At 40.1% G+C, this 57,671-nt stretch carries 44 protein-coding genes (1 of these 44 running past the window's edge); 26 read left to right on the forward strand and 18 right to left on the reverse strand.

Annotation, left to right across the window (positions count from 1 at the left end; all coding sequences use genetic code 11):
* Positions 1 to 196: 196 nt before the first annotated feature.
* Positions 197 to 1,180 carry a 2-hydroxyacid dehydrogenase gene (locus HUS62_RS10845; protein WP_175079588.1) on the reverse strand — a complete coding sequence of 328 codons (984 nt, stop codon included), beginning with the start codon at positions 1,178 to 1,180 and terminating at the stop codon, positions 197 to 199.
* Positions 1,146 to 1,661, reverse strand: coding sequence for a glutathione peroxidase (locus HUS62_RS10850; RefSeq protein WP_054551485.1), 516 nt, complete (start codon positions 1,659 to 1,661; stop codon positions 1,146 to 1,148). The genes HUS62_RS10845 and HUS62_RS10850 overlap by 35 nt, the downstream gene beginning before the upstream one ends.
* Before the next feature lie 114 nt (positions 1,662 to 1,775).
* On the opposite strand from HUS62_RS10850, the gene HUS62_RS10855 reads away from it, so the two are divergent.
* Entirely contained in the window at positions 1,776 to 2,657 is an 882-nt protein-coding gene (locus tag HUS62_RS10855) for an NAD(P)-dependent oxidoreductase (protein WP_105174004.1), read from the forward strand.
* A gap of 37 nt (positions 2,658 to 2,694) precedes the next feature.
* On the opposite strand, the gene sbcB is transcribed toward HUS62_RS10855, so the two are convergent.
* On the reverse strand, positions 2,695 to 4,146 hold the full coding sequence (gene sbcB, locus HUS62_RS10860; RefSeq protein ID WP_175079528.1) for an exodeoxyribonuclease I: 1,452 nt from the start codon (positions 4,144 to 4,146) through the stop codon (positions 2,695 to 2,697).
* Positions 4,147 to 5,514: 1,368 nt separating this feature from the next.
* Here sbcB and HUS62_RS10865 point away from each other — a divergent pair.
* From HUS62_RS10865 to HUS62_RS10875, 3 genes are all read left to right on the forward strand, one after another.
* Positions 5,515 to 5,697, forward strand: a complete 183-nt coding sequence (locus HUS62_RS10865) for a hypothetical protein (protein WP_055196764.1) — start codon at positions 5,515 to 5,517, stop codon at positions 5,695 to 5,697.
* 83 nt (positions 5,698 to 5,780) lie between these two features.
* Positions 5,781 to 6,365 (forward strand): hypothetical protein, encoded by a 585-nt coding sequence (locus HUS62_RS10870; RefSeq protein ID WP_175079529.1) that lies wholly within the window; start codon positions 5,781 to 5,783, stop codon positions 6,363 to 6,365.
* A gap of 113 nt (positions 6,366 to 6,478) precedes the next feature.
* Complete coding sequence (locus HUS62_RS10875) at positions 6,479 to 6,859, forward strand: hypothetical protein (RefSeq protein ID WP_175079530.1); 381 nt, start codon at positions 6,479 to 6,481, stop codon at positions 6,857 to 6,859.
* A gap of 12 nt (positions 6,860 to 6,871) precedes the next feature.
* Here HUS62_RS10875 and HUS62_RS10880 read toward each other — a convergent pair whose 3' ends face one another.
* Positions 6,872 to 7,291, reverse strand: a complete 420-nt coding sequence (locus tag HUS62_RS10880) for a hypothetical protein (protein ID WP_175079531.1) — start codon at positions 7,289 to 7,291, stop codon at positions 6,872 to 6,874.
* 83 nt (positions 7,292 to 7,374) lie between these two features.
* Positions 7,375 to 8,316 (reverse strand): sodium-dependent bicarbonate transport family permease, encoded by a 942-nt coding sequence (locus HUS62_RS10885; RefSeq protein ID WP_175079532.1) that lies wholly within the window; start codon positions 8,314 to 8,316, stop codon positions 7,375 to 7,377.
* 109 nt (positions 8,317 to 8,425) lie between these two features.
* Between HUS62_RS10885 and HUS62_RS10890 the strand changes: the two genes are divergently transcribed.
* Positions 8,426 to 9,376, forward strand: a complete 951-nt coding sequence (locus HUS62_RS10890) for a LysR family transcriptional regulator (protein WP_175079533.1) — start codon at positions 8,426 to 8,428, stop codon at positions 9,374 to 9,376.
* 17 nt (positions 9,377 to 9,393) lie between these two features.
* Here the strand turns inward: HUS62_RS10890 and HUS62_RS10895 are convergent, their stop codons facing one another.
* The gene (locus HUS62_RS10895; RefSeq protein ID WP_175079534.1) at positions 9,394 to 9,855 is read right to left on the reverse strand and encodes a GGDEF domain-containing protein; all 462 of its coding nucleotides are present in this window, start codon (positions 9,853 to 9,855) and stop codon (positions 9,394 to 9,396) included.
* A gap of 241 nt (positions 9,856 to 10,096) precedes the next feature.
* Positions 10,097 to 10,990 (reverse strand): TIGR01777 family oxidoreductase, encoded by an 894-nt coding sequence (locus HUS62_RS10900; protein ID WP_175079535.1) that lies wholly within the window; start codon positions 10,988 to 10,990, stop codon positions 10,097 to 10,099.
* Positions 10,991 to 11,234: 244 nt separating this feature from the next.
* Here HUS62_RS10900 and HUS62_RS10905 point away from each other — a divergent pair, with 244 nt between their 5' ends.
* The 3 genes from HUS62_RS10905 (at position 11,235) to HUS62_RS10915 (ending at position 16,941) form a co-directional block, all read left to right on the forward strand.
* A complete protein-coding gene (locus HUS62_RS10905) occupies positions 11,235 to 13,253 on the forward strand; it encodes a hybrid sensor histidine kinase/response regulator (protein WP_175079536.1) in 2,019 nt (672 codons plus the stop codon).
* 121 nt (positions 13,254 to 13,374) lie between these two features.
* A complete protein-coding gene (locus HUS62_RS10910) occupies positions 13,375 to 14,643 on the forward strand; it encodes a PotD/PotF family extracellular solute-binding protein (RefSeq protein ID WP_175079537.1) in 1,269 nt (422 codons plus the stop codon).
* A 9-nt stretch (positions 14,644 to 14,652) separates the two neighbouring features.
* The gene (locus tag HUS62_RS10915; RefSeq protein WP_175079538.1) at positions 14,653 to 16,941 is read left to right on the forward strand and encodes an ATP-binding protein; all 2,289 of its coding nucleotides are present in this window, start codon (positions 14,653 to 14,655) and stop codon (positions 16,939 to 16,941) included.
* A 100-nt stretch (positions 16,942 to 17,041) separates the two neighbouring features.
* Here HUS62_RS10915 and HUS62_RS10920 read toward each other — a convergent pair whose 3' ends face one another.
* On the reverse strand, positions 17,042 to 19,264 hold the full coding sequence (locus HUS62_RS10920) for an NADP-dependent isocitrate dehydrogenase (RefSeq protein ID WP_062564528.1): 2,223 nt from the start codon (positions 19,262 to 19,264) through the stop codon (positions 17,042 to 17,044).
* 432 nt (positions 19,265 to 19,696) lie between these two features.
* Positions 19,697 to 19,912, reverse strand: coding sequence for a cold shock domain-containing protein CspD (gene cspD / locus HUS62_RS10925; RefSeq protein WP_036968098.1), 216 nt, complete (start codon positions 19,910 to 19,912; stop codon positions 19,697 to 19,699).
* Positions 19,913 to 20,121: 209 nt separating this feature from the next.
* On the opposite strand from cspD, the gene clpS reads away from it, so the two are divergent.
* Both clpS and clpA read left to right on the forward strand, forming a co-directional pair.
* Entirely contained in the window at positions 20,122 to 20,430 is a 309-nt protein-coding gene (gene clpS / locus HUS62_RS10930; protein ID WP_161804337.1) for an ATP-dependent Clp protease adapter ClpS, read from the forward strand.
* A 71-nt stretch (positions 20,431 to 20,501) separates the two neighbouring features.
* Positions 20,502 to 22,766 carry an ATP-dependent Clp protease ATP-binding subunit ClpA gene (gene clpA / locus HUS62_RS10935; RefSeq protein WP_175079539.1) on the forward strand — a complete coding sequence of 755 codons (2,265 nt, stop codon included), beginning with the start codon at positions 20,502 to 20,504 and terminating at the stop codon, positions 22,764 to 22,766.
* A gap of 174 nt (positions 22,767 to 22,940) precedes the next feature.
* Here the strand turns inward: clpA and infA are convergent, their stop codons facing one another.
* From infA to trxB, 4 genes are all read right to left on the reverse strand, one after another.
* Entirely contained in the window at positions 22,941 to 23,159 is a 219-nt protein-coding gene (infA, locus tag HUS62_RS10940; RefSeq protein ID WP_002962494.1) for a translation initiation factor IF-1, read from the reverse strand.
* A gap of 90 nt (positions 23,160 to 23,249) precedes the next feature.
* Entirely contained in the window at positions 23,250 to 23,954 is a 705-nt protein-coding gene (locus HUS62_RS10945; protein ID WP_054551468.1) for an arginyltransferase, read from the reverse strand.
* Positions 23,947 to 24,663, reverse strand: a complete 717-nt coding sequence (gene aat, locus HUS62_RS10950) for a leucyl/phenylalanyl-tRNA--protein transferase (protein ID WP_175079540.1) — start codon at positions 24,661 to 24,663, stop codon at positions 23,947 to 23,949. The genes HUS62_RS10945 and aat overlap by 8 nt, the downstream gene beginning before the upstream one ends.
* 105 nt (positions 24,664 to 24,768) lie before the next feature.
* On the reverse strand, positions 24,769 to 25,719 hold the full coding sequence (trxB, locus tag HUS62_RS10955) for a thioredoxin-disulfide reductase (RefSeq protein WP_054551466.1): 951 nt from the start codon (positions 25,717 to 25,719) through the stop codon (positions 24,769 to 24,771).
* A gap of 288 nt (positions 25,720 to 26,007) precedes the next feature.
* Here trxB and pssA point away from each other — a divergent pair, with 288 nt between their 5' ends.
* Positions 26,008 to 27,333 (forward strand): CDP-diacylglycerol--serine O-phosphatidyltransferase, encoded by a 1,326-nt coding sequence (gene pssA, locus HUS62_RS10960; RefSeq protein WP_175079541.1) that lies wholly within the window; start codon positions 26,008 to 26,010, stop codon positions 27,331 to 27,333.
* Positions 27,334 to 27,392: 59 nt separating this feature from the next.
* On the opposite strand, the gene HUS62_RS10965 is transcribed toward pssA, so the two are convergent.
* On the reverse strand, positions 27,393 to 28,136 hold the full coding sequence (locus HUS62_RS10965; RefSeq protein ID WP_175079589.1) for a YciK family oxidoreductase: 744 nt from the start codon (positions 28,134 to 28,136) through the stop codon (positions 27,393 to 27,395).
* Positions 28,137 to 28,364: 228 nt separating this feature from the next.
* Here HUS62_RS10965 and HUS62_RS10970 point away from each other — a divergent pair, with 228 nt between their 5' ends.
* Positions 28,365 to 30,797 carry a VolA/Pla-1 family phospholipase gene (locus tag HUS62_RS10970; protein ID WP_175079542.1) on the forward strand — a complete coding sequence of 811 codons (2,433 nt, stop codon included), beginning with the start codon at positions 28,365 to 28,367 and terminating at the stop codon, positions 30,795 to 30,797.
* Positions 30,798 to 30,912: 115 nt separating this feature from the next.
* Positions 30,913 to 31,929, forward strand: a complete 1,017-nt coding sequence (gene sohB, locus HUS62_RS10975; RefSeq protein ID WP_175079543.1) for a protease SohB — start codon at positions 30,913 to 30,915, stop codon at positions 31,927 to 31,929.
* A gap of 73 nt (positions 31,930 to 32,002) precedes the next feature.
* Here sohB and HUS62_RS10980 read toward each other — a convergent pair whose 3' ends face one another.
* On the reverse strand, positions 32,003 to 33,334 hold the full coding sequence (locus HUS62_RS10980) for a dicarboxylate/amino acid:cation symporter (RefSeq protein WP_175079544.1): 1,332 nt from the start codon (positions 33,332 to 33,334) through the stop codon (positions 32,003 to 32,005).
* Positions 33,335 to 33,526: 192 nt separating this feature from the next.
* On the opposite strand from HUS62_RS10980, the gene HUS62_RS10985 reads away from it, so the two are divergent.
* The 4 genes from HUS62_RS10985 to HUS62_RS11000 all read left to right on the forward strand — a co-directional run bounded on the left by HUS62_RS10985 (position 33,527) and on the right by HUS62_RS11000 (position 40,719).
* The gene (locus HUS62_RS10985; RefSeq protein ID WP_175079545.1) at positions 33,527 to 36,955 is read left to right on the forward strand and encodes a hypothetical protein; all 3,429 of its coding nucleotides are present in this window, start codon (positions 33,527 to 33,529) and stop codon (positions 36,953 to 36,955) included.
* Positions 36,956 to 37,263: 308 nt separating this feature from the next.
* A complete protein-coding gene (gene topA / locus HUS62_RS10990; protein WP_062564522.1) occupies positions 37,264 to 39,924 on the forward strand; it encodes a type I DNA topoisomerase in 2,661 nt (886 codons plus the stop codon).
* A gap of 144 nt (positions 39,925 to 40,068) precedes the next feature.
* Positions 40,069 to 40,524, forward strand: coding sequence for a carboxymuconolactone decarboxylase family protein (locus HUS62_RS10995; RefSeq protein ID WP_175079546.1), 456 nt, complete (start codon positions 40,069 to 40,071; stop codon positions 40,522 to 40,524).
* Between the two features lie 9 nt (positions 40,525 to 40,533).
* Positions 40,534 to 40,719, forward strand: coding sequence for a YrhK family protein (locus HUS62_RS11000; protein WP_054561655.1), 186 nt, complete (start codon positions 40,534 to 40,536; stop codon positions 40,717 to 40,719).
* Positions 40,720 to 40,786: 67 nt separating this feature from the next.
* Here the strand turns inward: HUS62_RS11000 and HUS62_RS11005 are convergent, their stop codons facing one another.
* Positions 40,787 to 41,029 carry a hypothetical protein gene (locus HUS62_RS11005; protein ID WP_054561654.1) on the reverse strand — a complete coding sequence of 81 codons (243 nt, stop codon included), beginning with the start codon at positions 41,027 to 41,029 and terminating at the stop codon, positions 40,787 to 40,789.
* A gap of 239 nt (positions 41,030 to 41,268) precedes the next feature.
* Between HUS62_RS11005 and HUS62_RS11010 the strand changes: the two genes are divergently transcribed.
* Positions 41,269 to 41,817: a TIGR00645 family protein gene (locus HUS62_RS11010; protein WP_058585177.1), complete on the forward strand. Its 549-nt coding sequence runs from the start codon at positions 41,269 to 41,271 to the stop codon at positions 41,815 to 41,817.
* A gap of 61 nt (positions 41,818 to 41,878) precedes the next feature.
* Here the strand turns inward: HUS62_RS11010 and HUS62_RS11015 are convergent, their stop codons facing one another.
* Positions 41,879 to 43,504 carry an alpha-glucosidase family protein gene (locus HUS62_RS11015; protein WP_175079547.1) on the reverse strand — a complete coding sequence of 542 codons (1,626 nt, stop codon included), beginning with the start codon at positions 43,502 to 43,504 and terminating at the stop codon, positions 41,879 to 41,881.
* Between the two features lie 683 nt (positions 43,505 to 44,187).
* On the opposite strand from HUS62_RS11015, the gene HUS62_RS11020 reads away from it, so the two are divergent.
* The 8 genes from HUS62_RS11020 to HUS62_RS11055 all read left to right on the forward strand — a co-directional run bounded on the left by HUS62_RS11020 (position 44,188) and on the right by HUS62_RS11055 (position 57,537).
* On the forward strand, positions 44,188 to 46,977 hold the full coding sequence (locus HUS62_RS11020) for a TonB-dependent receptor (RefSeq protein WP_175079548.1): 2,790 nt from the start codon (positions 44,188 to 44,190) through the stop codon (positions 46,975 to 46,977).
* 105 nt (positions 46,978 to 47,082) lie between these two features.
* Entirely contained in the window at positions 47,083 to 48,579 is a 1,497-nt protein-coding gene (locus HUS62_RS11025; protein WP_175079549.1) for a tryptophan halogenase family protein, read from the forward strand.
* Positions 48,580 to 48,581: 2 nt separating this feature from the next.
* Positions 48,582 to 50,432, forward strand: a complete 1,851-nt coding sequence (locus tag HUS62_RS11030; RefSeq protein ID WP_175079550.1) for a glycoside hydrolase family 13 protein — start codon at positions 48,582 to 48,584, stop codon at positions 50,430 to 50,432.
* Positions 50,433 to 50,526: 94 nt separating this feature from the next.
* A complete protein-coding gene (locus HUS62_RS11035; RefSeq protein ID WP_404936069.1) occupies positions 50,527 to 52,401 on the forward strand; it encodes an alpha-amylase family glycosyl hydrolase in 1,875 nt (624 codons plus the stop codon).
* Positions 52,394 to 53,878 carry an MFS transporter gene (locus HUS62_RS11040; protein WP_175079552.1) on the forward strand — a complete coding sequence of 495 codons (1,485 nt, stop codon included), beginning with the start codon at positions 52,394 to 52,396 and terminating at the stop codon, positions 53,876 to 53,878. The genes HUS62_RS11035 and HUS62_RS11040 overlap by 8 nt, the downstream gene beginning before the upstream one ends.
* A 12-nt stretch (positions 53,879 to 53,890) precedes the next feature.
* On the forward strand, positions 53,891 to 56,290 hold the full coding sequence (locus HUS62_RS11045) for a glucan 1,4-alpha-glucosidase (protein WP_175079553.1): 2,400 nt from the start codon (positions 53,891 to 53,893) through the stop codon (positions 56,288 to 56,290).
* A gap of 60 nt (positions 56,291 to 56,350) precedes the next feature.
* Positions 56,351 to 57,004, forward strand: a complete 654-nt coding sequence (locus HUS62_RS11050; RefSeq protein ID WP_175079554.1) for a sialate O-acetylesterase — start codon at positions 56,351 to 56,353, stop codon at positions 57,002 to 57,004.
* A gap of 122 nt (positions 57,005 to 57,126) precedes the next feature.
* Positions 57,127 to 57,537: a hypothetical protein gene (locus HUS62_RS11055; RefSeq protein WP_175079590.1), complete on the forward strand. Its 411-nt coding sequence runs from the start codon at positions 57,127 to 57,129 to the stop codon at positions 57,535 to 57,537.
* Between the two features lie 8 nt (positions 57,538 to 57,545).
* Here HUS62_RS11055 and HUS62_RS11060 read toward each other — a convergent pair whose 3' ends face one another.
* Positions 57,546 to 57,671 carry the end of a hypothetical protein gene (locus HUS62_RS11060; protein WP_175079555.1) on the reverse strand. 594 nt of this gene lie beyond the right edge of the window, so only the last 126 of its 720 coding nucleotides appear in the window; the start codon falls outside the window, past its right edge — the gene reads right to left on this strand; the stop codon is at positions 57,546 to 57,548.

The raw sequence follows: 57,671 nt of genomic DNA on the forward strand, positions 1-57,671 counted from the left end.
TTTATAACATCAGTTACTGGAAAAAGCAGGAGTATTGAATTATTGATTGAAAAAGATCAGTTACCTGAATTTAAGTAAGGGCAACTGATCAAAATATATGTGAAAGAGTACTAGTTGCTAGTTGCTAGGGAAAAGGGAAAAGTAAAAGGCGTAGGGTTTAAACCTCACGCCTTTTTTAATTTAAGGTGCGCTTGCTTTAAATAACTTCGTTAGTTAATGGTAAGTCTTGGCTTATTTCATTAGCACTTTGTAATGTGGTGCAGGCTATTTCGCTAAGTGCTTCTTGGGTGAAGAAGCCTTGGTGGCCTGTCACTAACACATTTGGAAAGCTAATAAGGCGTGAAAAAATATCGTCTTGCATGATTTCTTCACGGTGATCTTTAAAGAATAACTCTGACTCTTGCTCATACACATCAAGCCCTAGGTGTCCAAGCTTTTTAGACTTAAGCGCTTGAATACATGCTTGAGTATCAAGAAGTGCACCACGAGAGGTGTTAATCAGCATGACACCGTCTTTCATCTTCTTAAATGCGCTAGCATCAATTAAATGATGGGTATGCTCGTTGAGCGGGCAGTGCAAAGAGATGACATCACTTTGGGAAAGCAATGTGTCTAAATCGCATAGTGTGTAAGGGCCTTCACCAGCCATTGGGTCGCACACGAGTACCTTAGCACCAAAGCCATTTAATATATTTACTAGCGCTAAACCGATTTTGCCACAGCCGATAATCCCAATAGTTTTTTTAAACAGATTAAAACCAAGTAAACCGTTTAAATCAAAGTTGCCTTCACGTACTCGGTTAAAGGCTTTATGGGTTTTTCGGTTGAGCGTTAGCATAAGGGCAATACAATGCTCTGCTACTGCTTCTGGGCTGTAAGCGGGCACGCGGCAAACCTTGATGTTATGCTCTTTGGCAGCATCAAGGTCTACATTATTGAAGCCTGCACAGCGCAATAAGATTGCTTTAATGCCAACAGCCGCCATATCTGCAATGACGTGTTTGTCGACCGTATCGTTTACAAACACGCACACTGCATCGAAACCTTGGCAGAGGGGCGTGGTATTGCTGTTTAAGGATTGCTCAAAATAACTGAGCGAAACAGACTCAGCGTATTCAGTTAGATTCCTTTCAAAAATCGGTTGCTCATACTTTTGCGCACTGAATAAGGCCAGTTTCATCATTTAAATTACTCTCTATCACCATTTTGAGGGTTTCGGGTTTGGTGCGCGGGGCATATCGCGCAACGAGTTGACCCTCTGAGTTTATAAGAAATTTGGTGAAATTCCATTTAATTGCACGGTTTTGTGCAATGCCACGGGTATGACACTTTAAATAATTAAATAAAGGATGGGCGTCTGGGCCGTTGACTAACACCTTGTTAAAAATAGGAAAGCTGACATCAAAGTGTTGCTGATAAAAGGCTTTAAGCTCATTGCCATCAAGTGGCTCATTGTGGCCAAATTGATTGCAAGCAAAACCGAGTACGGTAAAACCTTGCTGTTTATATTCTTGATACAGCTTTTCAAGGCTTGCCATTTGCACTGAAAAATTACATTTGCTGGCAATATTGACGATAAGCGCTGTTTTTCCTTGTAACGATTCAAGGCTAAAGTTTTCACCAGATGCAAGCTGGGCATTGAAACGATATATACTATCCATGTTTTACCTGTGTGTTTTTAAACGGTTTAAATGAACTTTTTTTCATTCGCTTTTTAGTTATTCGGTTGAGATAATGAAATTGTTACTAATTTATCACTCAAATAGGTCAGTTTTATGTCAATGAAAGTCGCCTTCATCGGATTAGGTGTAATGGGTTACCCAATGGCGGGTCACCTTGCCAACGCAGGTCATAGTGTGACAGTTTACAACCGAACAACTGCTAAAGCGCAAAAGTGGGTATCAGAGTATCAAGGTGAATACGCTGAAACGCCAAGTGAAGCCGCAAAAGGGGCTGATATCGTTTTCATGTGTGTAGGCAATGATGATGATTTACGTTCAGTTGTTTATGGTGAAAATGGTGTGCTAGCAAGCATGCATGAGGGCAGCTATTTAGTTGACCACACTACAACATCGGCTGAAGTGGCACGTGAAGTTGGTGCTCAAGCAAAATTACAAGGCATCGCATTTTTAGATGCGCCGGTTTCTGGCGGCCAAGCGGGTGCAGAAAATGGTGTATTAACTGTGATGGTTGGTGGCGACGAAGCCGACTTTAATGTTGTTCAACCTGTCATGGCTGCTTTTAGCCGTTTTAGCCAATTATTAGGAGAAGTAGGTTCTGGTCAACTGTGTAAAATGGTAAATCAAATTTGTATTGCGGGTGTGGTACAAGGCTTGGCTGAGGGTTTACACTTTGCAAAACAAGCTGGCCTTGATGGTGAAAAAGTAATTGAAACCATCTCTAAAGGCGCTGCAGGCTCATGGCAGATGGAAAACCGCTACAAAACAATGTGGGCTGGCGAATACGAATTTGGTTTTGCTGTTGATTGGATGCGCAAAGATTTAGGCATCGCTTTGGATGAGGCAAAGGCAAACGGCGCAACTTTGCCGATGACGGCAACAGTTGATCAATATTACGCCGATGTACAAGCTTTAGGCGGCGGCCGCTACGACACCTCAAGCTTATTAGCGCGTATAGAAGCGTTACATAAAAAGTAATATTCATAAAAAACGCGACAATAATTGTCGCGTTTTTTTACATGCTTTGTGCGTAATTATACAACGCTTTTAAAATATGAAGATTTTTCTCGTTATCATCATTTTCATGAGCTAGATTTTCGAGAGTGATCATGAAATCTTGGCCACTGATCGACGGGCTATCTTCACCATGCATTAGCTTGTTTTGGCAATACTGACGCCAAGTGGCTAATTCATCCTGGCTAAGGGTGTGTGGCCAGTTTCGAGCGCGGTATCTAAATAACAAGGTAGCAAACTTTTTATCATCGAAATCAAGCTGCATTGAGGCTAATTGCTCAGGGCTTGCATCACGTATCATAGCAAATTTTGCTTTATCAGCATGGCTGGTAAAACCATCATAAAGTTGATAATCAGGGTTAGTGGTTTCGCCGTAATCACGTTGTTCGTTAAACACTTCGGTTACTTTGTCGCGAAGCTCAGTGTTGGCTTTTAAAATAGCGAGATTTTGTAGGCACTTTTCGCGGTCAATACCTAAACGGGCTGCGTTCTCTGGTAACAAGGTTTTTGCTGGTGCAAGAATAGGGCACTTGTTTAAATGCACGAGTTTTAAGCCTACTGGTGCTTCGTCTTCGCCAAGGTCGCTGTGTTTTGTGTAAAGACGCGTGCGTAGCTCTTCAACTGATAAATCTAATAGAACTTGCGGATCTTCAGTTAAATTAAAGCAAATAATGGCGTTTTTATTGACTGGGTGAAAGCTCATTGGTGCAATCCAGCTGGTGCAGCCTTGGCTTGCCGGAATTCGTGATGAAGTGTGCACCAGTGGTGTCATGTTAAATACATCAACTAAATCAGCCAGTGCTTTTTTAGAGCGTAAGCTAAAGAAGAACTGATACAACTTAGGTTGTTTTTCTTTTATTAATTTTGCCAACGCTATGGTTGCCGTTACATCACTTAATGCATCGTGAGCGGCAGCGTGCTCAATGCCATTGGCAACGGTTAAATGCTCGAGCTTAAAGCTCGGTGTACCGTCTTCTTTGAGCGGCCACTCAATGCCTTCAGGGCGTAGTGCATAACAGGCACGCACTAAATCAATAATATCCCAGCGGCTATTATTGTTTTTGTATTCACGCTCGTATGGGTCATAAAAGTTACGATATAAGCTGTAACGTGTGACTTCATCATCAAAACGGATGCTGTTATAGCCCGCAACACAGGTATTAGGTTGACTAAATTCAGCATGGATCTTTGCCATAAACTCAGCTTCGACTAAGCCTTTTTGCATCGCAACTTGCGGGGTAATACCCGTTATTAAACACGCTTCAGGGTGGGGCAAGTAATCGGCAGCTGGCTTGCAATACTCAATTAACGGCTCACCAATAATATTTAAATCGAGATCGGTACGAATACCTGCAAATTGACTTGGGCGGTCCTTTTGCGGGCTTGCGCCAAATGTTTCGTAGTCGTGCCAATATATCGTAGGGGGTGTGTCGTAGTATTCTCTATTTGCCATGCAATATCCTAAGCCTTTAAATTCAATGTGTTTGGGCTTGTTTTTAGTTCTTCTAGTTACTTCGTGTTTCTTGCAATGATCAAAGGTGTGTATAGTATCGTGTATAATTTTTTTGTAAGTATGTATAAAAATTTAAATGCCATTAAGTGATACTAAACTCCGAAATTTATTGGCAAGAATCAAGAGCTCAGCACATTATCTCACAGAGATAGCTTTAGTGTAAGGATATCAGCAAAAGGAGCATATTATTGTTAATAGGTAAAGTGTCGAGAGTGAAGATAAGCTGTACTAATGGTTTTTATAATAAAGTATTTTGGCGAGACTAAATTGATGGCTATCTGAAAACTAAAAATAATTCTTAAATTTTAGAACGCGATGGGCTCACTTCTTGCCAACTAGCAAAACATAAACATAAAGCGTAACAAAACCTGTTTATGTGATGCTGGTATGCTCGATCACGTTCAATAAATATTGTAATAAAAGAGCTTGATAGCCTCATGGGTTAAAAAATTAAAAACAAAAACATATCTTATTAAATGAAAATATATCAATTTATAGCTGAGGAGAACTCTTGGAATCGTCAAAAATATTTGGTAAATTCCTAAATTGAGTCCAAGGGATGGACTTTGTTTTTAAGGGAATAATATGAATGAATTTGATATCTTTATTAAAAAGATAATACTTCAGTGTATCAAAAATAAAGGCACCTGTACCTACTTAGACCAGCGGGGCCAGTATCTAGTATTCAAAATTGATTTTGAAAATCAACACCATGTTGTGTCACGTCAACAATTCAAAATACTCTACACAATTACTTATTCAATTGAGTCTGCAATTCAGTATCAAACAGAGATACTAAGATACTTAGATTCTCAAGATCAACGGCATTCTTTTATAAGCAGTATAGTCAATGCACTGAAATCTGAAATTGAAACTTTTGTGTATAGTCTAAAGCCTGACGGCCAATTTTTTATTTGTTGACCCAAAGCGCTAGCTCCTAACTAGCGCTTTTTTTATGCGCTTATTCAATGCGGCACAAATAATTATCCCATCTATGTTGTATCGTAACGGTTCTAAAATAAGTAGAGCTTAATCAATATTGTTTTACTTTATTTTGATGCAGCACTTTCTATTAGCTATCAACTGAGTTGTTTTAAGTTTTTGACTCTTTTTTAGAATTTAACTTTTGGGCTCTTATGACAACTGCGTTCTTTAGAGAAGGTTTTGCAACTAACTAGTATAAAAAATGGCCTAACGGTTTAGTTTTATGCTTATATAGGGGCTAGTCGTTAGTTTTTACCCAATTTGTATTTTAGTGGCTCGGTATTTGCTAACGAAAACTATCTTTAACAATGAAGGAACAAAAAAATGACTTTATCAGCTTTATTACTATCTACTTTAGCATTCGACGCAGCACCAGTTTCAAGCTTTGATACAACAAAACTTCAAGGTACTGGTGGAATTATTATTCTAAACCCGAAAAAGAAAAATCAAGAATTACAGGGAACTGGTGGGATAATCATTCTTAACCCGAAGAAAAAAGAAAATTAATATAAAGTAAAGAAAACCAGCTAAGAGCTGGTTTTTTTTTTGCTATAAGATTATGATTATGAACATCTTTAGTAGGATGATTCATGCAATATTTAGTCGAATTATACAATGAGTTGCTTGTAGCAACAGCTGTTCATAAAGTGTTTTCAGTGCAAGTAATCATTGCAATAAGTTATGCAGTTGCTTTAGTCCTATCATTTTACAGAGCCCTACGAAATAGAGAGCTCTTCAGTGATTTCTTATCAATAGCCGTGGTTGTTTTTAAATATCAACTTACATCTCTACTAATGGAAAAAGTACTGATATATGTGCAAGAAACCGGTGAAAGTGGAATTGCTCAAAATGTATATCTGAGTGTTGCTGGGATAAACCTCTTAAGTTTATATATCCTATACAAATTGCATCAGCGATTCAGCTATAAGTATGGCGAGCTGTTTTTAAGTGTATCTAAGCTTACGATCGTAGTGACAATCGCACATTTAATTGTGTGGGTTAAATTTGTTGTCTTAAACATTCAAGAAGAACACGCCTATATACACTACATGTATAGCTTTATTGTGCTCTACATTAGTATTGTGCTTGCTGTTGTAATGTTGTTTCCTGGTCTTTTGAAAACCAAATTAAAACTATTACTTAGTCCAAGCTGGCCGTTCGGAACAAAAACTTAACATTAATTATTAGATGAATTTCAGTCTCATACTAGCATTTATAATGCTTTTTCCTGATGTATTACGGACCAAGTTTGGGTGTATAGTAACATTTAGTTTACCGAGGGATCGTAATGCTTGAACTAATTTACATAGCCATTGCCGTTTTAGCCATCTTGCTGATTGCAAGTACATGGTTGATTGCGCGCAAAAATATCTTTGAAGATCAAATCAGGTCTAAGTCTGTTGAGGTGGTTTGGTGCACGTTACAAGCCGAGTATGAAACAGATATCAGCAAAGCAATTAAACTATTCAATAAAGCTGAACAACTAAAGAGCGAAATTGCAACCTTAATGGGCAATTCACCGCACGCTGCAAACTTTAAATTAGCAGAACCGACTGGGCTTGATAGCGATAAAATAAAGGAGTTATCGCTTGGGGAGCTGCAGCGATACTACGATAAACAAAACAACATATCCGACATTTACGAGAAAATGTACAAAGGTAAGAATTAGTAAAAAGCCAGGTTATTTAACCTGGCTTTGTATTTTGAGCTCTTTTGCTATTTGTTTTAGCTGAATATCTGCAAGTTGACTAAGTGCTTCTTGCGTTTGATTTTCGCCCTTAATTAACCCCGCCATTGATAGCTTTTTTATACTCTTGATAATACCGTTACTCACTGCTTCTAAGAGTGGCCCATCAAGTGTAGCTGTGGTTTGGTTATTACCATTAAGTAGTGAATCAAAGCTAACCTCAGAAGCTTTAGCCACTTTATCAATTAACTGATAAGGAACAGTTGCAAGCTTAATATTTTGCTCACAAAAGCCACGTTGTAATGATAAATGTTGCTCTAATTCTAAATTATTTTGCACATGGCAAAGCGTACATAAGCGCATAAAAATATCACTTACATGCTGTTGCTCAGTGCTAAGCGTTTGATTGAACATAGCATGTCCTTGCACTGCTTTTTTATTTATATTAAACGACTTTTTAAAAAATCTCATGCATAAAGTGATAGTTAGCGAAATTTTTAACTCATAAACAATGCTATTTGATGATACAAGCCAATTCCTAGTAATACATTGAAAGGAAAGGTAATACCTAAAGAACATAACATGGCTAAGCCTATATCAGCATCAGGAATAGCTGCTTTAATAGCCGCTGGAGCAGCAATATAAGAGGCACTAGCAACTAGGCTTGCTAATATTACCACCGAGCCCAGTTCGAGTTGCAGGGCAGTACCCACACAGACGCCGATAGCACCCAATAGATTGGGTGTTATAAGTGCAAATAATGCTAAACGCCAATGATGCCATGGAATAGGACGCAGTGTTTGTGCGGCCATTAAACCCATTTCGAGCAAGAATAACGCTAATACAACTTTAAAGCTGTTTGTTAACAGGCTAGTTACTTGGCTGCCTTGTTGTGTGCCGTACATCATGCCAATAATTACACCACCTACAAGCAGAATCACGCTTTTGTTAGTCAGTGTTTCATGCCATAGCGCTTTGAGTGATAGGTTTTGCCCAGACCCATTTCCAAGACGGCGGAATAGTAATAAACCAACGATGATTGCAGGTAACTCAAGCATTACTAAGTAAAGCGTGACTTCAGCACCCACATTAAGTGAGTTCGATTCGGCATATGCTAAAGCAACGGCGAATGTACCTGCACTTACAGAACCATAGTGGGCGGCAATACTTGCGCTATTAGCAACAGAGAGGTTTAGCAGTTTGTTTAAAACTGGGTAAAGCATTAAAGGTATTAAGCCGCCAAGCATTAACACAGCGCCCATTTCGGGTAAGAGTTGCCAATGTAAATTGCCATGTAGCACCATGCCGCCTTTTAAGCCAATGGTGAGCATCAACAATAGGCTAAGGGTTTCATAGGTTGCTTGCGGAATTTTTAGGTCAGAGCGAAGTAATCCGGCTGTGAGTCCTAAAACAAAAAACATTACAACAATATCAGGCACTTTGTTCTCCTCTTGGTTAAAAGCGCCGCTATTCTAGATAAAAATTCACATAGTAAATAATTAAATAAGTGATAGTATCTTATAGATAATCATCTATAGGTTGGGTTTTATGGACTTAAGACATATTTCTTTTCGCTTACTAGAAGTGTTTATGTGTGTGGTAAAAACGCGATCTATCAGTGAAACAGCAAGGCAGCTACACTTAACGCAACCAACGGTTTCGCAACAAATTAAACGCTTACAAGAAACAGTTAATGAGCCATTAGTGATGGTTAATCAGCAGCGTATACATGTTACAGAAGCGGGTTTTGCATTGTTTCAAACATGTCAGCAGGTGTTTGGTCATTTTGATGATTATCAAGATTACTTAGCTGAACTCAGAGGCGGTGAGCGCGGGCGCTGTAAAATAGCCATGGTTAACACCGCACAATATATTTTGCCTAAGTTACTTGGTCCGTATAGTAATTTACATCCGCACGTTGAATTGCCACTAGAGATTGGTAATCGTGCTGAGGTGCTTGCCCGATTTGAAAGAGGCGAAGACGATATTTATGTATTTAGTCACCCCCCTTCGTTAGAACACGCAAAAGCGGGGCGGTTTTTACAAAATCCTCTTGTATTTATTGCGGCAAATAACCATAAGCTTGCGAGTAAAAGTCATGTAACTTTACATGACTTAGTGAGTGAACGTTTTTTACTTCGCGAGCCAGGTTCAGCTACGCGAATGCTGTTTGAGAGTGAACTGCAAAGCAGAGGTTTTGTCCTTAGCAACACAGTGCAAATGGCGAGTAACGAGGCTATTCGTGTTGCTGTTGGCTCAGGAATGGGGCTTGGTGTTGTTTCGCGCCATGTATTGCCACCTCACGATACGAGTTTTTGCATGCTAAATGTTGAAGATGTGAATTTGGCAAGCCATTGGTATTTTGTGGTGCGCACCGATCGCCATTTATCACATGCGGCGCGCAACTTTTTAAAATTTGCACAACTAAACTTAGAGCAATGTTTAGATGCAAGGTGGGTAACGAATGAGCTAAGCCAGCTAAATGAGAGTTTAAATTAAACTAACAAGTTGTTGCGTTAAAATGCCATGGTCACAACCTGATTACGGCCATTTAACTTCGCTTTGTATAAGCCTTTGTCGGCCTCAGCAAGTAACTCGTTAACATTATTTGTGCCTGATTTATGGGTGATAATACCGATACTGATAGACAGGTTTATTTCATGGTCATTAACTCTCTTGAAGAAATCGATATCTATCATCAAAGCGCAAAGTTTTGTTAGGTTGTTGTTTGCTTGTTCTAAATAATTGTTACTAACGCTAATAAACGCTCGACGATTCAATAAACCGGTTAGCGAATCACGATTAGCAAGGTCACTCAGTACCAGCTCATGCTCTAAGAACATCATTAATGGCCAGATCATGGCGGTTAGTGTGGTAATAACAATATGGCTTATGAGAATAACAGCTAATATTTGTTTCAAGTCTGTTTGCAACAAACCTAGGTAATCACTAAGTAGTAGTGAAAACTGGGTTACCATAATCAAAGCGTGAATGACGAAACACAACTTGAGTAATACTAAATGCATGATGCGTTTAACATGCAACTTGTTGTCTTTGAAAATACAAAGACAATAAGAACGACCCAATAATCACATTCAATAAAATTGAGATGCTGATTATGGTGGGTAAATGCATCATGACTTTCCCTGAAGAATTACTCGACTAAAATCTATTTAATTATTATGTATTAGTTGGGTATTGAGAGCCCGTATATTGTAACTATAGTTTCAGGCTTTCTAATGCCGGCTTCAATGTTGGATAGTGGAAGCGGTAATTGTGACTAAGTAGTTTATTCGGAAGCACAAATTGACCATGAAGCAGAAGATCAGACATTTCTCCCATCATCAATTTTAAAACCCAGCTAGGCATACGTAGCATGGCAGGTCGCGAAATCACACTCGCGAGTGTTTGACTAAATTCATTATTATCAACAGGGTTTGGCGCAGTGGCATTGACAGGCCCGTGTATCTCTTGATGTGAAAGCACAAAAAGGATGAGTTGGATCATGTCGTCAATGTGGATCCACGACATTCCTTGATGACCTTGGCCTAATGGTCCACCCAAGCCAAATTTAAAGGCAGGCAGCATCTTACCTAAAGCACCACCTTGCTTAGCTAATACGATACCTGTACGGAGTAAGCAAACTCGAGTTTGGCTAGATTGTGCTTTTGTTGCTGCATGCTCCCAATCACGGCAAAGAACATGGCTAAATTCAGGATAAATATCATTAAAGCTTTCATCAATTGGCTGGTTTTCTTGGCGGCCATAAAAGCCAATCGCACTGCCAGAAATAAAGGTATGAGGCGGCGATTCACAGCGGCTAATTGCTTTAGTTATCTGTAAGGTAAGATTAATCCGGCTATTCAACAAAGTGCGCTTTTGCGACTCGCTCCAGCGCTTGTTGACGATTGGCTCTCCAGCTAGATTAATGACAGCGTCAACCTCTTCAAAGTTAACTTCATCGAGTGATTTAACAGTGTGTACTTGATGAGTCAGTATGACCGCGGCTTGAATAGGGTTGCGTGTTAGCACAGTAACCTTGTGGTGATTCAATAAAAAAGGGCACAAATGTCTACCAATGAGGCCTGTTCCACCTGTTAATAAAATATGCATAGTGCTGCCTTAATTAATATCTGTGTGTGTTTTTTATACATAGTGATGGTGATTTTTGCAAATATATACGCGTAAAGCAGTAATTTAGATTGGTTTTCTTGTTAGCCAAAAAATGCATGTTTTAATGCTATATCATGGTGTTTTTAATGAAATTTGGCTCTTTAGCCTGTTTTAAGTGTACGCTCAGTAATTTATTGATATGCTAATTTGAACTAGATGCAGTTTTAAGTGACAAGGAGTGACTGTGAACTTTCTGCGCCAATTCCACGATATAGTATCCAATCAAGAAATTGATTTTTCAGACAAAGTAATCAAGTTACTAGAATTTGGTTTAGAGGTATTTGCTCTCGAATTTGCGATTGTGAGTCAAGTTGATGACAAGCTTTATACGGTCATTCATGTTGTCGCGCCTGATGATGCAATCCTGGTTGGTACGCAGTTCGATGTAGAAGGAACTTACTGTGCTCACACCCTTAAAGCTAATAAGGCGCTTTCATTTCATCATGCCTCTAATAGCCGCATTGCACAGCACCCTTGTTATGAAAATTTTCAACTTGAGTCATACATTGGCGCGCCTATTTTTGTTGGCAAAAAGGTGTTCGGTACGGTTAATTTCTCAGCGCCTAACGTGTCAAAACCTTTTAGTGAAGAGTCTCACGATTATGTAGAGTTATTTGCTCAGTGGTTAGGCAATGAATTTGCACGTAATGCCTCATCTGAGAGATTAGTCAAAAAGAACTATATGCTCGCGCAAGTCGAAGAAGTTGCTCGTATAGGCTCTTGGGAGTTCGACCTACTAGAAAATAAGTTGTACTGGAGTAAACAAACTAAAGCAATCCATGAAGTGTCCGTTGATTACTCTCCAAACATTGAAGCAGGTATCGAGTTTTATAAAGAAGGTGAAAGTCGAGATGCGATACAACAAGTTGTTCAAGAGGCTATTGAGCAAGGAAAAAATTGGAATATTGAAGTTGAGCTAGTTACAGCAAAGGGCAATAATATTTGGGTATCAACGTATGGCGAAGCAGAATTTGAAAACGGGCAATATGTTCGTTTAATAGGTACTTTTCAAGATGTAACGAAAGAGGTGTTACTTCGTGAAGAGCTTAAAAAGCAAAAAGTGGATGCTGAGCGTACACTTGAAGACAGAAGTATCTTGCTGGCTAAGATTAGCCATGAACTACGCACGCCGCTTAATGGCATTACAGGCATGCTAACGACTTTACTTTATGAAAAGTCAGGGCAAAAGCGAGAAGAAAAACTCAAAGTGGCACTACGAAGTGCTGATATATTACTAAATATTATTAACGAGGTGCTTGATTTTACCAAGATTAATCATGGTGAGCTGAAGTTGGAACCCTGTCACTTTTTATTAAAAACAGTTTTTGTTGATCTAGCGTCTTTGTACTTGCCTTTATACCAAGAAAAAGACCTTCGTTTTGACGTCGATATTGATATAAGTGAAGAGTGTTGGACTTACTGTGATAACACCCGACTCACTCAAATTGCGTCTAACTTACTGAGTAATGCCTTAAAGTTTACCGAGCAAGGCACTATTAAGTTATACGTATCTGCTAGGGTTCAAAATGACGATGTCATCTTAAATTTAAGAGTTTCTGATACGGGCATAGGCATGACAGAAACCTTTATGAAGTCACTGTTTTCACCATTTACCCAAGAGCTAAATAAGGACCGTAAAAAGGGGGGCACGGGTCTTGGCCTTGCAATAGTGAAGGAGCTTATTGATTATATGGGGGGCACAATAAAGGTCAGTAGCGAATTCCAAAAAGGCAGTTGTTTTGATATTCAACTACCTCTGAAGCTAGGGCAACCACAATCACATGATACGCTGCATACCTCTGATATCGACTTTTCAGCCTTGCCTTTATCGATACTAGTTGTTGATGATAATCAAATTAACCGCTTTGTGTTAAAAGCACACCTAGAAAAGTTAGGCTTAACGGCCGATTATGCCTGCGATGGTATTGATGCGATAAATAAGTGCAAGCAAAACAAATACAATCTGATTTTTATGGATTGCGTAATGCCAGAAATGGATGGTATTGAAGCAACCCGTATTTTAAGAGATGAGAAAATTTGCCCAACGGATAAAACTTATATCATTGCTCTAACAGCCAATACCTCTGCAGATGATAAAGCTGCTTGTAAACAAGCTGGAATGGATTTATTTGTTTCAAAGCCTGTAAAAAATACGGCTATTGAGCAAGCAATTGTGGCAGCTAATGAGCATTTTTTAATGTAAGAAATTGTAGTTTGTGAATACTCGGCTTAGAAACATTATCGCTGGGTAAATTAGTAGTTATTTTAGGCAATTTTCAAATTTAACCTATACTTTTAATGGGTTTAATAGGCTGGATTGCTAAATGGACTACTCAGATAACCGCCGAGACTTTTTAAAAACATTAGGTCTTGGTGCTGTGGCTTCAACACTTGCCTTCAAGGCTCCTTATGTGTTTGCTAAAAACACGCCCACAATTAGGGTTATGGGGACCCACGTAACTCTTCAAGGAGAACTCAGGCAAAAAGCCATGCTTGAGCTGGGTATTAATATTGAATTTACCCCAATGGGCAGTGCTGCGGTGCTGCAAAAGGCAGCATCAGACCCAAGTAGCTTTGACTTATATGAGCAATGGTCAGATTCAATTAATATTCTCTGGCAAGCAGGGGCTATTCAACCTATCGAAACAGAGCGCCTTACCTATTGGGATGAAATCAATCCACTCTCTAAAACAGGTAAAATTGTGCCTGAAGCGAAGTTAGGCGCTGGTGACTCACCCAACAAACTTCTTTACGTGCAAGCAGATGGAACGCTTGCGACTACACCAAGCGATGCAATTAGTTTCTTGCCCTACGTGCATAATGTCGACTCGTTTGGTTACAACACTCAGTTCATAGAGAAGGGGATTCCTTACCAAACCGAGTCTTGGTCTTGGCTACTCGATGAAAAGAATAAAGGCAAAGTCGCCCTTGTTAATGCACCAACAATTGGTATTTTTGATGCAGCTCTGGCTGCCGAGGCGCATGGGCTGATGACATTTAAAGATATGGGTAATATGAGTATTAGCGAAATTGACCAGCTATTTGCAATATTACTGCAAAAGAAAAGGCAAGGTCATTTCGCCGGTTTTTGGACTTCGGTACCGCAGTCTGTTGATTTTATGAAAATGAAGCGCGTTACTATTCAAAGTATGTTTTCGCCCGGTGTTAGTGCCTGCAAAGGGCAAGGTATCCCGGTTGTTTATGCTTCACCGAAAGAAGGTTATCGTGCTTGGCATGGAGTAATGTGTTTATCAGCTAATGCACAGGGACATGTTAAAGATGCTGCTTATGAATACATGAATTGGTGGCTTTCTGGCTATCCAGGCGCATTTATCGCAAGACAAGGTTATTACATTTCTAATCCTGAGCGGAGTCAGCCTCTTATGTCAAAAGCAGAATGGCAATATTGGTATGAAGGGCAAGAAGCATCCATGGATTTACGCGGAACAGACGGCAAAATATCTGTTCAAGCGGGTCAAGCTCGTGATGGAGGAAGCTATATCAAGCGTTTTTCGAATATAGCGGTCTGGAATACGGTAATGCCGAATTATGATTACAGTTTAGATAAATGGTATGAGTTGTTGAACTCATAAGGAGCTACATTGCTAACCATTTTTTCTAGGTCTTTAGCAGCCAAAGTGTTATTGGCATTGATACTCGTTTTACTTGTAATGGGGGCGAGTTATTTTGTCTTGAACAAGCGATTACAAAGAATTGAAACATCTTTTAACGATATAAGCCGCATTAGTAATTATGCCGTGGGTATACTTCGTATAAATAAAGATATTGTTGAAATGCAGCGTGATATTTCAGTTTATGGATTCTCAGGTAGTAAACCCGTATTTAGCAAAATCATAGAGAACTTTGAAAGTATAAAAGCACGGTTAGAAAGCGTTGATTTAACAAGCGATGAGCTTCAAAGCCAAGTTTACCTCAATTCGATGGCGAAGCTTATAAGTAGATATGGCGACAATTTAGAAGTACTTGCAAAGCGCTATGAAATCAAAACACAGCTCGCTGACGTTGAGTTACCGCAAATCTATTTAGAAGCTATTAATGAATTAACCAACCTCAAATTAACTGCGACTAGCAATGACGAGAAGCTGGCTATCACTGAACATCTCAATGTATGGCATGAATTACATCGTGATGCGTCTTTGTTTCTTGCCAAAAAAGATTACTCTAAAAGAGCAGCGGTTAATAAGGCGCTGGCTATTTTATCAAACCAGTCACAAACCAACACTGATCTAAGTAATAACCGTGAACATGCTAAAACATATAAACAGGCTTTTTCGAGAGGCGTGCAGGCTAACCGAAACTATTTAAGCTTGGTTAATGTTGTTATGGCTGGCGATGCTATAGAGTTCAGCACCCTTGCAGATAAACTCAGAGAGCAATCCCTAGCAAAATTACAAAAGATTAAAAGTGAAGCGCAAGAAACAGTAATAAAATCAGACCAAACTCTGCGTTTTCTTGCTGTTGGCGTGGTTATCTACATTATAGCGCTTGCCATCTTTTTCCACCTGCATATATCGCGCGCAATCACACGTTTAACTACAAGTTTTCAATACTTCTTAGCTGGTGATTTATCAGCTCCTATTTATGATTTAAAGCGTAACGATGAAATTGGTGTGCTTGCAACTGCGGCAGATAGATTTCGGGTGTTAAGCCAAGATCTTACCCAAGCCAAGAAAACGGCAGAACACACCACCCAAGTTAAATCAGAGTTCCTAGCAAATATGAGCCATGAAATTAGAACCCCTATGAATGGCATTTTAGGAATGGCGCGGCAGTTGAGCCGTACCAGTTTGTCTCATGAACAAATGAAGATGCTTAATATTCTTCAATCTTCAGGGGCTGGTTTATTGGTAATCATCAACGACATTTTAGATATAAGTAAGATTGAAGCCTCTAAAATTGAGTTAGAGTCTGTACCAATACATCTAAATTCGCTACTAGATGAGCTCCAACATTTATTTAAAGAGCAAGCCCAAAGTAAGCATATTAAGTTGAATATCTCTGTTGCTGAAGAGTATCAACATTGTGTTTTCTTTGCTGATGAAGCCCGCCTAAAACAAGTGTTGATAAACCTTATAGGGAATGCAATTAAATTCACCGAGAAAGGTAGTGTTACGCTAAACGTAAGAATTAATGAGCTAGACGGCGATGATCTGAGCATCAATTTTAGTGTGATTGATACAGGAATAGGTATCGCAAAAGAAAATCTCGGTAGGTTATTTGAAGCGTTTTCTCAAGCGGATAGCTCAATTACACGGCGCTTTGGTGGTACAGGGCTCGGCCTTGCTATCTCAAGTAAGTTACTAAATTTGATGGATGCCCCTTTACAAGTTGAGAGTGAAGTTGGGCAGGGGTCTCACTTTTATTTTGAGCTAAAAACAACACAGGTTATTGAGCAATCTAAGTTTGAAGCCGAAACTAGGCAAGAAAGCGAAGAGGAACAAGTAGACTTTTCAACACTACATGTGCTTGTAGTAGAAGATAATGACATTAATCAGGTTGTTATCGAAGCTATGTTAAATGAGTTTGGTATAAGCTCAATAAAAATAGCAGGGGATGGCGAGCAGGCTGTTGCGCTATGTAAGGAACATAGTGGAGAAAATAATCTGCAAAATAGTTTTGATATTATATTTATGGATATGCAGATGCCTGTACTTGATGGCCCGCAAGCAACAATACGTATAAGAGAAATGCCAGAGTATAGAGCTATCCCTATTATTGCCTTAACAGCCAATGTACTTGAAGCTGATAAGCAACGATGTTTTGCCGCAGGAATGAATGATTTTGTTGCCAAGCCGATTGACTACGAATGTGTTAAAACGGTTTTACTAAAGTGGTCTAAAAGTGAAGTGAGCGCTACGAGTGATTGTTAAAAATTGATTTTAAGTCGCTAAAATAAAAAGAGTTACCTCTTTGGTGGTAAATACACATTGAGGTAACTCTCTTATAGCTAATTAATTAGGTTTAAATGAATTAAACCAGTTTAGCTAGGATGTCATTAAATGTTGAGCTTGGACGCATTGCTTTGAATGCTAACTCATCATTTGGTTGGAAGTAACCGCCAACACTCATTGCTGGACCTTGTGCATCGTTTAATTCAGTAACGATTTGGTCTTTTTGAGACTCAAGATCAGCAGCGATTTGTGTGAACTGTGCTTTTAATTCCGCATCATCATTTTGTGCAGCAAGTTCTTGTGCCCAGAATAAAGAAAGGAAGAAGTGCGAACCACGGTTATCAATCTCTTTCACTTTACGTGAAGGTGATTTGTTTTCAGCTAGGAAAGTACCTGTTGCTTTATCAAGTGTATCAGCAAGTACTTGTGCTTTCTTATTACCTGTATTAACCGCTAGGTGCTCTAAAGAAGCCGCTAGTGCTAAGAACTCACCTAATGAATCCCAACGTAAGTGGTTTTCTTTTTCGAACTGTTGAACGTGCTTAGGCGCTGAACCACCTGCACCTGTTTCGAATAAGCCACCACCATTCATAAGTGGTACGATTGAAAGCATTTTAGCACTTGTACCAAGCTCAAGAATTGGGAATAAGTCAGTTAAGTAGTCACGTAAAACGTTACCAGTTACTGAAATAGTGTCTTTACCTTCTTTGATGCGCTCTAATGAGAACTTAGTCGCTTCAATTGGTGCTAAGATGTGGATCTCAAGACCGTCAGTATCATGTTGTGGTAAATACGCGTTTACTTTTTTGATTAGCTCAGCATCGTGTGCACGGTTTTCGTCTAACCAGAAAACTGCAGGCGTGTTAGTTGCTCGAGCGCGGTTAACAGCAAGTTTAACCCAATCTTGAATTGGTGCGTCTTTCACCTGACACATACGCCAGATATCACCTTGCTCAACAGCATGCTCAAGTAAAGTTGTACCAGCTGTGTCAACTACACGGATTGTACCAGCAGCAGCTACTTCAAACGTTTTGTCGTGTGAACCGTACTCTTCAGCTTTTTGAGCCATAAGACCAACGTTAGGTACGCTACCCATAGTTGTTGGATCGAATGCACCATTTTCTTTACAGAAATCGATTGTTGCTTGGTAAACACCTGAGTAACAACGATCTGGAATTACAAAGCTAGTGTCTTGTAATTTACCTTCGCTATTCCACATTTGACCGCTAGAACGGATTGCAGCAGGCATTGAAGCATCGATGATCACATCACTTGGTACGTGAAGGTTTGTGATACCACGGTCAGAATCAACCATTGCAATAGCAGGGTTGTTGTCGTATACCGCTTGGATATCAGCTTCGATTTCAGCTTTCTTAGCTGCATCTAGGCTTTCGATTTTTGAGAATACATCACCAAAGCCGTTGTTTACGTCAACATCTAGTTCTTTGAAAAGATCAGCGTGTTTCGTGAATACGTCTTTGAAGAACACTTTTACAGCGTGACCGAAGATGATTGGGTCAGACACTTTCATCATAGTTGCTTTCATGTGTAATGAGAACAACACGCCTTTGTCTTTTGCTGCTTGAATTTCTTTTGCAAGGAAAGCTTGAAGCTTAGCAGCACTCATGCGAGAAGCGTCAATTACTTCACCCGCTAGTAATGGTGTGCTTGCTTTAAGAACTGTAATGTCACCATTTTCAGCAACATGCTCGATACGTACGTCAGTTGCTTCTGCAACAGTGACTGATTGCTCAGAACCGAAGAAGTCACCTTCTTCCATGCTAGCAACGTAAGACTGTGAATCTTTGCTCCATGCACCCATTGAGTGTGGATTGTTACGTGCGTACTCTTTTACTGAACCTGGAGCACGACGGTCTGAGTTACCTTCACGAAGTACCGGGTTTACAGCAGAACCTTTGATTTTGTCGTAAGTTGCTTTAACTTTCTTTTCTTCATCAGTTTTTGGTTCTGAAGGGTAGTCAGGTAGTGCGTAACCTTTTTCTTGTAACTCTTTGATTACTGCACGTAGCTGAGGGATAGAAGCACTGATATTAGGTAACTTGATAATGTTAGCTTCAGGTGTTTTAGCCATTTCACCTAATTCTGCAAGTGCATCATCAATACGTTGATCTTCAGTTAAGTACTCAGGGAAGTTTGCAATTACACGGCCCGCTAATGAAATATCGCGAGTTTCAACTTCAACACCCGCAGCGTTTGTATACGCTTGGATGATTGGTAACAATGAATACGTCGCAAGAGCTGGCGCTTCATCTGTTTTAGTATAGATAATTTTTGATGTCATCATCATTCCTAGATAGTTGGCGTAATGTTTGGTAATGACTGCTAGCAGTAACCCTTAATTAGCCATATTCAACAATGCAATAGATAGCCTTGAATTACCAAGCTTAAGTGCCTTGATAAAACAACAGCAAGCAGTCTGTTAGCTGTTGCAACTCAATACATAGTATTAAAATAACCACAGCTGACAGACTGTAAAATTCTTATAGCTCAAATAAGCAAATTATGAAATTAGCCAAAAGCCTTACGTCAAAATGACGAAAAAGCTAAATTTAAGCAACAAGAGTGTAACAAGCTTGGCTCTAAAGGGCTAATAACAATTAAACAATTGGGGTAAAGAAATGGAATTTCAAGGGAAGTGAGAGATATATTTAAATGAGAAGAGTAAGCGAGGATCTTAACAAGGTCGCTCGCTTGATACTCGAATAGGTTTTACCTAAGAGATTTCATCGTTAGGCGCAATATTCGTTGCGTGTAACCCTTTTGGACCTTGTTGCAATTCGAATGTTACATCTTGACCAGCTTTAAGTGTTTTATAACCGTCCATTACAATCGTTGAGTAATGAGCGAATATATCAGTCTCGCTGCCGTCTTCTACGATGAAGCCAAAACCTTTGGCATTGTTGAACCATTTGACTTTTCCACAAGCCATACTTCTACATCCTTCTATAAGTTGACTAATTTAGTTATTCTAAACCGTGTAATTTGCTAGACTGACTAATGATTAATCAATCTATACTTGACTGTAGTTTATTTAGCCAGTCAGTCAAGTGTTTTAGACTATTTTTTAACAATTTATTTATTTTTTTATTCAAGTTTGCTTGAGTTCTAAAGACAAGACTATATTTAATTATGAGTGGCATGAAAGATTCTGGTGTTATTGAAACAGTTCGCGACAGTGAAAAGCAAAAATTGCAACCACCGCGAAAATATAAAGTCATTTTAAATAATGATGATTACACGCCTATGGACTTTGTGATAGAAGTACTAATGACGTTTTTTAATATGGATAGCGATAGAGCAACAGATGTGATGCTTCAAGTTCATCATAACGGTAAAGCAATTTGCGGTGTTTACAGCGCCGATGTAGCTCATACCAAAGCTGAACAAGTTAATCGTTACGCACGAGACAACGAGCATCCACTGCTATGTAGTTGTGAGCAGGAATAAATACCAAGGTAGGGTGAACCAATTAGCCCGTCACAACGGTATATAAATATTATCTCAGTAAGGGGTTGCCAATGCTAAACAAAGACTTAGAACTAACCTTGAATGCGGCGTTTCGCGAAGCGAGAACACGCCGTCATGAATTTATGACCGTCGAGCATCTTTTACTTGCACTGCTCGATAACCCTTCTGCTGGAGAAGCGCTAAACGCCTGCGGCGTTGATATGGGCGCATTAAAAGTCGAATTATCAGATTTTATTGACGAAACAACGCAGGTTATTCCTGATCTTGAAGAAGACAGAGAAACGCAACCGACGTTAGGTTTTCAGCGTGTATTGCAGCGCGCTGTATTTCACGTGCAATCATCTGGCAAAAACGAAGTAACTGGCGTTAATGTGCTAGTGGCAATTTTTTCTGAGCAAGAAAGCCAAGCTGTTTATTTACTTAAAAAATCAGATGTTAACCGTTTAGATATTGTTAACTTCATTTCGCATGGCATTTCTAAAACAGATGACGACATTGGCGGTGAAGACCACGATGACATTCATGAAGAAGTGCAAGAAGTGCAAGGTGAAGAGCCAACTAAGCTTGAAAACTTTACGACTAATCTAAATCAGCAAGCGATTGATGGCAATATTGACCCATTAGTGGGTCGCGACAACGAAGTTGAGCGCACTGTACAAGTGTTATGTCGCCGTAAGAAGAACAACCCGCTCTTGGTTGGTGAAGCTGGTGTAGGTAAAACAGCCATTGCTGAAGGCCTAGCTTATCGTATTGTAAATAAAGAAGTACCTGAAGTGATTGCCGATGCTGTTGTTTACTCACTCGATATGGGCGCATTATTAGCGGGTACCAAATACCGTGGTGATTTTGAAAAACGTTTTAAATCGCTGCTTAAAGAGTTACAAGCTAAACCAGGTTCAATTTTATTTATTGATGAAATTCATACCATCATTGGTGCCGGTGCAGCATCGGGTGGTGTAATGGATGCATCGAACCTAATTAAACCGCTACTTTCGAGTGGTAAGCTGCGCTGCATGGGCTCAACTACTTATAACGAGTTCAAGAATATCTTTGAAAAAGACCGTGCGTTAGTGCGTCGTTTCCAAAAAATTGATGTGCTTGAACCAAGTGTTGCCGATACCACGAAAATTCTTAACGGTTTAAAAGAGCGTTACGAAGAGCACCATGGTATTCGTTATACACAAAAGGCATTGAAAGCAGCTGCAGAACTTAGTGCTAAATATATTAATGAACGTCACTTACCAGACAAGGCTATTGATGTTATTGATGAAGCAGGTGCTAATCAGCGTTTACAGCCCGTTTCCAAACGTAAGAAAACAATTGGCGTGGCTGATATCGAGCTTATTGTATCTAAGATGGCGCGTATACCTCAGCAAAGCGTTTCATCTAGCGATAAAGAGACGCTTAAAAACCTTGACCGTAACTTGAAAATGCTGGTGTTTGGTCAAGACCAATCAATCGATGCGTTGACTTCAGCAATTCGTTTATCGCGCTCTGGCCTTGCTAACGAAGACAAACCAGTGGGTTCGTTCTTATTTGCAGGCCCAACAGGGGTTGGTAAAACAGAAGTCACTAAGCAGCTTGCTAAGTGTATGGGTGTTGAGTTTATTCGCTTTGATATGTCTGAATACGTTGAACGTCATGCGGTCAGTCGTCTAATTGGTGCACCTCCTGGCTATGTTGGTTTTGAGCAAGGTGGTTTGTTAACTGAAGCGGTAATTAAAAACCCGCATGCAGTTGTACTACTGGACGAAATTGAAAAAGCACATTCAGATATTTACAACATTCTACTGCAAGTAATGGATCACGGTACGCTTACTGATAACAATGGTCGTAAAGCTGATTTCAGAAATGTAGTATTGGTGATGACGACGAATGCGGGTGTTCAAGAGACTGTACGTAAGTCGATTGGCTTTACCGAACAAGACCATTCTCATGATGCGATGAGTGAAATCAACAAAGTGTTTTCACCTGAGTTTAGAAACCGCTTAGATAATATCATTTGGTTTAATCACCTTGAGAAAGAGATTATCTTGCAAGTGGTTGATAAGTTCATTGTTGAGTTACAAGCACAACTTGATAAGAAGTCGGTTAACCTTGAACTTACATCCAAAGCAAGAGAGTGGTTGGCAGATAAAGGCTATGATAAAGCGATGGGTGCACGCCCGATGGCGCGTGTTATTCAAGATGAGCTTAAAAAGCCACTGGCAAATGCAATCTTGTTTGGTGAGCTAGCCGATGGTGGTTCAGTTAAGGTATTGGTTAAAGACAAGAAAATCCACTTTGACTTTGAAACTAGCCTAGAAACAGCTTAAGTTGTTTTTAGCTAAAAACAAAAAGCCCAGCAATTGCTGGGCTTTTTGTTTATTAAATGGAATTAAAACTAAGTTAGTTTTAACACCATTTAACAAACGCTTTTAGCTCTTTGTAATAAACACACCTGCTCATTCAAAGCAGCAAAAAGCTAAATCTCTCGTTAACGCACTAACTTAGCGAGCACGGAATACGATGCGACCTTTCGATAAATCGTAAGGAGTCATTTCTACGGTTACTTTGTCGCCAGTTAAGATGCGGATGTAGTTTTTGCGCATTTTACCAGAGATATGAGCCACAACAACGTGACCATTTTCTAGCTCAACTCGGAACATTGTATTTGGTAAAGTATCAAGGACCGTACCTTGCATTTCGATTACGTCTTCTTTCGCCATGTTTAGCGTAACACCTCTTTAATAGTTAAACGCTGCAGATTTTGCCGAAAATACAGCAATAAGTAAAGCTACAGGGCTCAATTTTGTAAATTAAATCGCCAACCACTCGTCGCCAATGTGCTTTTGTGCAGGCAAAAATTGTGTTTTATATTTCATTTTAGTGCATTCGTCGATTTGGTAACCTAAATAGACAAATTGTTTTGCTTGTTGTTTTGCAAATTTAATTTGCTCCATGATCATGATGCTACCAATACTGTATTGCTCATAATCGGGATCAAAAAAGGTATAAATCGCTGATAGGGCATTGGTCATGCAATCGGTTACCGCAACAGCAACTAATTTATCGCCATCTCTTAACTCTATGAACGTAACGGGTAGCCACTGGCAAAACAAAAAGCTTTCGTACTGACTTTGATCAGGCGGAAACATTGAACCATCTTGATGCCTTTGCGTGATGTATTTGCAATATAACGGGTAATATTCTGCGCGTTCGTATTCACTATAACTGACTGTGAAAACCTTATTTGCTTTATTTAATTTGCGCTTTTGGGATTTTGAAGGGGTAAATTGTTGGGCCAAAACGCGCACTGAATTACAAGCATTACAAATAGGGCAATGTGGACGATAGATTTGGTCACCACTGCGTCTAAAACCCAGTGCTAATAACTGTTCAAATTTATCAGGGCAATAACAACTTGGGTCAAGTATAACAAGTAGTTGCTCCTGACGGTCGGGTAAATAACTGCAATCAAATTGCTGGCTTAAACCAAGCCTAGCGGGTAAGTGCTCAGTCATAAATATTAATCAACTCTTGTGGTTGCCACATATCTTTTTTAGGCACATAACTGTGCGCTAATTTAAGTCTAGTTAAAAATTCTCTACGTGGGATAACTTTTGCACCTAAAGTGATTAAATAAGGGTTTTCTAGTTGGCAATCGATAAAATGGGCTTGGTGTTTTTTAAGCCAATTAACTAATGCCCACATCGCCAGCTTTGAGCCATTACTGACTTGATGAAACATTGATTCACCACAAAATATGCCATTTTGCATAATGCCATAGAGACCAGCTACGAGTTCATCTTGGTGCCATATTTCAAGGCTGTGTGCTAAACCCTGATGGTGCGCTTCAATGTAGGCATGCATCATTTGCTCAGTGATCCAAGTACCTTCTGCATCGATACGTTGCTCACGACAAGCATTGATAACGTGGGAAAATGCGTGATTAATAGTGACACGCACAGGAAAACGCTTTAAATGCTTTTTTAAACTGCGACTAACATGAAATTCATTAAGCTCAATAACACCACGCATGCTAGGTGACCACCACATAATAGGCTCATAGTCACTAAACCAAGGGAAAATACCGGTGTTATAGGCATTTTTAATGCGCTCAACTGATAAATCCCCGCCAATTGCTAACAGGCCATCGGGCTCATCAAGGGAGAGTTCTGGGTCTGGAAAATCAACAGTCTCGGGCGAGAGTTGGTATAGTTGCTTGATCATATCAGCGTATCGTTGTTATTTGCTCTGATTTTAACAAAAATTTAGCTATAAAAAAGGGGCTGTTTTACAACAGCCCCTAGTATTTAGTGCTTTAGATCAACTATTTTATAGGTTATCTAAGAAGCGTTCTGCATCAAGTGCAGCCATACAACCAGTACCTGCTGATGTGATTGCTTGGCGATAAATGTGATCAGATACATCACCTGCAGCAAATACACCTGGTACGCTTGTTTGTGTTGCGTTACCGTTTAAACCAGACTGAACGACTAAATAGCCGTCTTTCATCTCTAGCTGACCTTCAAACATGTCAGTGTTTGGCTTATGGCCAATTGCAATGAATACACCCGCAAGATCTAAGTTTTCTGTTTCTTCAGAATCAGTTGCTTTAATGCGGATGCCAGTTACGCCCATTTCATCACCAAGTACTTCATCCAAAGTGCGATTGTAATGTAAAACAACGTTACCGTTTTCAGCTTTTTCTTTTAAACGATCAGCTAAGATTTTTTCACTACGGAAGCTGTCACGACGGTGGATAACGTGAACTTCATCAGCGATATTTGATAAGTAAAGTGCTTCTTCAACAGCAGTGTTACCACCGCCCACAACCGCTACTTTTTGACCACGGTAGAAGAAACCATCACAGGTTGCACAAGCAGAAACACCACGACCTTGGAAGTTAGTCTCTGATTCTAAACCTAAGTATTTAGCCGACGCGCCTGTTGCGATAATTAATGCATCACACGTATATGTGCCTGAGTCACCAGTTAAAGTGAAAGGGCGCTTTGAAACATCAACTTTATTAATATGATCAAAAACAATTTCAGTCTCGAAACGTTCAGCGTGTTCTTTCATACGGTCCATTAATGCAGGACCTGTTAAACCGTGTGCATCGCCAGGCCAGTTTTCAACTTCAGTGGTTGTTGTTAATTGACCACCTTGCTGAATACCAGTGATAAGAACAGGGTTAAGGTTGGCACGTGCTGCGTAAACCGCTGCTGTGTAGCCTGCTGGGCCAGAACCTAAGATTAATAGTTTACAGTGTTTTGCGTCACTCATGGTTTTTCCTAAAAACGTTTCAATACGATGTCTATGCGCCCGATTCTAAGAAAAACAAGACGGATGTAAACAAAAGCCCTGATTATTTTTTTAGTCAAATCGCTAAGCTGTCAAATAATCCTTACTTATTATAATTTAAATAACTCTTTTTGCTCATAAAACAGGCTAATTACAAATAGTTCTGTGATCAAAGTACGGTAATTCATGACCAAGCAATATTTTTTTGGTATGTTTTAGCTAATTTTGATATTAGCTCTTGGTATGAGCTAACTAAACGAACAGGCAATTATGGTATTTTGGCAGGAAAAGCCCGCTTTTGGGCTGACTACAGAAGACGTACAGGTCTTAACCAATGCAAAAGAGTATCGCACTGAACTATTGCGTTTAATTGGTGCAGCGAAAAAAAGAATTTATATTACTGCTTTATATTTGCAAGACGATGAAGCTGGGCGAGAAATATTAACTGCGTTACATGAAGCATCACTTGCTAACCCTGAGTTAGAAGTAAAAGTACTGGTTGATTTTCACCGAGCTCAACGTGGTTTAATTGGTGCGGCTAAGTCTGATGGCAATGCCAGCATGTATTGTGATTTTCAAGAGCAGTATCAATCAAATGTTAAAGTTCATGGTGTTCCAGTAAAAGCCAAAGAGCTTTTCGGAGTCCTGCATTTAAAAGGCTTTGTGATTGACGACACATTATTATATAGCGGCGCAAGCTTAAATAATGTGTATCTGCAGCAAGACGAACGTTACCGTTTAGACCGCTACTTTTTAGTTCGCCAAGCTGGTTTGTGTAATTCGGTCATCGAATTTATAGAAACACATCTTTTAAGCTCAGCAGCAGTGCCACGTATTGATATGCGTCCACTGGTAAAGTTTAATGATATTAAAGTCGCGCAAAAACAATTGATGCGTGAACTTAAATCGGCAAGTTACGAAAGTGCTGCAGAAGCCAGTGCCGGTGAGTTAGGTGTGCGTTTATTTTTAGGTTTAGGACGCAGAAGTAATAAGCTGAATCGTTTAATTAAATCGTTATTCGATACCACAGAGCAAGAACTCGTTCTTTATACCCCTTACTTTAACTTTCCTGCGCCATTAATGCGTTCATTACGCCGTTTATTGAAGCAAGGCAAGCAAGTAACTATTGTGGTAGGGGATAAAACCGCAAACGATTTTTATCTGCCGCCAAGTGAGCCGTTTAGTAAAATTGGTGCATTACCTTATTTATACGAAACCATTTTGTATAAGTTTTTAAAGTCACAAAAACGCCACATCAGTAATGGTAATTTGAATGTTTACCTTTGGAAGCATGAAAGTAATTCTTTTCACTTAAAAGGGATTTGCTCAGATAAGCGCTTACATTTATTAAGTGGACATAACTTAAACCCGCGAGCATGGGGCTTAGATATCGAAAACGGTATTTTAATTGACGACCCTAAGCAGCATATCCTTGAGCAAATAGAAAATGAAAAACACGCTATTTTGCAGCACTGTCGTCGTTTAACAGGTCCACAGGATTTAGAGACGATGGATGACTATCCGGCACCGGTTAAAAAGCTATTGGGGCAGGCTAAACGTGTAAAAGTTGATTTTATTATCAAACGTTTTATTTAATTGAAAATTAAAAAAGCAGCGAAAGCTGCTTTTTTGTATCTATATATTAGCAATCTGCTTTATTTTTGCTGAGCATCTAAAGACTGGCCGTTCACCTCTTTAGAGTCTTCGCTCATCAAGTATAAATATGTTGGCATTAAATCTTCAGGTGTTGCTAACTTATCTCTATCTTCACCAGGGTATGCTGATGCACGCATCGATGTGCGGGTAGCACCTGGGTTAATACAGTTCACGCGAATATTGGTTTTACCCACTTCACAAGCCCACGTTTGCATCATACCTTCAACAGCAAATTTTGAGATTGCATACGCACCCCAGTGTTCACGGCCTTGGCGACCAACACCTGACGAAGTAAAAATAACAGATGCGCTATCAGATTTGCGAAGCAGTGGGAACATGAATTTAGTGATCATCGCTTGTGCAGTTACATTCACTTTCATGATGTTTTCAAAGGTAGAAACACAGAAATGTTCAAGGGGACCTAATGAACCTAAAATACCTGCGTTATTAAGTAAACCATCTAACTTACCGAACTGCATTTCGATGGTTGCAGCTAAGTCACGGTAGTTTTGTTTTGTGGCACCTTTTAAATCCATTGGCACAATAGCCGGTTGTGGATAGCCTGCATTTACAATTTCATCGTAAACACATTCAAGTTTATTGGTTGTTTTTCCAAGTAAAATAACAGTGGCACCATGCTTAGCATAAGTTAATGCGGCAACACGACCAATGCCATCACCAGCACCTGTTATTAAAATTACTTTGTCTTTTAGCGCATTCTCTGCGGCTTTATAAGTATGCATAAACGTACCATCGATTAAATTTTTCATCATTTTACCATAGCAAAAAGCCAAGTTATCGAATTTATTGCAAATTAAGGTGGCGAAAATTGAAACTTTACGTTAACTTTAACTGGTCTAATGTCTCATTAATAACCTAATTACATTAAATTAACTTAGAATGAAGGTAGTAGGATAACTACCTTTAACCCTGAACACACAATAACAATAAGATTTGCGCGGAGCGAAATTATGAAAAAACTGCTACTCTCACTAGCCATTGCGTCAGCCATTACTGGCTGTGGTGGAGGAGAAACATTAGAAGATGTAAAAAATGATAATCCTCCTGTTCTCCCAACCGCGACAGTAAAATTTGACCCAGCTAATAGTGTAATCTCAGTACCGAATGATTTACTGATGAGTGGTACCCTTGATGGTACTTTAAACATGCCGGGTGAATTAGACGACAACAATGTTAGTGTTGAACGTGCAGCTTATGCTGATCCTCAGCTTGCACTTGGTGCCCTTGATGGCTGGTCAACACAAACTCCGTTTGCAATCGATTTAGCATTTCCTGAGGGTATTTCTCTTGATATGACTTCTGCTGCTTCACCAGGAGCTGTGCGTATTTTTGAAGTTGTAATGGGGGCAAGCCAAACAGATGAAACTTGCTCGCAAGTGCCAGCGGGTATTGCTTGTAAATTAGTGTCTGAATTAACCTTTGGTGTTGACTTCATTACTCAAGGCTCTGGTGATGCGGTTGCTGTTATCCCACTTAAGCCATTTAAAGCGGGCAGCACTTACATTAATGTTCTGACAACGTCATTAATGGACTCAGAAGGGCGTTCAATTGAACCATCTTCAACTTATGCACTAGTGAGCGAAGAGACAACACTTATCACTGATTCGCAAAAGTCACTTCAAGCGGTTATCAATAGCTACGAAGATGCTGTGACATCGGGTGGTGCCATCACAAAAGATGAAATTATCTATTCTGCTGCGATGACAATGCAATCAGCAGGTCAAGTACTTGGTACAGTAAAACAGCTTCTTGCTGCAAGCTTAACGCTAGATGCGCTACCTACGCCGATGGTGCAAATTCCTGAGCAACCTGTTATTACGGTTGAGCAAGTATTCGCATCACAAGGTATTACAGGTTTATCACCGGTGTTTGGCGGTGTGCAGTATCAAAAGGGTAGCGTGATGTTACCTATGTATTTAGCAACACCAACAGGCACAACGGTTGATGATTTATCAGCGACTTATTGGCAAGGTTTATGTGATAGTGGTGTTGCTGTGTTAGGTTATGCATCAGCAGCGGGTGACTCATTCCCAACAGACCCAATTAGTGAGACTGATGGCCTTTGTATGGCATTAAGTGATGGTAAGTTACGTGATTTAGGCTTAGATCAAACAAAACACTTAACTAAGTACAACACAATTCCAAAAACACAAAGCATTGCGAACGTGCCAGTACAAATTACTAAACCAATTTTACCTGTGATCAATGCAATACGTGGTCAGTTAGGTATGGATGAGTTAGCAATGCCTGAAGGTGGTTGGCCTGTCGTTATCCTTCAGCACGGTATTACTTCTAAAAAAGAAGATATGCTAGCTATTACCGCACAGCTAACAATGCAAGGCTTTGCAACAGCTGCAATCGATCACCCTATGCATGGTGAGCGTGGTGTAGATGTAGACGGCGACGGTACTGACGACTTTAATGCCTCTACAGGTTCTGTATTAAGCTATATGAACTTACAGTCATTATTAGTAGCGCGTGATAGCTTACGTCAATCAGTTGCTGATTTACTTGGCTTACGCTTAGGTCTTAACTTTACAGGTGCTGCTGATTTAAATGCACAAGATGTATCATTCTTAGGTCATTCATTAGGCTCGGTAGTTGCTCCAGCATTTGTTGCTGTGACTAATGCTCCGCTAGCTGACCAAGTTGATCCAATGTTCAACGTTAAAAGTGTGGCACTTGCCAGTGGTGGTGGCGGTATCGCCAGCTTCTTAATTGAGTCAAATACATTTGGCCCATTTGTACAAGGCTCGGTATTACTTGCTGCTGGTATTGAAGAGTCAGCTGAGTTTGGTGCGTATGCTCAAAATGAAGCGTTATCAAACTGTGGTTCACTTGCGTCTAATCAAACTGCTTTCGTTACGTGTGCTTATAAAGAATATATTGGTTCACTAACGGTTGCTGGTGAAACTGCAAAACTAGCAAATATTCAAAGTGTGATCACTCAGTTTGCTTTTGCTGCGCAAACAGCACTTGATAGTGGTGACCCTTCTAACTACGCAGCATCTGTTGCAGCACTTGGCACGCCAGTGTACATGAGTGTAGTGGTTGGCGATGGTGCTAACAACAATGCTGATATGGTTATTCCACCTATGGTAGCGAGTAACCCAATTGCTGGTAGCTTACCTCTTGCTAACCTAATGGGTTTATCAACCGTGGCTGAAACACAAGGCCCAACAGCTGATGCAATGAGTTATGTGGTTAAATTTACTAAAGGGCACCACAGCTCAGTGTTAACACCTGCTGCAACGGCAGATTCAGGTGCAACAGCTGAAGAAAGTGCAGCGGCAACTGCAGAAATGCAATTGCAAATCGCGACTTTCCTAGCAAGCCGTGGTCAGTATCTTCAGGTGACTAATCCAGAAGTTGTTACTGAATAATCGAAACCTTACTAATTAAGTAATAACCAATTAAGTAAAAAGCCACATCATGTGGCTTTTTTTTGCTTTAAAGCGTGGTAAATTGTGCCGATGCATTAATAAATGGAGAGTTTGATTGGAATTTTTCTATGAATATGGGTTATTTTTTGCAAAAACCCTGACATTTGTCATCGCAATTGCTGTGATTGTTGCCATTATCATGGGCGCTGCAGTGAAACCTAAAGCGAAGAAAGGTGAGATAACGATTGATGATTTGAGTGAGCAACTTGATGATCTGAAACAAAGCTTTATCGAAAATACCCTTTCAAAAAAAGAGCTCAAGGCTCACCAAAAACAGCAAAAAGCTGAGACTAAAAAACAGCAAAACGACGAACCTAAATCACGTTTATATGTGATTGATTTTAATGGCAGTGTTGATGCCCACGAAGTAGAAAGCCTACGAGAAGAAATTACCGCTATTTTAACCATTGCCGACAAAGAAAAAGATCGCGTGCTGGTACGCCTTGAAAGTGGTGGTGGTGTGGTGCACGGCTATGGCCTTGCTGCCTCTCAATTACAACGCTTACGTAATGCTGGCATTCATTTAACTGTTGCTATTGATAAAGTAGCAGCAAGTGGTGGCTATATGATGGCCTGTGTGGCCAATGAGATTGTTGCAGCACCTTTTGCAATTGTTGGCTCGATTGGTGTTATTGCGCAAATTCCTAACTTTAATAAAATCTTGAAAAAGAATGATGTTGATTTTGAGCAAATCACCGCAGGTGAATACAAGCGTACGCTAACTATCTTTGGTGAAAATACCGATAAAGGTCGTGAAAAATTCAAAGAAGAGATAGAACAAACTCATGGTTTATTTAAAACTTTTGTGAGTGAGCAGCGTCCATCTCTAGATATTGATACTGTTGCAACCGGTGAGCATTGGTTTGCTACCCAAGCGTTCGATAAAGGCTTAGTTGATAAGATTGACACAAGTGATGATATCTTATTGAGCCAAGCGAAAGAGCGTCAAATTTATAAAGTTAAATACCGTATTAAGAAGAATTTAAGCGATAAGCTAGCCGTTGGTTTAAGTTCTGGAGTAAGTAAAGCGGGTGTTAGTTTAATGTCACGTTTTAAAGGCTTAAATCCATAACCTGCTTTAAAATACAAACCGCAATAAAAAACCCGCTAACTTAGCGGGTTTTTTATTGGCTGCGAATAAGTCTTTACTTAATTGACTTATGATAGTCCTCTAAATCTTTAGCGGCATTAGGGTCGTTAAATACGTCCTCATCAAATTCACCTTCAGATTTTGCAACCACACAGGTCACCATACAATCACCTGTAACGTTCACAGCGGTACGTGTCATATCGAGTAAACGGTCAACACCAATGATGATAGCAATACCTTCTACAGGCAAGCCTACTTGGTTTAAGACCATAGCTAACATAATAAGACCAACACCTGGCACACCAGCTGTACCTACAGAAGCAAGTGTTGCAGTTAAAATAACCATTAAGTAATCAGAAATCGTTAAATCAACAGAAAATACCTGTGCGATGAACACGGTCGCAACACCTTGCATAATTGCTGTGCCGTCCATGTTAATGGTTGCGCCTAGAGGCACAGTAAACGAAGCAACTGAATTGTGCGCACCTAATTTTTTGCTCGCAGTTTCAAGGGTAATAGGCATAGTTGCACTTGAGCTAGATGTACTAAATGCAAATAGGCAGGCGTTTTTCATTTTCTTTAAAAACGTAATTGGGTTAAGGCCGGTAAATAACTTTAACAAGACACTGTAGTTAACTAAACCGTGGAATAGCAGTGCAAATACAACCACACCGAAGTATAAAGCAAGGCTCTTAATTAGCTTTAAGTCGATGGTTGTAAAGAGTTTTGCCATCAAGAAGAACACGCCATAAGGTGCAATGTTCATAAGTAAGGTAACTAGCTTTAAAATAACAGTGTTTAAGTCTTCAAAAACATTTGCAACACGTTGGCCTGCTTTACCGCTAAGGGCCATAGCAACACCGAATAATAATGCAAAAACAATAACCTGTAGCATGTTACCACTTGCCATGGCATCAATAGGGTTAGTTGGGAACATACCAATGATAACTTGCGCAAGAGTTGGTGCTTCTTTTGCACTGTAGTTAGCATCCGAAGGTAAGTTGATTCCTTCACCTGGGTTAACTAACAAGGCTAAGGTAATAGCAACAGTAATCGCGATTGCGGTCGTTGCTAAATAAAGCAAAATTGACTTACCGCCTAAACGGCCTAATTTTTTAGGGTCGCTTAAGCTACAAGTACCACAGACTAATGATACAAAAACCAGTGGCACCACAAGCATCTTTAAGCTTGCAATGAAAATTTGACCACCAACATGGAAAATACCATCAACAAAAAATGCTTTAATTGGTAAAGAGAATAACCCTAGTGGAACAAGGAAATCATCTTCACCCGCTAAAATGGCTTGAAAGATAAAACCAACGATTACACCCAGTACCATACCTACCATGATACGAGATGTAAGGCTTAAAGATCGTACTTTTGACATACACCTAGTCTATTTTTTTATAAATTTTGCCATAGACTACCAGCATGAAGATTTTTATACAGAAAAATTCGATAAATAGTTAAATAATTTCGTTGCCTTTAAAGGAAAAAAATTATGATCTTCGTTTAATTTTTAGGTTAATATTAGGTAAACATACATATAAATAAGAAATAGCTAACTAGGGAGAGGGCGATGCCTTTATTACGATGGCTAAGTATTTTGTTTTTCAGCTCATTGTTAGCCGCCTGTGGCGGTGGTGGGTCATTAGACAGCGATTCATCTGATAGCGGTGACGGCACAACAGAAGAGCCGAACTATGTTGTGTCTGTTCAAGGCTACAACCAATCTTCATCAGAAGAAGCGAATACTGTAACAGCTGATTCACCTCTAACTATTGCGGCAACGCTTACGAATAGCGGTGAAGCTGTTGTTGGCGAAGTAGTCAGCTTTAGTCTTAATGGCGATATTGGCTTGCTTGATCCTGTATCTGGTACTGTGTTAACGAATGCGGATGGTGTGGCATCGATTACTTTAACAGCTGGCAATACTGCAGGGGCTGGCATTATTACTGCAACATATGCTAATGACGAAGATACTTTTACCGATACTTTTGGCTTTACATCAGATGGTTCTGAAACAGATGACTCAAGTGTTAGTGGCAGTATTACTCTTGATGTGTCAATTCTAGACAGCGCTGGCTCGCCATTTACAGTTGATAACCCTGTTAGCAAGGATAATAAAGGGACGGTTACTGCAACTTTATTAGAAGAAGAACAGCCATTACAGGGGCAGCTAATTTCTTTTACAACAAACTATACAGGCAAAATCACTCCTGTATTAGGTACTGCATTAACTGATGAAAATGGTGAAGCTTCAGTAACTTTAAGCAGTGGTGATTCTAAAGGGGCCGGTCAAGTTGTTGCTACATATACGGATGAAAGTGGTAACACAATCACTAAAATCGCAGGCTTTATTTCAAATGGTGATGATGCCCCTGTCGAAAGTGCCGAAGCTGAACTTGATATCAAGCTGTTGCAAGGGTGCGCAACTAACTGGGAGGCTAATCGTAATACAACATCACTGGAAACAACTTACCTAGCTTCAGGTTGTACGGTTGTAAATCAATTCTCATCTGACGAACTCATCGACGTTATGGTCAAAGTGACAGATACAAGTTCGGGCGACGGTATTGACGGTATTATCGCTGAGCTTTCGACTGATCTTGGCGCTTTATTACCAGAATCAGGAAAGGCGCTCACTGACAACTTCGGTTTTGCAATTTTAAAACTACAACCTGGCGCAAATAGTGGTGCAGGTGAAGTGTCTGTTACTGCTAAATCGGTGAGTGCATCAAAAGCATTCGAAATTGCAACTGCAGAGTTAACTGTAGAAATTTCAAATGGCTTATATAACAAAGTAGACGATACTGGCAATGTTATTGCTGACGAATTTGTGCCACTTGCAGCTGGCGCAACAACGGTTATAACTGTCAGTATTTATGATACTGACGGCGAGCTGTTTGTAACGCCATTAGATGTTGAGTTTACATCTGGTTGCGTCGAATCAGATCTTGCTGTTATGGATGAAACCGCTACAAGCATTAGCGGTATTGCAACCGCGACATACAGAAGTAACGGCTGCAACACAACACAAGGTGATACGGTTACAGCAACAGTCCTTACCGGTGGAACACCAAAAGTGGTATCAGTGAATGTACCTGTATCAGCCGCTGCTGTAAGTTCGATTGAATTTGTTGAAGCAACCGAGAATGTAATTGCACTAAAAGGCACAGGTGGCGTATCTCGCAAAGAAATTAGCCAACTTACATTTAAGTTAACAGATGAAATTGGTAATACGGCTAAACAAAAGCGCTTAGATTTTCGTTTAAGCTCTACCAATGGTGGAATTTCACTCTCTGAAGTTACAGATGCAAGTGGTTATTCTCATGCCAGCGTGTCAACCGACTCAGAAGGTTTAGCTCGAATTCAGATAAACTCTGGTTTTGTACCTCAAGCTGTACGCGTGCAAGCATGCTACATACCGGATGAACTTATCCCTGAAGATCAAAATGATAATGTGACTTGTTGGAAAGAGCTTTATGACGAATGCCTTCTTGATGAAGCAGATCGAAATGCTAATGTATCATGTCCAACAGGTGAGCTTTCGTTGGTTTCATTAGATGAGCAAGTAACAAGCGTATCTGATCTTGTTTCAATCAGCTCAGGCCTTCCTGATAGTAATAGTTTCACCGCCGCACCAACGAACTTTAATATCGAAGCATTAAATTATAATGGTGATCTTGAAGAAATTAACGTTTATCTAGCCGACCACTTTAATAACCCTGTGCCTGATGGTACATCTGTATATTTAACAACAGAAGGCGGTGCTATAGGAACAATTGATGGCACAGAGTTTAACCCTCAGCTGGAATGTAATACAGTCGATGGGCAATGTGTTGCTCAATGGCGCTCTCAAAATCCAAAGCCATTTACAGAAGCTAAATGGGGTAACAGAATCAACAGCGTTAATCCAAAAACTGATGCAATTAACTGTGATCTTTATTTTGGAGCCGCAGCGCCTTGTATGGCAGGTATTTTAAATGCAGCGTTTGATGAGGATGGTGTGCCATTAGGTGGCCGTGCCACAGTTCTTGTAACTGCAAAAGGTCAAGAGTCATTTATCGACATTAATGGCAATGGCCGCTTTGACACCAACGAATATTATAGCGGCTATGACCTGACAGAAGCATTTATCGATCATAATGAAAATGGTTTTTATGATGGTTTAGCAGCAATTTACGACCCAGTTACTGCATCAGTGATAAAGGCCGCTGAAAATTGTCAAGAAGGTGCAACTGATGATCCGTGTAGTCCAGAAAATACGAATGCAGGGCATTTTGAAGAAAATTGGGATATTGATCTTAATGGAATGCATACACTCGCTGATGGAAAATATAATGGTTTAGTGTGCCGAGAAGAAGCAACAACGCCTTCAGATAGTGATACTTTTGAAAGCCTGTGCACTAAAGAATTAGTTGATATTCGAGATTCGTTTGAAATCATTATGTCAGGTAGTACAGCTTATTCTCGGTTTGTTGTGACAAAAAATGAATTGCGTAGTCGATTTGCAGCTGCTCTTGCTGAAACAACTGAGGATGATCCTACAGTTTTCACAGATAATGCAATGCAACTTGCTAGGGATATTGAGGAATGTAATCCTATCCGACGTTTTCCTGCAGCTGATGAAAAAGGTGCATTTGTTCTCGATTTAGAGGAAACAGCTGATACTAGTTATTGTGATGTGAGAAATATCAACATTACAACTGCTGATTCTGGAACTGAATTAGCCGCGTTAACTTTCGCAGTCTATTACTCTGATATTTTTAATAATCCAATGCCTGCAGGAACGAGTGTATCTGTAACTACTGATAATGGTGAGTACAGTGGTACTGATGGTTTTGAGCTTCGAAATTCATCAGCAACAGCAGCGTTTGGTGAAACTTTATCAATTAGTCGTGAAGCAGAAGGGAATGACAAAGCAGAAGGCTTTTTAACTGTTGAATTTACAACAGGGAAAGGCAACATTTCTACTGCTAGAATTGCAATTAGTGACGATGGCTAACAAGTAGTTATTTGTTTAAATTTAAAAAAATGCCAACCAGAAGGTTGGCATTTTTGTTGCTGTTCTATATATTCCCCTTGAAATTACCGCAAAACACCACATTGACTAAATTAGCAACAAAAATTGTTTAATTATTCACTCAATGAAGAAAAGTTTCTATTAAAAGCTTGTAACAATTGGTGTTTGTAGATATACCTATAAATATTCGTGCTCCAATGTTAAAAAATCATACTTATTTGTTTAATGTGATGGATATACATTTATAAGGGCAAAAAACTTTTAAAATACTCGGTCAGAAATAGGCAGCTATGGGCAAATCACTTGTAATTGTAGAGTCTCCAGCAAAGGCAAAAACAATTAATAAATACTTAGGTAACGATTTCATCGTAAAGTCCAGCGTTGGGCATGTGCGTGATCTACCAACTTCAGGTTCAGGCAAAACGAAAACTGCAGCGACGAAAACGCCTGCTGAAGTTCGAAAAATGTCACCAGAAGAAAAAGCTGCCTATAAAAAGCAACGCGATTATAAAAATCTTGTTGCTCGCATGGGTATTGATCCTGAAAAAGGCTGGGAACCACATTACGAAGTCTTACCGGGCAAAGAGAAAGTTGTTCAAGAATTAAAAAAACTTGCAGAAAACGCCGATAAAATCTATCTCGCAACCGATTTGGATAGAGAAGGGGAAGCGATTGCATGGCACCTCGAACAGATTATAGGTGGTGAACCTGAAAAATATAAGCGAGTTGTTTTTAACGAAATCACTAAAAATGCGATTCAGCAAGCATTCGAAACACCCGGTGAATTAAACACTGACATGGTTTACGCGCAACAAGCGCGTCGTTTCCTTGACCGTGTAGTGGGCTTTATGGTGTCTCCATTGCTATGGGCTAAAGTGGCCCGTGGTTTATCAGCCGGTCGTGTGCAATCTGTTGCAGTGCGTTTACTTGTTGAACGTGAACGCGAAATCAAAGCATTTATTCCTGAAGAGTTCTGGGATATCCACGCCGATGTTAAAAATACAGAAGCAGCTTTACGCCTAGAAGTGACCAAACACGCTGACAAGCCTTTTAAGCCAGTTAATGAAGAGCAGGCGATGTCTGCCGTTAGTCAACTTGAAAAAGCTGACTACAAGGTCATTAGCGTTGAAGAAAAGCCTAGTAAGAGTAAACCAAGCGCACCATTTATTACTTCAACCATGCAACAGGCAGCAAGTACACGCCTAGGTTATGGTGTTAAGAAGACCATGATGCTGGCTCAACGCTTATATGAAGCAGGTCACATTACTTATATGCGTACCGATTCAACTAACTTATCGAAAGATGCGGTTGAAATGTGTCGTGATTACGTGACAGAGCAGTTTGGTGAGAAGTATTTACCGAAAGCACCGATTAGTTATAGCTCAAAAGGTAATGCTCAAGAGGCGCACGAAGCGATTCGTCCTTCTAGTGTTACTGTGTTGTCTGGTCATTTAGACGGTGTTGAAGCGGACGCTAAAAAACTCTACGAATTAATTTGGCGTCAGTTTGTTGCCTGCCAAATGGTTCCAGCAGAATACGATTTAACAACTTTAACGGTTGGTGCCGGTGATTATCAGTTAAAAGCAAAAGGCCGCGTACTTCGTTTTGATGGTTGGACAAAAGTTCAGCCAGCTGTTCGTAAAAAGAACGAAGAAGATCAATCACTGCCTGCGGTTAAAGAAGGTGATGTACTGACCCTTGTTGAGTTAGATCCTAAACAACATTTTACAAAGCCACCTGCACGTTTTAGTGAAGCAAGTTTAGTTAAAGAATTAGAAAAGCGCGGTATTGGTCGTCCTTCTACGTATGCATCAATTATTTCAACGATTCAAGACCGTGGTTACGTGCGTGTTGAAAACCGCCGTTTCTTCGCCGAAAAAATGGGTGAGATTGTTACAGACCGCTTAGTTGAAAACTTCGAAGATCTGATGAACTTTGATTTTACCGCTAAGATGGAAGGTCGTCTGGATGATATCGCAGAAGGCGAACGTGTTTGGACACAAGTACTTGATAAATTCTATGCGGACTTTTCAACTCAGCTTGAAATTGCCTCTGGCGACGAAGAGCACGGTGGTATGCGTCAAAACCAAATGGTTGAGACTGATATCGATTGTCCAACCTGTGGTCGTAAGATGGGTATTCGTACTGCATCAACCGGTGTGTTCTTAGGTTGTACAGGTTACAACCTGCCACCGAAAGAGCGTTGTACTACGACCATGAACTTGGTGCCCGGCGATGAAGCCATTGCGGCAGACGTGGAAGACGTTGAAACAGAGTCACTAATGCAAATGAAGCGTTGCCCAATTTGTGAAACGGCAATGGATTCATACCTGATTGACGAAACACGTAAGTTACATGTGTGTGGTAATAACCCTGCGTGTAAGGGTTATATCGTTGAACAAGGTACCTTTAAAATTAAAGGTTACGACGGCCCTATTATCGAATGTGATAAATGTGGCTCAGATATGCAGTTAAAATCGGGTCGTTTTGGTAAGTACTTCGGTTGTAGTAATGAAGAGTGTAAAAATACACGTAAGTTACTTAAAAACGGTGAAGCTGCGCCACCAAAAGAAGATCCAGTTCATTTACCTGAACTTGAATGTGAAAAATCAGAAGCTTACTTTGTACTGCGTGATGGTGCATCAGGTATTTTCTTAGCTGCAAATACCTTCCCTAAATCACGTGAAACACGTGCGCCAAAAGTTGAAGAATTAAAACGTTTTAGAGATCGTATTTCTGAAAAGTTCTATTACCTTGCGGACGCACCTGCAAAAGACCCTGATGGTAATCCTTCAGTCGTTCGATACAGCCGTAAAAATAAAGAGCAGTATGTAATGAGTGAAGTAGATGGTAAAGCCACAGGCTGGACTGCTCACTACCAAAATGGCAAGTGGGTAGAAGAGAGTAAAAAGAAAGCGCCAGCTAAGAAAAAAGCGGCGGCTAAAAAGTAAGTTTACATCTATCTAGATTATAAAAAGGGGTTGCAGTTGCAACCCTTTTTTATGCTTGTATGGCATTGCTAATGTCGTTTTTTACCAATATTTGCTTTTAGGCTGTTGTTATTCTGTCATCAACATCAAGACAGGAGATTCAAAATGCAAACACGTTTATCACAACAGCAGGTTTATTCACTCAACCCAGGACTTGTTAAACATTTAACTGGGCTCAGCGCACTGCCAGAAGATACAAACATAACCGCGAAGCTCGCTGATTTAGTAAGACTAAGAGTGTCTCAAATTAATGGCTGTGGGTTTTGTCAGCATATGCATTCAGCAGAGCTGAGAAGCCAAGGTGAGTGTCAACAGCGACTTGATGTACTAGCCGCTTGGCGTGAAGTCCCGGTGTTTTCAGAACAAGAAACTGCAGCACTCGCTTGGGCGGAAGCCTTAACAAATATCATTGATAAACATGTTGAAGACGATGTTTACAACCAAGTGTCTGCTATCTTTAACGAAAAAGACATTGTTGTATTAACGACGGTAGTACTTGAGATAAACAGCTGGAATCGCATAGTTAAAGCGTTTCACTTTATCCCTGAGTTAACAGAATAAGGAATGGTCATGAAGTTTACACTCGCACCTAAAGTTAATGCGTTGGTGAATATCATATCAGCATGCGCCTTTTTCTTTGGTAGTACCTTATTTTTACCAGCATTTATAGAGTATGCCACAGTGGGGGTGGTGTTATTCATGGTAGGTTCGTTATTATTTTTATTAAGTGCATTAGCTGATTATTACAGTCATTAAAAACAAAAAACCGGAGCGCACATCATTGTGTCATTCCGGTTTTTCTATATTCTAAGCAGGCGTAAAATTAGATTTGTACGTCTTTTACTTTTTTATAGCCTTCAGCTTCAAGCTCATCGTTTAAACATTTTAATACGTATGGCTTTAATTCTTCGTTGCTGATGTCATCATCTTTTGCCCAGTTTAAACACATTTCAGTGTATTCTTTGATCATTTCAGCTGATGCTTCAGGTGCTTCGTTAGCGATTGCATTCGTTGCTGACACGCTTAAAACAGGTGCCAAAATTAGTGCTAGCAATGCTTTTTTCATTTAATTATTCCTAATCAACAAAAGTAATTATTACCGGCTAAATTGCACAGTAATGGTGCGCAATGTGTATTTCACTTTGCTTGAGTGAATTTATAAACTAAATTTCAAAAAAAGATAACGAAAAATTTTTATCGTAAAGATAAGCAAAAAATAACCACTCTTTTTGCCTCTAATGCTGGTAATCGTAAGGTCAAAACACGTATTATCGCGCTAATTTTAAAAGAAAAGTGAACTAACTTATGTCTGAACAAGTGACTCATTCAAAAATAAAGAAAGTACCAACCAAACTAGAGCAAGTTGTGGAGAGTTTTATCTTTCGCTCGCGTTGGTTATTAGCACCATTCTTTATTGGCTTATTAGTCGCTGTGGTATTACTGCTGCTAAAGTTCTTTAAATATTTATACAGTATGGCCTTAAATACGTTCACTGCGTCAAACCAAGAGCTTTTGGTAGGTATTTTGACTTTAGTTGACACTGCGCTACTAGCAGGGCTTTTGCTTATCATCATTTTCAGTGGCTACGAAAATTTTGTGTCAAAGTTGAATATAGACAACCATGAAGACAGGCCTGTGTGGATGGGTAAAGTTGGTTTCTCGGGTCTGAAGATGAAACTGATAAGCGCTATTGTCGCTATATCGGCTGTGGAGCTTTTAAAAGTCTTTATTAGCTCGAACAACCATTCAACAGATGAGCTACTCTGGAAGGTGTTAATTCATGTCACGTTTGTGGTGTCGGGGGTGTTGTTTGCGCTCACAGATTACATTAATAGTAAAACCATGAACCACTAATCCCACGAATAGTAATAAAAAAGCCCTGCAATTGCAGGGCTTGGTTTTTAACAACTGATTATTAATTCAGGGTTGCGTAAAAGCAACCGAACCCGGGCAGAGTGACTGTATTATTGTTTAATTCAGCTGTGTGATGAGAGATCTCAGTATGCTGTGAAGACACAGTATCAGAGATTGTGAGTTCACTACTTTGTGCGCCTAAGTTGAATGCACAAAGCATTTTAGTGTCGTTAAGCGTTCTATAAAAAGCAAGCACTGGCTCTTGCGTTTCGATAAATTCAATATCGCCTTCTAACAATACGTTCTTATCTTTACGCCATGCCATAAATTCACGATACGCATTCAAAATTGAATCTTTATCTTGATCTTGCGTATTTACGGCGACTGATTTGTGCGCATCGCCCACAGGTAGCCAAGGTTTTACTGTTGAGAAACCTGCTTGCTCAGCATCTGCTGCATCCCATGGCATTGGTGTACGACACCCGTCACGGCCTTTAAAGTTTGGCCAAAATGTAATGCCATATGGGTCTTGTAAGTCTTCAAATGCAACTTCAGCTTCACCTAAACCAAGTTCTTCACCTTGGTACATACAAACGCTACCACGTAATGAAGCAAGTAGGGCTGTTAGCATCTTACATTGCTGAGGCTCAATTTTTTCACCTTGACTCCAACGGCTAGCAACACGTTCTACGTCGTGGTTGCTAAATGCCCAACATGGCCAACCTTCAGTCATGCGCTGCTCTAAAGTGCTTACTGTGGTACGAATATATTCCGCGCTATAGTCGTTAGTAAGTAGCTCAAAGCTATAGCCCATGTGAAGTTTGTCACCACCTGATGTGTATTCAGCCATGGTTGCGAGTGAATCTTCAGATGAGATTTCTCCTAATGCAACTGTGCCAGGGTACTTGTTTAGTAGGGCACGAATGTCCTGCATAAAACTAAGGTTTTCAGGTTGCGTATTATTGTAGTAGTGATACTGGAAAGCGTAAGGGTTGTCTTCGCTAAAGCCTCGACCTTGACGTTTCTCTGGTGGCTTAGCCGGATTATCACGTAATTGAGCATCGTGATAGCAAAAGTTGATTGCATCTAAACGGAAGCCATCAACGCCTTTCTTAAGCCAAAACTCAACATTATCTAATACTGCTTTACGAACTTCAGGGTTATGAAAGTTTAAATCTGGCTGCTCAGCAAAGAAGTTATGTAAGTAATATTGACCACGACGCGGTTCCCATTGCCATGCAGGGCCACCAAAAATTGATAACCAGTTATTTGGTTGTGTGCCATCAGGCTTTGCATCAGCCCACACGTACCAATCTGATTTGTCGTTAGTTTTATCTTCACGGCTATCAAGAAACCATTGATGTTGATCTGAGGTATGGCTCAATACCTGATCAATAATGATCTTAATATCACGTTGGTGTGCTTGCGCAATGAGTTCATCAAAATCGTCAAGGTTACCAAACAATGGGTCGATATCACGATAGTCACTGATGTCATAACCAAAGTCTTTCATTGGTGATTTAAAGAAAGGCGAAACCCAAATAGCATCAACACCTAGGCTTTTAATATAATCAATACGATCAATGATACCTTTGATATCACCAATGCCATCGCCATTGGTGTCTTGGAAACTGCGCGGGTAAACTTGATAAATAACCGCACCTTTATACCACTGCTTTTGAGCCATGTTTTTCTCCATCGTGACACTCAGTGTATGTAAACTGTTAGGCAACCGTTAATGCAATATGTTGCCGGAATGTCAAAAGCATACGTGAAGGGTGAGATACTGTAAAAACTCTGCATACGTATGCACGCCAAATTCATCTTTGTTCTCAGTAAAATTTATTAACTTGATTTAAAAGTAAACAACTCGAATTTCTATCAATAAAATTTACCAATTAGGTTTGCTGGGTTTTAATTATGATCGCGAACGCCAGCTTGGTGCATAATATAGCTGGCTTACACCATAATGGTGCAGGGGCTATATTGGTAAGACCAATTATCATTGGTATAGACTAGTACCTTTAATAATTGCGTTAAGTCACCATTTAAGCGAGATAAATGGCTTAGTACCTATTTGTGTAACCAAATTAGGGGCGAAAATATAGCGAAAATGTTTCAATACTATTAAATCACACAATAAAATTGATAAATCACTTATATTCATATGGTTACAATTCTATTTTGTAAAAATGTTGTTAATGTTCGTGGTGGTGGACTACGCTGAATACGTATGCATAAATTTGTTAAGAAAATAATCAGAGCGTTAATATTCAATTCGACAACAAAATCAGTCAGCGAATTACAGCTATTATGTTAATGAATAACTGCAACACGTTGGCATTACAATTTGGGTAATGGGAAAACATCATGTCTATGTTCAAACCAAGTATATTAACTCTGGCTTTAACAGCCGCAGGTTTAAATAGCTTTGTAGCTTATGCTGCAGAAGAAGACCAAAAAGCAAAAAACGATAACGTTGAAGTTATCGAAGTAAAAGGTTTTCGTGGCAGTGTTGTAGAATCTATTAATACTAAACGCTTCACTCCTGAAGTTGTTGAGTCAATCTCAGCAGAAGATATCGGTAAATTACCTGACTCATCAATCGCAGAATCAATCGCGCGCCTTCCTGGTTTAACAGCACAACGTCTAGACGGTCGAGCTAGCCGTGTAAGTGTTCGTGGTTTCAGTGAAAACGAAAGTGCAACAACATTCAACGGTCGTGAGCAAGTTTCAATCGGCGACAACCGTGGCGTTGAATTTGACCTTTACCCATCAGAAATTATGAGTGGCGTAACGGTATATAAAACTCCAAGCGCAGGCATTGATGCTGAAGGTATCGCTGGCGTTATCGACATGCAAACTGTTAAACCTTTAAGTAAAGGTGAGCAAGTTATCATGTTCAACGGCCAATACGAGCAAACGGGTTTTGACAAATTAAACCCAGACGGTGACGATAAAGGTTTCCGTGGTACGGTATCTTACATTGACCAATTTGCAGATGACACAATCGGTGTTGCATTTGCTTACAACACGATGAGCTCTCCAAACCAAGAAAAACGTTGGAACTCTTGGGGTTACCCTGAATTTACAGGTGAAGATGGTAATACGTATTCAATTTTAGGTGGTGCTAAGCCATTCGTACGTTCATCGACTCTTGAACGTGATACAGCCATGCTTGTTATTGAAGCTGCGCCGACTGATCGCCTAAACATGACATTTGATGCTTTATATGTAGATTTCTCTGATGAGAAAATTTTACGTGGTATTGAAGTGCCATTTGCATGGGGCCAAGGTTCAATTGACCCAAGTTCAGCTGTTGTTGACGCAGATTCTGGTTTCATCACAAGCGCAGTAACTGAAGGCCAACGTGTAGTTGTTCGTAATGACTACGAAGAGCGTAACGCAGAACTAACTCAGTTTGGTTTTAATGCAAAATACGACATCAGCGATGATTGGTCAGTAGAATTTGACGTAAGCCGCTCTGAAGTTGAGCGTCAAATCTGGAGTATCGAAAGCTACTCAGGTACAGGTCGTGGTGATGCAAATGGTGTTGCTGATACGATTGGTTATGAGTTTGACGGTGGTAACACTGGCGCACAATTCAGCCATAACCTTGATTACAGCGATTATGACTTAATTCAACTTGGTGGCCCATTATCTTGGGGTGCAAGTGCTGCACTTAACGATAAGTACGGTCTAACTGATACTGCTTATCAAAATACTGCGCAAGATGGTTTCATCAATGCGCCAGAAATCAATGATGAACTAAGCACATTGAAGCTTGCGGCTAGCAAAGTACTTGATAACGCTTACATCAGCCGTGTGTCATTTGGTATGTCATACCGTGACCGTGAAAAGAGCAAAGTGTCTGAAGGTTACTTCATGACACTAAAAGACTTCTCTTTATCAAACCCGGGTATGCTATCTATCCCAGAGCAATACCGTTTAGGCACAGCTAGCCTTGATTTTATTGGTATGGGCAACATGGTTGCTTATGATACCAACGGTTTAGTGAATGATGGTTACTATAGCCTTCTTCAAGAAAGCTTAACTGATTCAAAACACAAGACACAGTCTTGGACAGTACAAGAAGAAGTGACAGCGTTTTTCGCTCAAGCTGACATTAATGCAGAGCTGGGCTCTATCCCTGTAACAGGTAACGTTGGTGTGCGTTATGTGAAAACTGAACAGTCTTCACAAGGCTTCGCGGCTAATACTGTGGATGGTTTAGTTGTTGTATCTCCAACAGATGTAAGCCATGACTACAGCCACTTCTTGCCAAGCATCAACTTATCGTTTGCAATAGATGAAGAGCAAACTGTACGTTTTGGTGCGGCAAAAACGATTTCTCGTGCTCGCTTAGACGAAATGAACTCATCAGTTAATGCTTCTTACAATCAACAACCAGATGAAAACGGTAACTACTGGAGCGTATCAGGTGGTAACCCAGAGCTTGAGCCAAAAGAAGCAACTGGTTTTGATTTAAGCTATGAAAACTACTTCCATGAAGAAGGTTACTTCGCTGCAGCTGTATTCTATAAAGATATCACTCAGTGGATTTTTGACGGTACTTATGAAATCGACATGAGCGGTGTAGCTGACCCGTCTACTGGTGAAATCCCTGAAACTTCAACAGGTACAGGTTCAGGTAAAGTGAACGGTGGTTCTGGTGACCTATGGGGTTACGAGCTTTCATTAACTCTACCATTCACTATGTTCAGCGAGTCACTTGATGGTTTTGGTTTAATCGCAAGCCATACAGGTGTTGAGCAAGACTTAACTGACCAAAATGGTAACGATTATGAGCTACCTGGTCTATCTGACCAAATCGATAGCTTAACAGTTTACTTTGAGCGTAACGGTTTCCAAGCGCGTACTAGCATGCGTAAGCGTAGCGACTTTAAAGGTGACGTATACGGTTTAGGTTTTGCGACTACACAAGTTGACATTAAAGGCGAAACAATTTGGGATGCTCAAGTTGGTTATGACTTTAGCGAAGGCGGTGTAGAGAGCCTTGACGGTTTATCTGTAACATTCCAAGTACAGAACATCACAGAAGAGCCGTTCACGTCACTACAAGGTGATAACTCACTTCAAGTACGTGACTACCAAGACTACGGTCGTACATTCCTGTTAGGCTTCAGCTACAAGCTGTAATTAGCTAAAATAGTGATAGAAAATTGCCCTTGTGATTTGTTTTACAAGGGCTTTTTTATATCAGTGAGCTACACTCAATGAATTGAAATTGGCGTTAGGTGTACTATGGAAACAAAAAAAATAACCAAGGTCGTGATTGCCGGTGGTGGTACTGCAGGTTGGATAACCGCTGCATTACTTAATAAAGTGCTGGGCAAAGTAATTGATATCACGCTGGTAGAGTCAGCAGAGATTGGCACTGTTGGTGTAGGCGAAGCAAGCATCCCACCTATTTTGCATCTAAATGGTGCGCTAGGCATTTCTGAAAAAGAATTTATTAAGGCTACTGGTGCCACGATAAAGCTTGGTATTGAGTTTGAAAATTGGCGCAGCCAAGACCACAGCTATATGCATGCCTTTGGTGAGATAGGTAAAGATTTTCCGTTTTGTGAGTTTTATCATTTTTGGCTAAAAGCAAATCAAGCTAATAATGCGTCTGATTTTTGGGATTTTTCACTTAATTATCAAGCTGCAAAAGCGCATAAATTTGCTCACCTCAAACACATTCCTAACACTCAATTGGCGGGCTTACATTATGCCTACCATTTTGATGCCACTCGATATGGCGAATTCTTAAAGGAATTAGCGCAATCACGAGGCGTAAAACGCATTGAAGGCAAAATTGAATCGGTTAACCAATGCCATGAAAGCGGGTATATTCGCTCTTTGCTACTTAAAAGTGGCGAGCAAATAGACGGCGACTTATTTATTGATTGCACCGGTTTACGTGCTTTATTAATAGAACAAACTCTTAATACCGGCTTTGAAGATTGGTCACATTGGTTACCATGTGATAGTGCGATTGCGGTGCAAAGTGAATCAGCTTCTGATGCAATTCCTTATACACGTTCAATTGCAAGAGACTCGGGTTGGCAGTGGCAAATTCCATTACAGCACCGTGTAGGCAACGGACTTGTGTATTCTTCTCGTTTCTTATCAGATGAAGCGGCAAAGCAACAGCTCTTAGAAAACCTACCTGCTAAACCTCTGACAGAACCCCGCGTTATTAAGTTTAAAACAGGTCGTCGCTTAAAACAGTGGCATAAAAATGTAGTATCAGTTGGCTTATCAAGCGGATTTTTAGAGCCATTAGAATCGACCAGTATTCATTTAATTCAAAGTGCAGCTATTCGTTTAATTAAGTTTTTTCCTCATCAAGGTATTAAACAAAGCCTTGTGGATGAATTTAATCAACAAAGTAAAACAGAATTTGAGCGAATTCGTGACTTTATTATTCTTCATTACAAGATTACTGAGCGTGATGACAGTGCGTTTTGGCGTTTTTGTAAAGGCATGGATATTCCAAGCAGTCTTAAAAAGAAAATTGAGCTATTTAAAACCAGTGGCAAACTCATTAGAGAAGACGATGAGCTATTCGCCGAAGTTGCGTGGCAGCAAGTGATGATAGGGCAAGGGCTAATTGCAGAGGATCACCATCCATTAACTGATGCGTTATCAGATGAGCAATTAAATGAGTTATTTAGCAATTTAAAAACCTTGATTAACAGCACTGTCGAGCAGCTGCCGAGCCACAGTCAATTCTTAGAAAAAGTACAAAATTAATTATGAGAAAAACACAATCATTTTTAGCGCTAACGACCGCATTTACACTTTTTAACTCAACAGCAAGTTTTGCTATTACTGCGTCACCAGAAAACTGGTGGGTAGGGATGCAAAATGATTCATTACAAGTCATGCTTTACGATAACAATATTGCTAACAAAACGTGGCAAATGAAGCCTTACAAAGGCGTTGAGTTTAAAGGGGTGACAACAACAAATAACCCTAATTACGCGTTTTTAGATTTAACCATTAGCGATAATGCAAAGGCGGGTACACTGACTTTTAAAGCTAAAGATGGCACAGAATTTACTTACCCATTAAATACCCGTGATAAGCAAAGTGCCAATCGTCATGGCTTTACAAATAAAGATACACTTTATTTAATCAATCCTGATCGCTTTGTAAATGGTGACCCAAACAATGACACCGTTGCTGGTATGAAGGAGGCTGCAAACCCAAGTTTTAAAGGAGGTCGACATGGTGGTGATATTCAAGGTGTTATCAATAGCCTAGATTATCTTGAGGACCTCGGTGTGACTCAACTTTGGTTAACACCAGTGCTTGAAAATGACATGCCAAGTTATTCTTATCATGGTTATGCTATTACTGATTTTTACAAAGTTGATCCGCGTATGGGCAGTAATTCGCTTTATAAAACCTTATCTGCAGAAGCGAAAGAGCATGGTATCGGCTTAGTGATGGACATGGTACTTAACCACTTTGGTTCATCACATCAGTGGATGGCTGATATGCCTACTGCTGATTGGGTTAACTTTGATGGCAAGTTTGAAAACGGTAAAAATTCAACCAGTCACGCCAGACAAACAATCCAAGACCCTCACGCAAGCCAATACGACAAACGTCAATTTAACGATGGTTGGTTTGTTGAGTCTATGCCTGATCTAAATCAGCGCCAGCCGTTACTATCAACGTATTTGATTCAAAATGCCATTTGGTGGATTGAATACGCCAACTTAAGCGGCATTCGTGTTGATACCTATTCATACTCAGATAAAGCATTTTTAGCCGATTGGACTAAAGCGATTATGACCGAGTATCCAAACTTTAATATTGTTGGCGAAGAGTGGACAACCAACCCGGCTATTGCATCTTATTGGCAGCGCGGCAAAGTCAATAAAGATGGTTATACCTCTGATTTACCAAGTGTGATGGACTTTTCATTACAAGAAGCCTTAATCCAAGCACTTAACGAAGAAGAAAGCTGGAATACAGGTTGGGTAAAAGTATATCAATCGCTGGCTAATGACTTTTTATATGCTGATATAGATAACATTTTAGTGTTTGCAGATAACCATGACATGAGCCGTGTTTACACTGAGCTGGGTCAAGACCTCGCAAAAACTAAATTAGCCATGACGCTGCTGTTAACAACTCGTGGTATTCCACAAATTTACTACGGCACTGAGCTGCTGCTCGATAACACGCCAAGCAATGACCACGGTGATATTCGTATTGACTTCCCTGGTGGGTTTAAAGGTCAAAAAGCGAATGCCTTCACAGGTAAGGGGCTTTCAGCTGATCAGCAAGAGATGTTAGCTAGCATGAAAAAACTGCTTAAGCTGCGTCAAGAAAAACCAGCGTTAAGCGAAGGTCGTTTAATGCATTTTTCACCCAAGCAAGGCGTTTACAGCTATGTGAGGGACCACAATGGCCAAACTGTATTGGTTGTTCTTAACAAAAACCAACAAGCCATTGATTGGGATTTAAACTACATGCAAGAAGTGCTGAAAGGCAATAATAAAGGAAGCGATTTAATCAGTGAAAAACGCGTTGATCTTGCAGCGCCAATCCGCTTAAAAGCTATGCAAGCACGCTTAATCGAGCTTGAATAATTGCAACTAATAGGCTGAATACGTATGCATTTACTGTCCGTATGCAGCCCTTAACATTAGTATGAACTGATATTTACAGAAAAATGAAGTAATGATGACAACATACAAACTAACTGCGTTAGTAGTGGCTTCGGTTTTAGGTTTAACTGCCTGTGGTAACGATGCGCCAGTACAGCAGAACACGCAACAGCAACAATCAGAATCTAGCCAAGCAGCTATCTCTAAGCCTGTGGTTTACCAAGTATTCACTCGATTATTTGGTAACAGTAACACCACCAATAAACCGTGGGGCACATTAGAAGAAAATGGGGTAGGTAAATTCGCTGATTTTAATGATGCAGCATTACAAGGCATTAAAGAGCTAGGAACAACACATGTTTGGTACACTGGTGTACCGCGTCATGCTTTAGTAACTGACTATACCGAATACGGTTTATCACAAGATGACCCTGATGTTGTAAAAGGCCGTGCAGGCTCACCTTATGCAGTGAAAGACTATTACGATGTTAATCCTGATTTAGCAATTAACCCTGAGCGCCGCTTGGAGGAGTTTGTAGAGCTAATCAATCGTACTCATAAGCACGGTATGAAAGTTGTTATTGATATTGTGCCAAATCACGTAGCGCGTAATTACGAGTCAGTCGCCAAGCCTGAAGGCGTAAAGGATTTTGGTGCTGAAGATGACACGACGAAAACCTATGCTCGGGATAATAACTTTTACTATGTAACAGGGCAGTCATTTCAAGTTCCTACCAGCGATAGCTACCAAGTCTTAGGTGGTAACCCGCATCCTCTTGCAGATAATCAATTTGCCGAAACCCCAGCTAAATGGACGGGTAATGGGGCCCGTGCCGCTAAACCTGACATTAATGATTGGTACGAAACCGTTAAAATCAATTACGGTGTGAAACCAGATGGCAGCTACGACTTCCCGACGCTACCCGCTGATTACGCAGATAAAGATTACCGTGCGCACTATGCATTTTGGCAAGATAAAGATCTACCAAATAGCTGGTATAAATTCCGTGATATCGCGCTTTATTGGTTAGATAAAGGTGTTGATGGTTTCCGTTATGATATGGCCGAGATGGTGCCTGTTGAGTTTTGGAGCTTTTTAAATTCATCAATCAAGATGCAAAAAAGCGATGCCTTTATTTTGGCTGAGGTATATAACCCAACGCTTTACCGCCCATATATCCAACAAGGTAAGATGGATTACCTTTACGACAAAGTCGGTTTTTACGACACGGTTAAAGCTGTGATGCAAGGCAAGCAATCAGCGGATACTATTTTCGATATCCAAAGCCAAGTGGCGGATATTGAAGAGCATATGCTGCACTTTTTAGAAAACCATGATGAGCAACGTATTGCTAGCCCAGATTTCGCTGGTAGTAGTGAAAAAGGTAAGCCAGCGATGGTGGTATCTACATTGATGTCGCGCTCGCCAACCTTACTTTATTTTGGTCAAGCTGTCGGTGAAGATGGCTCTGAGGACGGTGGTTTTGGCGACCCAACGCGTACCAGCATTTTCGATTATATGGGTGTACCTGCGCATCAAGCATGGATGAATAATGGTAAATTCGATGGCGGTGCGCTTTCAAAGCAGCAAGCTGATCTTCGCGCTTACTACACCAAGTTGATGTCGTTAAATACACTTCCTGCCATTGTTGGTGGTGACATGCAAGCGGTTGAATTGACAGGCTCAGAGCAAGTGATTGCCTTTACGCGTAAGCTAGGTCAACAACTGGTGCTTGTAGTAAGTAACTTTTCAGAAAACCCACAAAATGTTGAGCTTACTCTTAACCAAACGTTGTTACCTAAGCTTAACCACAGTGGTTTAACGTTAACTGATAACCTAGAAAATCATGCCGACATTGTGATTCCTGAGGCATCTACTAAGGCGCCAATTCAATTACAATTGAACGGCTTAAGCAGTGCAGTATTTACCTTAAAGGCTGACTATGAATAATAACAAACCAACGCTAAGCTTTTGGCAAATATGGAATATGTGTTTTGGATTCCTTGGAATCCAATTTGGCTTTGCATTACAGAACGGTAATGTAAGCCGTATTTTTCAAACCTTAGGTGCCAATGTTGATGATATTCCAATTCTTTGGGTTGCAGCACCATTAACAGGCCTTATTGTTCAGCCGATCATCGGTTATTGGAGTGATAAAACATGGAATAAGTTAGGTCGTCGTCGTCCGTTCTTTTTCTATGGGGCTATTTTAACAACGTTATCGTTATTCATTATGCCTAACTCACCAAGCCTGTGGATTGCGGCGGGTATGTTATGGATCATGGATGCGTCAATTAACGTAACTATGGAGCCATTCCGTGCTCTTGTCAGTGATAACTTACCGAAAAAGCAACGTGCAACTGGTTATGCAATGCAAAGCTTCTTCATTGGTGTTGGTGCGGTTGTCGCTTCTGCATTACCTTGGATGATGACTAACTGGTTCAATATTGCTAATACTGCACCTGCAGGGCAAATTCCAGATTCTGTAAAATTCTCTTTTTACTTTGGGGCAGTAGTATTAATTATTGCTGTGTTTTGGACTGTCTTTACTACTAAAGAATATTCACCAGAAGAACTTGAAAGCTTTCATGAACAAGAGCAAAGCGATGACTCGGGCGATGTTCAAAGTGATGTAAACTTTAACAAAGGCGCTGCAATCTTTACGGTTCTTGGCCTTGTAGTACTTGGTATTGTTACGGGTCTATCGCTTGAAAAAGAGCTTTATTTACTTGCTGGTGGTTTGATTAGCTTTGGTGTTATTCAATTTATTGCCGGGGCTTTAAAGGCTAAAAACGCAACCAGTGGTGGCTTTTATCAAGTTGTGAATGATGTATTCACTATGCCAGAAACAATGAAACAATTGGCTTGGGTACAATTTTTTAGCTGGTTCTCATTGTTTGCAATGTGGATTTACACCACATCGGCAGTAACTAGCTTCCACTACGGCAGCAGTGATACAAGCTCTCTTGCTTACAATAACGGTGCGGATTGGGTTGGTGTATTATTTGCCGCTTACAATGGTTTTGCTGCCATTGCAGCACTGTGTATTCCGGTTATCGTTAAAAAAGTAGGGCTAAAAATGGCTCACGCTATCAACCTAGTGCTAGGTGCATTGGGTCTGGTCAGCTTCATTATTATCAAAGATCCAAGTTTACTGATCTGGCCAATGATTGGAGTAGGGTTTGCTTGGGCGTCAATTCTATCTTTACCATACGCAATGTTAAGTACCTCAGTACCAAGTAAAAAAATGGGTGTGTACATGGGTATTTTTAACTTCTTTATTGTTATTCCGCAGCTTTTAGCAGCAAGCGTATTAGGCCTAATTTTACGTCACTTTTTTGATAATCAACCGATTTATGCGTTAGTGCTAGGTGCAGTGTCATTCGTACTAGCAGCGGTCGCTGTACTGCGCGTTAAGCAACAATAATAAGGACACACCATGAAAAAATTTAATCTCATTACAGCAAGCTTGTTAGCGTTAGGTTTAACAGCTTGTAGTTCAGAGCAATCAGTTAATACAGCAGTTGAGCAGGTGTCTGCGCCAGGAGCACCGGGTGTTGAGCCTTTTTGGGCATACTCTGGTAAAACGGGTATTGGTACCTCTTACGAGCAATACCAAGACGGCCACTATAGCGACGCAGCTGCTACAGGGAAAGTATCAAAAGTCTGGTTTTCAATCGCTAAAGGCATGATCACAGAAACCATGTTTGGTTTAATTCACCAAGCACAAATCAAAGATATGCAGTTTGTTGTAGTTGGTAAAGACTTTACCGTAACAGAAAACGATGATCTCGATGTAAGCATTGATTATTTATACAAAGACGATGCGGGTCGCCCATTATCGCTTGCTTACAAAGTCGTTAGTAAAGATAAACAAGGTCGTTTTACTTTAGAAAAACATATCTTTACAGATCCAAACGGCCAAACATTGTTTGTTCGTAGCGTATTTAATACCGATCTTGAAGGTGTGAAAGCCTACGTTAATGTAAACCCTTACATTGATAACAACGGTTTAGACGATTTTGCAAAAGTAACTGATAAGGGTCTAGTTGCTTGGCAAGATGATAGCTTTTTATCTTTACAAGCCGCTAAACCATTTAAGCAAGCAAGCGTTGGCTTTACGGGTGTAAGTGATGGCTTAAAAGAGTTAAAAACATCGCAATCACTCTCAACGACTTACCAAAATACTGGTGATAAGTCGGGTAATGTAAGCTTACTTGCAGAGCTTGGTGAAGTATCAAAAAACACCACCTTTGATTTAGCTTTAAGCTTTGGTAACTCTGAAGCTGCAAGCTTAAAAGAAGGTCAAGCAAGTTTAAATCAAGGCTACCAAAAAGTACTTGCTGCATATAACGGTGAAGGTGTTGCAATTGGTTGGCAAGACTACTTAGCAAGCCTTGAGCCTTTGAGCACATTAACTAACAGCACCGCAGATAATGGTAAGTTGCTTTATACCAGCGCCATGGTGTTAAAAGCGCAAGAAGATAAAACTCATGCTGGTGCTTTAATTGCGTCACTTTCTAACCCTTGGGGTGAAACAGTATCAGCCAAAACAGGTTCTACCGGTTATAAAGCGGTTTGGGTACGTGATTTCTATCAAGTAGCAATGGCATTTATGGCCATGGGTGATACACGTACCGCAAAAACGGCGTTTGAATATTTAGAAAAAGTACAAGTAACAGATAACACACCTGGCAATGGTGGTGACACGGGTTGGTTCTTACAAAAGACTCATGTTGATGGTGAGCTTGAGTGGGTAGGTGTTCAGCTTGACCAAACAGCAATGCCAATTATGTTAGCGTGGAAACTACATAAAGCTGGCGTACTTAGCGATCAAGAGCTGACAGATTGGTATGGCAAAATGTTAAAACCAGCTGCTGATTTCTTAGTTGATGGTGGCCTTGCGAAAATTCTTTGGAATGACATGCAAATCACACCGCCAGCAACGCAACAAGAGCGTTGGGAAGAACAAAATGGTTTCTCTCCATCAACAACTGCAGCGGTTGTTGCAGGCCTAGTGACAGCTGCTGATATTGCTAAAAAAGCAGGTGACACTAAAAATGCAGAGCGTTACCTAGCAACGGCTAAAACTTACAACAGTGAAATAGAAAGCACGATGTTTACGACACAAGGTAACCTTAAGTCTGAAAATAGCGATGGTGAATATTTCATTCGTATTGGTCAAGACAAAGATCCAAACTCATCAACCACACTTAACGCCAATAATGGCCGTGAAGGCTTTGATAAAAAGCAAATCCTTGATGGTGGTTTCTTAGAGCTTGTACGTTACGGTGTTCGTGATGCACTTGCGCCAAGCATTGTAAAAACATTACCAGAGTACGATGACGAAACCTTAGTCGATAATCTGCAAGTGCGTTACACCTTTAATTTTGCTGATGGCTCAGGTTCATTCCCTGGTTACCGTCGCTATGGTAACGATGGTTACGGTGAAGATGAAGTGACAGGTAGCAACTATGCCGAAGGTGGTAACAACACCCCTGGTCAACGTGGTCGTGTATGGCCGTTTTTCACAGGTGAACGTGGTCACTATGAAATCGCTGCTGCAAACGCAACTAATAGCCTTGATGCGATGAAGCAACAAGCGATTAAAGACACCTATGTAAAAGGTATGGAAGCATTTGCCAATGAAGGCATGATGTTACCTGAACAAGTTTGGGATGGCGTAGGCAACAATAAAGCAGGCTATCAGCTAGGTGAGGGTACAAACTCAGCCACACCACTGGCTTGGACTCACGCTGAATACATTAAGTTACTCCGCTCAGTGAGCGATAAACATGTATGGGACCATTACCCCGTTGTTGAAGACGCATTGAAGTAAAAACGTAATTAACATGCCCAATATTTATTGGGCATGTTGCTTTTGGCAAAAGGAAAAATAATGTTAAAAAATCTAGCCTTATGTGCTCTATTAGCAGTAAGTACGCAAAGTAAAGCGGATGACTATTTGCTTTACTTTATGGGCGGCCAATCAAATATGGAAGGGTTTGGCTTTAATAAAGATTTACCTGCGCAGTATAAAAAACCAGTTGAAAATACCTTACTCTTTTTTGGTAACCCGGTTGCTGACAACACCAAGATCAACCAATGGGATAACTTTCAAACTACCGTAAGAGCTGCGTTAGCTAACAATGATATAGATGGTGATGGTGAAGCCGATACTTTAGTCCCAGCAGGGATCATTTGGATGCAGGGTGAGGCAGATGCCTATCATGAGCAAGCATCTAAGGTTTATTTAACTAATTTAACAAGCCTGATGAATGATATGAAGATGACTTTTGGCAATAAAGAGTTACCAATCATACTTGGCAGAATCGAAGACTCTGGTAAAACACCTCAAACACGCATGATGCCATATATAGAGAGTGTATGGGATGCTCAGAAAAAGTATGTTCAATCAAATGCTAATGCTCATTTAGTCGCCTTTGATGAGCCTGTCGAATTCATTGAAGATAAATGGCACTATAAAAGTAATTACTATATAAAACTAGGTAACCTTTTTGCAGAAAAAGCAGCCGAAACATTAGCTAAGTAAGCTGTTTTTAAATAACTACTTAAATAATTAAACCGCCGAATTAACCTCGGCGGTTTTTTGTTTATAATAGGGCCAAATTTAAAATGGAATTTACCGTGAATAAGCGAAATTATGTTCTTTTTATATTTATTTTCATTGCTTTCCCTGTGTGCTTAATTAAAGCTGAGTCAGCTGAGCTTAAGCCATTTACAACGGATGGTTGTAGTTCATTTCCTGATGGAACCTTGGCTCACAAAAAACTGTGGTTGGCGTGTTGTACAGCCCATGATCTAGCATATTGGCAAGGCGGTACTTTCAAGCAACGTGAGCAAGCTGATATAGATTTAAAAAAATGTGTTGCTAAGGTGGGTGAGAAAGAGATTGCTATCTTGATGCTTACTGGTGTCAGAGTGGGTGGAACACCTTTTTTACCTACTAGCTTTCGCTGGGGTTATGGCTGGCCATACCCCAAGTTTTATGGCGAACTAACAGCGCAAGAGCGCTTACAAGTTGAAAGCCGTTTAGCCGAGCTTAAAACTGAGCAAATTAAATAACCTATCGTTTATCTAACTTCTTTACAGGTTTTTGATGCATCGTTGATAGCAGCTGCTTCAGCGCTTTTAGCAAAACGTGATGACATGTAAAGTCCTAATTGATGGTCGGGCATTTTAATGCGTGTAATGCCATT

Origin of the sequence: Pseudoalteromonas sp. 0303 (genome assembly GCF_013349995.1) — a bacterium.
Taxonomy (GTDB): domain Bacteria; phylum Pseudomonadota; class Gammaproteobacteria; order Enterobacterales; family Alteromonadaceae; genus Pseudoalteromonas.

Coding starts and splice junctions, on each gene's coding strand:
- HUS62_RS11050 (WP_175079554.1), top strand. CDS start 56,351: ATGTTAAAAAATCTAGCCTTATGTGCTCTATTAGCAGTAAGTACGCAA.
- HUS62_RS11010 (WP_058585177.1), top strand. CDS start 41,269: ATGTCTGAACAAGTGACTCATTCAAAAATAAAGAAAGTACCAACCAAA.
- infA (WP_002962494.1), bottom strand. CDS start 23,159: ATGGCGAAAGAAGACGTAATCGAAATGCAAGGTACGGTCCTTGATACT.
- HUS62_RS11035 (WP_404936069.1), top strand. CDS start 50,527: ATGACAACATACAAACTAACTGCGTTAGTAGTGGCTTCGGTTTTAGGT.
- HUS62_RS10845 (WP_175079588.1), bottom strand. CDS start 1,180: ATGAAACTGGCCTTATTCAGTGCGCAAAAGTATGAGCAACCGATTTTT.
- HUS62_RS11040 (WP_175079552.1), top strand. CDS start 52,394: ATGAATAATAACAAACCAACGCTAAGCTTTTGGCAAATATGGAATATG.
- HUS62_RS11015 (WP_175079547.1), bottom strand. CDS start 43,504: ATGGCTCAAAAGCAGTGGTATAAAGGTGCGGTTATTTATCAAGTTTAC.
- HUS62_RS11030 (WP_175079550.1), top strand. CDS start 48,582: ATGAGAAAAACACAATCATTTTTAGCGCTAACGACCGCATTTACACTT.
- HUS62_RS10875 (WP_175079530.1), top strand. CDS start 6,479: ATGCTTGAACTAATTTACATAGCCATTGCCGTTTTAGCCATCTTGCTG.
- pssA (WP_175079541.1), top strand. CDS start 26,008: ATGGTATTTTGGCAGGAAAAGCCCGCTTTTGGGCTGACTACAGAAGAC.
- sbcB (WP_175079528.1), bottom strand. CDS start 4,146: ATGGCAAATAGAGAATACTACGACACACCCCCTACGATATATTGGCAC.
- HUS62_RS10945 (WP_054551468.1), bottom strand. CDS start 23,954: ATGACTGAGCACTTACCCGCTAGGCTTGGTTTAAGCCAGCAATTTGAT.
- trxB (WP_054551466.1), bottom strand. CDS start 25,719: ATGAGTGACGCAAAACACTGTAAACTATTAATCTTAGGTTCTGGCCCA.
- HUS62_RS10980 (WP_175079544.1), bottom strand. CDS start 33,334: ATGTCAAAAGTACGATCTTTAAGCCTTACATCTCGTATCATGGTAGGT.
- HUS62_RS10855 (WP_105174004.1), top strand. CDS start 1,776: ATGTCAATGAAAGTCGCCTTCATCGGATTAGGTGTAATGGGTTACCCA.
- HUS62_RS11005 (WP_054561654.1), bottom strand. CDS start 41,029: ATGAAAAAAGCATTGCTAGCACTAATTTTGGCACCTGTTTTAAGCGTG.
- HUS62_RS10910 (WP_175079537.1), top strand. CDS start 13,375: ATGGACTACTCAGATAACCGCCGAGACTTTTTAAAAACATTAGGTCTT.
- HUS62_RS11045 (WP_175079553.1), top strand. CDS start 53,891: ATGAAAAAATTTAATCTCATTACAGCAAGCTTGTTAGCGTTAGGTTTA.
- HUS62_RS10965 (WP_175079589.1), bottom strand. CDS start 28,136: ATGCATACTTATAAAGCCGCAGAGAATGCGCTAAAAGACAAAGTAATT.
- HUS62_RS11025 (WP_175079549.1), top strand. CDS start 47,083: ATGGAAACAAAAAAAATAACCAAGGTCGTGATTGCCGGTGGTGGTACT.
- HUS62_RS10890 (WP_175079533.1), top strand. CDS start 8,426: ATGGACTTAAGACATATTTCTTTTCGCTTACTAGAAGTGTTTATGTGT.
- HUS62_RS10895 (WP_175079534.1), bottom strand. CDS start 9,855: ATGGTAACCCAGTTTTCACTACTACTTAGTGATTACCTAGGTTTGTTG.
- HUS62_RS10865 (WP_055196764.1), top strand. CDS start 5,515: ATGACTTTATCAGCTTTATTACTATCTACTTTAGCATTCGACGCAGCA.
- HUS62_RS10970 (WP_175079542.1), top strand. CDS start 28,365: ATGAAAAAACTGCTACTCTCACTAGCCATTGCGTCAGCCATTACTGGC.
- HUS62_RS11000 (WP_054561655.1), top strand. CDS start 40,534: ATGAAGTTTACACTCGCACCTAAAGTTAATGCGTTGGTGAATATCATA.
- HUS62_RS10880 (WP_175079531.1), bottom strand. CDS start 7,291: ATGTTCAATCAAACGCTTAGCACTGAGCAACAGCATGTAAGTGATATT.
- HUS62_RS10870 (WP_175079529.1), top strand. CDS start 5,781: ATGCAATATTTAGTCGAATTATACAATGAGTTGCTTGTAGCAACAGCT.
- aat (WP_175079540.1), bottom strand. CDS start 24,663: ATGATCAAGCAACTATACCAACTCTCGCCCGAGACTGTTGATTTTCCA.
- HUS62_RS10995 (WP_175079546.1), top strand. CDS start 40,069: ATGCAAACACGTTTATCACAACAGCAGGTTTATTCACTCAACCCAGGA.
- HUS62_RS10900 (WP_175079535.1), bottom strand. CDS start 10,990: ATGCATATTTTATTAACAGGTGGAACAGGCCTCATTGGTAGACATTTG.
- topA (WP_062564522.1), top strand. CDS start 37,264: ATGGGCAAATCACTTGTAATTGTAGAGTCTCCAGCAAAGGCAAAAACA.
- HUS62_RS11020 (WP_175079548.1), top strand. CDS start 44,188: ATGTCTATGTTCAAACCAAGTATATTAACTCTGGCTTTAACAGCCGCA.
- HUS62_RS10920 (WP_062564528.1), bottom strand. CDS start 19,264: ATGACATCAAAAATTATCTATACTAAAACAGATGAAGCGCCAGCTCTT.
- clpS (WP_161804337.1), top strand. CDS start 20,122: ATGAAAGATTCTGGTGTTATTGAAACAGTTCGCGACAGTGAAAAGCAA.
- HUS62_RS10985 (WP_175079545.1), top strand. CDS start 33,527: ATGCCTTTATTACGATGGCTAAGTATTTTGTTTTTCAGCTCATTGTTA.
- HUS62_RS10850 (WP_054551485.1), bottom strand. CDS start 1,661: ATGGATAGTATATATCGTTTCAATGCCCAGCTTGCATCTGGTGAAAAC.
- clpA (WP_175079539.1), top strand. CDS start 20,502: ATGCTAAACAAAGACTTAGAACTAACCTTGAATGCGGCGTTTCGCGAA.
- cspD (WP_036968098.1), bottom strand. CDS start 19,912: ATGGCTTGTGGAAAAGTCAAATGGTTCAACAATGCCAAAGGTTTTGGC.